This is a genomic window from Ornithinibacillus proteolyticus (assembly GCF_039581225.1).
GTDB lineage: Bacteria > Bacillota > Bacilli > Bacillales > Amphibacillaceae > Ornithinibacillus > Ornithinibacillus massiliensis.
In genome coordinates, this window is record NZ_JBCPXV010000017.1 from 1 (window position 1) to 57,671 (window position 57,671).

Here is a 57,671-nt window from a genome sequence, read left to right on the forward strand (position 1 = left end):
GAAGATTTGTCTGTCCAAAACATGTTAAAGAATCCTAATCTTGCTAAGGCTATCAGCGAGGTATCTTGGTCACAATTTCGCACAATGTTGGAATATAAAGCAAATTGGTACGGAAAACAGGTTGTGACCGTAGCGAAAAATTTCCCTTCCAGTCAGCTTTGTTCAACGTGTGGTCATAAGTATAAAGACGTTAAAAATCTTGCTTTGCGTGAGTGGGAGTGTCCTACCTGTAAAACCCGTCACGATAGAGATATTAACGCAAGTTTGAATCTTCGTAACGAAGCATTACGATTAACCGCAGGAACTGCGGGGATAGCCTAATCCATAACTAACCAATAGGTTGGTGTTCTTAGGAATCCCCCACTTCAATCAGACCATAAGGTCGATAAGTGGTGGGTAGTTCAAATATTAATAAATATGGAGGGAATATGATGAAGAAGACAATATTTTTTAGTATGTTTCTTTCACTTGTATTGGTATTAGGTGCTTGTGGAGACAGTACTGGTGGAACAGGAGATAATGCACTTGATGGTGAATTTGTAACCGTTCTCACAGGTGGGTCATCAGGGGTATATTATCCATTAGGTGGTGCAATGGCCAAAATCTATCAGGACATGGGGGCGAATGCAAATAGCCAATCCACTGCTGCAAGTTCGGCAAATATTACTACTCTAAATAAGGGGGACGCGGAAATAGGGTTCTCTATGGGGGATGCAGCAGCGGATGGATATGAAGGGATAGACAGCTTTGAAGAACAGGGTGCACAAGAAAATATTCGCTCTATCGCTTCACTTTATCCTAACTATTTACAAATAGTAGCTACTGTGGAATCAGGGATCAAAACGGTGGAAGACTTAGCGGGGAAAAGTGTTGCAGTAGGTGCACCTGCTTCCGGGACGGAAATTAGTGCGAAGCGTGTATTAGAAGCATATGGAATGAGTTATGACGATATAAATGAAGATTATCTATCATTCGCAGAAGGTGTAGAAGGAATTAAGAATGGAAACATTGACGCTGTTGTTATTTCTTCTGGCTTACCGAATGCAGGGGTAATGGAGCTACAAACCACTAATGATATCGTGGTTGTAGAAATTGCAGAAGATAAAGTGTTAGAAATGCAAGAGAAATATCCTGCCTTCTTCCCTGCGGTTGTTACGGCTGATGTATATGATTTAGATGCTGATACACCAACTATTGGTGTAAACAATGTACTCCTAACACATAAGGATGTATCAGATGATGTTGCATATGCACTGACCAAAGGAATTTACGAGAATTTAGATACACTGAAGGATACACATAATGCGGCCAAGGACATTGATATCCAAAATGCATTACAGAACCTACCAGCTCCACTACATCCAGGAGCAAAAAAATATTTTGACGAGCAAGGGATTACAGAATAAATCAAAGCTTAAGTAGGAATAAGAATGCAGAAAAAATTAATCTATTTCATTATTATTCTACTGATTGTTACTGGAATCTTCCTGGTTCCAGTACAATCTGGAATTTTACTTACTAATCTAGAAGGAAAACCTTATCACTTTATCCCATGGGAAGGAAGAACACTCACCATAGGGTGGCGTCATTCGGTTGAATTAACCCCGTGGCAGGAAACCTATACCATCAACGATGATCATTCTTTATTGTTATCGGAGACTATCTATCAGTCTTATGGGGCTGGTACACCGGATACCGATGGGAAAGTGGAGTTTCTAGCTGATGGATATGTCCGTGTGACTGGAATAAAACGAGAAATACCTTTTTATTCTCTTTATTATGTCCCTATTTCTTATTATTCCATAGCAGATGGGACAACAAGCTACCCTCTAAAAAATTTCGTTCCAGATTATCATCAAATACAAATTCATTATGAATCAATCACACTTTTTTCTTGGATTAGGATAAGACTTATTTCTTAAGGAGGGATGGGCCAAATGAGTGAGGCGGTAAGGCCGGTCGAAGAATTATCAACGGAAGAACAAAAGAAGCTAATAGAAAAATATGATACCGAATCCAGATTCCGGAATTTTAATATTCCGTGGATGGTTCGTCTTGTTACATTTATTGCGGTTGGATTAGCACTTTTTCATCTGATTACGTCGTTTACTGGACCATTAGTCACTTTAAAGCACCGAGCTTTACATACCGGTGTGATTTTAGTGCTTGTATTTTTACTTTATCCTTCTCGTAAAAAAGCACCCCGGCAACGTGCAACAGTAATTGACTTTTTGCTAGCAATCATGGCGGTTGCTACCATTTTATATATCTTTACTGATTATATGGGGATTGTTAACCGAGCAGGGCTGCCGAACACGAGTGACTTCTTATTTAGTCTATTAATTGTGATTCTCGTGCTGGAAGGTGGTCGTCGTGTAGTTGGTATTGGGTTAACGGTCTTAAGTGCGTTGTTTTTATTGTATGCTTATTTTGGTCCATATCTTCCTAGACTGATTGCCCACCGTGGGTATTCAATTGAGGATATTACCACATATATGTATTTGACGACGGAAGGAATATTTGGTACAGCGATTGGTGTGTCTGCTACCTATATTTTTCTGTTTGTTTTGTTTGGGGCATTTCTAAATCGAACTGGCTTAGGTCAGCTATTCAATGATACTGCCATGGCGATTTCTGGTCATACGGCTGGAGGGCCAGCGAAAGTATCGGTTATCTCGAGTGGATTTTTAGGGTCAATAAATGGGTCTGCGATAGCAAACGTTGTCACGACCGGTTCTTTTACCATTCCATTAATGAAACGGACGGGTTATTCAAACAATTTTTCAGGCGCGGTAGAGGCGGCTGCATCTGTTGGTGGGCAAGTACTTCCACCGGTAATGGGAGCAACAGCCTTTATTATGGCAGAAACATTAGGCATGAAATATAGTGATATTGCACTTGCAGCGATTTTACCTGGGATACTTTACTATATGGGTGTCATCACCGTGGTCCATTTGCGTGCAAAAAAGCGTGGTTTACGCGGACTCACTCGTGAGGAGCTTCCTAGTTTAATAGAAGTCATGAAAGAGAGAGGCCATTTACTAATCCCATTAATTGTATTAATTTATATGCTATTTAGCGGTTATACACCGATTTATGCAGCAGCATGGGCAATCATTACAACGATCGTCATTGCAATGATAAGGAAGAAGACTCGATTAAGTATTAAAGGGATTATTGGTGCACTAGAGGATGGAACTCGTAGTGCTGTTGGTGTGGCAATGGCTTGTGCGATGGTCGGTATTATTGTTGGGGTTGCCTCATTGACTGGGTTTGGCTTAAAAATGACATCCGCTATTCTTATTCTTGGACAAGATACGTTAATCCTAACCTTGTTCTTTACGATGATTGCTTCGATTATACTTGGAATGGGATTGCCATCTATTCCGACTTATATCATCACATCATCTATGGCTGCACCTGCCCTAGTACAATTTGGTATTGAGCCATTTGTATCCCACATGTTTGTATTCTATTTTGGAATACTAGCGAATTTAACACCACCTGTAGCGTTGGCGGCTTTTGCGGGAGCGGGTATTTCTGGTGGTAATCCGAATCGAACCGGATTTATCTCCCTCAAGCTTGCGGCAGCAGGGGTATTAGTACCATATATATTTGTCTACTCACCTGAATTGTTGATGCAGGGTACCAATGGTTGGGAGATTGCATGGGTGGCAACAACGGCTGCTATTGGGGTCATAGCATTAGGAGCAGGTCTAGAAGGATATTTTATGACTACGATGGTATGGCCATTAAGAGTGATCACCATCATGGCCGCTGTAACCTTAGTGATACCAGGGGTATTAACCGATGCTATTGGACTCGGATTACTAGCATTAGTTGTTATCGTCCAATTCATAGCCAAGAAGCGAGTAACAAGTGCTCATGAAGAAGAAAAAATAGCTAAATAAGGCAACATGCTGGGATGTCATAGCGCGACATCCCTTCTATTTTAACTAGGGCAGTGATGTATCAAGCAGAGGTTGGTATTTTAGAAGAGAAAGTCCGTACATAAAATACTAGTGTTCATGCTGTCTATAGGACCAATAATAATTGCTTCTAAATTCATACGTCTGATTCGATCAACTTAATGTATAGGAGGGCTTATGATGAATGACTTTTTAATTATAGGTGGAGGTATTGTAGGATTATCTGTAGGACTAGCACTTTTAGAACGATATCCAGGCTCAAATTTAGCTATCCTAGAGAAGGAATTGGATGTTGCACAGCATCAGACTGGTCATAACAGTGGTGTCATTCATTCCGGAATTTATTATAAGCCTGGTAGTTACAAGGCTCGATTTGCCAAGGCAGGAAATGCAAGTATTCGAAAATTTTGTGAGGAGCATGATATCCCGCATGATATTTGTGGGAAAATCATTGTAGCAAAAAATGAAGAAGAGATGCCAGAACTAGGCAGGTTGTTTGAACGAGCAAAGCACAACGGTCTAGAGGTAACCTGGCTGACCAAAGATGAATTACTAGAGAAGGAGCCTTATGTTGCCGGAGTAGGCGGGATTTTCATACCTTCTACTGGAATAGTAGATTATGCAATGATATCACAGGTAATGGCGCGTCAAATCCGCTCACTTGGTGGGGAAATTATTACGAAAGCTGAGGTAGTCTTTGTAGACGAAAGAGAAGATGAGGTTATAGTAGAAACAAGAAATAATACGTATTCTACTAGATTCCTAGTGAATTGTGCTGGTTTACATAGTGACCGAATTGCGAGAATGGCAGGGTATCATGTTGATGTGAAAATATTTCCGTTTCGTGGTGAATATTTTGAGCTAAAGGAAGAGAAGCGTCATGTTGTAAGGAATCTCATTTACCCAGTTCCCAATCCGAATTTTCCATTTTTAGGTGTACATGCTACGAGAATGATAGACGGAACAGTAGAAGTAGGGCCGAATGCTGTACCTGGATTTAAGCGAGAGGCATATTTTAAGGCATCGTTTGATTGGAAAGATTTTGGTGAGATTATATCTTATCCAGGTTTTTGGAAGCTAGGATTAACCTATCTCAAAGAAGGGCTGGAGGAGATGAGTAGGTCGGTGAGTAAGAAAAGGTTTGTAGATAACTTAAATCAGCTTCTTCCGAGTATTGAAGAAGAGGATTTAGTTCCAGCCCCTGCAGGCGTTAGAGCACAAGCTCTAGGAAGCGATGGGAAGCTATTTGATGATTTCTTTATTATTGGCGGTAAGAATAGTGTTCATGTATGTAATGCGCCATCTCCTGCAGCAACTGCTAGTTTGGAAATTGGCAAGGAAATTGCTAGTCGGGTAGGGGCACGTTTAGGCGTATGAGAGGGACCTGAGTTGGTCCTTTTTTTATTGGGATTAAGAGTAAGGAGATGCTATGTTAGTTCCCCTTATGCATACTAGAAGACCTGTATTTAGGAGGAAGATGAGAAGCTAGTAAAAAATTAATTTTCGTGTAGGTGTTGACAATCATAGGAAACAGGAGTATTTTTTTCTTTATTACGTTAAATTTAATCGAATGACACCTTATAATCGCTGAATCTGTTTCTTGAACGGGGGAACCAATACGGATGGTTTACTAGACCATCTGAAGGGGTGAATCTTACTAAGGTAAGAGGGGGTACTCTCAATCCCTAATCCGGCAGCTAACCTCGTAAGCGTTACGTAATTTCTGAGAGAAGGGTCCGGGGTTTAACCGAAGACCATTCTATTTGAAATGGTCTTTTTTGGTGTTGATGGAAAGAGAGGCATTAATGAAAAAACAATTTGTAGTGATTGGCTTGGGCCAATTTGGAAGTAGTGTTTGTAAACAGCTGTATCAATTAGGTCACGATGTACTAGGTATCGATAATGATTTAGAAAATGTTAGAGCTAACTCGAATTATGCATCACATGTCGTTGTTGCGAATGCAACGGATGAAGATAAACTGAGAGCATTAGGTGTAAGAAATTTTGATTATGCTATCGTTGCTATCGGTGAAAAAATTCAGCCGAGTATACTCTGTACGTTAATTCTTAAAGAGATAGGGGTTAAAAACATTTGGGTAAAAGCGCAAAACACCCAGCATCAGAAGGTTCTGGAGAAGGTTGGTGCAGATCGAATCATTAACCCAGAGGAGGAGATGGGGATTCGAATTGCAAATCAACTAGACTCGGATAAAATAATAGATTATATTGGCCTGTCGAAGGATTATAGTATTCTAGAGTTAAAAGCTACGAGTAAAATCTCGAATAAAAGCCTGATTGAACTAGATATCCGTGCCAAATATGGTTGCAACGTTCTAGCAATTAAACGTGGGGGGCAGGTTAATGTATTTCCTGCACCTAATGATAGGATTCATGAAGGAGATGTAATGGTAGTGATGGGTGATAATAAGAGTCTAAAGCGTTTAGAAGATAAGGGAATGTAGCATAGCAAAATGGGGGATGCAGTATGTTAACGATAGTAAAAAAGCATGAATTAAGTCCTTCACAGATAATTGTACTATTTTATGTGGTGGCTGTAGCGATCTCCGTTTGTTTGCTTAGTTTACCTTTTACAGTGAAAACAGGAGTTGATTGGTCCTTTTTAGATATTCTGTTCACAGCAGTTAGCGCAGTGAGCGTTACTGGTTTGTCTGTAGTGAATACAGCAGATACCTTTAGCACACCAGGAATATTCATTTTACTTTTTATCCTTCAATTCGGTGGAATTGGTATTATGACACTTGGTACCTTTTTTTGGTTATTAATAGGTAAAAATATTGGTTTGAAAGAAAGAAGATTAATAGGAACCGATCAAAATCAATCCCAATTATCAGGTTTAGTTAAGCTGATGAAGCAAATATTGGCCATTATATTGTTAATCGAATTTGTTGGAGCTATTATCTTAGGAACTTATTTTCTTAACTATTTCCCTACCTGGCAGGAAGCCTATTTACAAGGGTTATTTGCTTCTGTAAGTGCGACAACAAATGCAGGATTCGATATTACTGGAAGCTCCCTCATTCCTTTTGCTCAGGATTACTTTGTGCAATTGATTAATATTATATTGTTAACTTTAGGGGCAATTGGTTTTCCAGTTTTAATCGAGGTAAAGGATTTTATGAAGCATAGTAAGAGCAATTCTACATTTCGATTTTCTTTATACACGAAATTAACGACAATTACTTTTTTTGCTTTAATGGCTTTTGGGACGATTGTTATTCTGTTATTTGAAGCCAATCACTTTTTTGCAAATAAAAGCTGGCATGAATCCTTCTTTTATGCATTATTTCAATCTTCTACTACGAGAAATGGTGGCTTAGCAACGATGGATGTCAGTCTATTTTCTAATCCAACATTACTAATGCTATCTTTCTTAATGTTTATTGGAGCATCTCCGAGTTCTGTAGGAGGTGGAATAAGAACCACAACATTTGCAGTTATCCTGTTATTAATTTTTTCTTTCGCTAAAGGAAGGAAGAATATAAAGGTATTTGGACGTGAAATACATGAAGATGATATTCGAAAATCAGTTGTGGTTAGTTTCCTTGCCATGATTATTTACTTCATTGGAGTGGCGATTCTATCTGCTACGGAAAGCTTTACATTCATGCAAATTGTATTTGAGGCAAGCTCTGCATTTGGTACGACTGGATTATCGATGGGGATAACACCAGAACTAAGTTCGATTGGGAAAGTGGTAATTATTGCGTTGATGTTTATTGGAAGGATTGGGATCTTATCCTTTATCTTTATCTTCCATGGTAATAAAAAGGATGTTGACTACCATTATCCGACGGAACGCATTATTGTTGGATAATGAGGATAGGAAACATATCAAGTAATGTAAGCTAAGTATTTACGTATAGAGATACAAGAACGGTTTGTGATAATTTTTGCTCTAGGCCTTAGGTGAGCGTTTTTGAGAAGAGGTCACCTAAGGCCTATCCTTTAATCTATGGGAATTACCCGATATACACTAGAAAATCATTGGGCTTTTTCAATCAACCATGTCATCAAGTCCAACTCTTATAACGCTTTAACTAATCCACCGTCAACTAGCAAGGTTTGTCCTGTTACATAGGTATTCGCAGCAGAACATAGAAAAACAGCTTGTTTAGCGAATTCTTCTGGATTCCCGTAGCGACCAATCGGGATACTCTTCTCAGTAGATGATTTTACTTCATCATAGGTTACACCAAGCTGCTCTGCACGGACTGTATCTAGGTGCTCCACACGTTCAGTAGCAATCCGTCCTGGTCCGATGGTGTTAATTAAAATATTGTCCTGGGCTAGCTCCTGGGAGAGGCTCTTTGCCAATCCAACTACCCCTGCACGGAATGTATTCGATAAGATAAGATTGTCTAATGTTTGTTTAATGGATGATGAAGTGAAGTTAATGATATGACCACTTCTTTGTTGTTTCATATAAGGTAGAACTTCACGGATTGCTCTAATATAGCTAAGCAAATTTAACTCAAATGCGTTCTGCCATGCTTCATCATCGAAATGTTCGAATCCGCCAGCTGGAGGTCCCCCTGCATTGTTTACTAATACATCAATCTTTCCGTTACTTTCGATCGCGAATTGTACTAATTCTTTAATATCAGCTGGGTTTGTTACATCACAGGTTTTGTAGGATACATGGTTGTTTGACGTGAATTCTTGAATTTCAGAGACAGCAGCTTTTAAATCGCTTTCATGACGACTTGAAATAATGACATGTGCCCCCTCTTGTGCAAACTGAAGTGCAGTAGCTTTTCCAAGTCCTTTACTAGCAGCCATTACAATGACAGATTTTCCTTTTAAGCCAAGATCCATATGTATTACCTCCTCGTATTTCCGTTAACATAATTATAACATAGCGGATGGATAGAATAGTCGAATGACGATGCGTTTTGGAATAATACTATGTCCTTTTAAAACTAAAAAAATCGGCGCATAGCACCGATTCATCTAGTTTTTCTTAAACTTACTTCCAGTACTATTAGCTCGTAATTGAGCTAATAGATCTGTCGTCTTTTCTTTTACCCTTTTTTCTGCTTCCGTATTAATTGCAATGATATGATACGAACTGTTCCGTTTCTCCATTTCAAAAATAGTGTCGACATGGCTGCCTTCTGGAAGCTTTTCTTTCGGTATAATCAGTTCCGCTTTATCTTCCTCTATTAAAATGACAGCTAGATTTCCTTCGAATCGATCTAGGACTCCTTGCATCATGCTTCCCTCCAAATAGTTAGCTAACACAGGCCATTCCTTGTGCTTCGATATCCTTTATTCTACCATCTCCAATGCCGTTTATCCGTTTTAGATCCTTTATAGAATGGAATGGTCGTAAGTCAATTAAGTCTTGTGCTCGTTCTGAACTAATATGAATGATTTGCTGTAGCTCCTCGTAGGAGGCAGTGTTAATATCAATACAGCTAGAATTTGCCTCTTCATTCGATTTACTTGCTTCATTTGAATTAGAGGTGCCCCCAGAGCTATTATTCGATGAACTATTTTTACTTGGGACAGTTCCGTCTCTTTCCGTCTTCACCGTGTATTCTTTTCCATCTGTTGTTACAATGATCGTGCCATTTACATCTGTTCCGTATAAATCAATACCAGCATTGGTGATGTATGAAATAACTTCACGATGTGGATGACCGTATTTGTTATCTGCACCAGCACTATAAATAGCTATTTCAGGGCTTACAGCACTAATAAATGATGGGTCACTGGAAGTGCTAGAACCGTGGTGGCCTAGCTGTAAAATATCAGCATTTACGTCAAAACCAACTGTCATCATCTGTGTTTCCGCATCACGATCCGCATCACCAGTAAACAGGAATTTCACATCACCATAAGTGAAGAGTACAGAAATAGATTCTTCGTTTGGTTTACCAGTAATTGACTGTGGATGAAGAACTTTTAAATTTAAAGGTCCGATATCAAATTCTTCACCTGCTCGTGGTTCATGGTAGTTTGCTCCACTACTAACGATTGCTTCTAATACACGTTGGAATGTACTAGAAGTACTTTCGTTACCAGATAACCATACCTCGGTTACCTCATATGTATTGATTACATCTGCAAGCTGTCCAATATGATCCGCATCCGGATGACTTCCGATAACAAGGTCGAGCTTAGATACCCCTTGTGAATGTAAATAGTTTACTACCTCATTGCCACGCCAATCCCCAGCATCAAATAAAATATTGTGGTTTCCATATTGAAATAATGTTGCGTCTGCTTGCCCTACATCTATATAGTGAACCTGTAATTCAGCTAGATTTTCTGTTGACTTGGAATCATTTTGCTCTTTACGATCTCCTTCTGTTTGTTCATCTGATATGACATGATCAGAGGTTGGTTCCGTTTGGGCTTTTTCTATATCTGTTGTTAATTCCTCATTTGTTTCTAGGTTCACTCCTTGGCCGCAAGCAGTGAGAATAATTGTGAGAAACAAAGATGCTATTAATTTTTTGTACAAGTCTACTCCCCCAGTATTCTTTATTACGTTTATCGTAACAAATTCACTACTGGAAATCTAGAACACTACTAGTACGAAAATAGTGAAAAGATAACATGACGGAAGAGTGGAATTTACGTATGTTTCCATTTTTTCATACTTTGCAGAGGAGAAAGTGACGAATTAAGCGTTCAAAAAATAATACCATCTATCCATACAGCTAACAAAATGAGAAATTACTGAGATGAAATTTACGATAGTTATTGGCATACTTAGCGGAAAAGGGGAGATGAAGATGGTTAAGCGCAAAGTAATTAGGCTACTATTACTATTTATCTTGATCGGTATGGCATTGGTGATAATTATCTTTGTGGAAAAACTAGCCATGGAAGCCTATAGTCAACAATCTGAAGAAAATGTTCATGTAGCAGGTGTAGTTGACAGAATAGAGGATGGGGAGGTTGTCGTTATCCTAGTCGAGGAATGGAAACTGGAATTGATGGTCGAAATGAGTGAATTTGATATAGCGTTTATCCCACATGTCTGGTTGGATATTGTTTTTTCTAAGGGGGAAATCGTGGATCTAGCTATTGATTGGAAGCGGACGAATAGGGAACGTAATAGAGTAAATGGTTTATTAGAAAAGCTTCGGTAAGAAATAAAGAGTGAGTCATTCCTTTTCTGTTTACGCAACAGTATAAAATTTTTACATATAAATTACATTATTTTCACAATTGACAGAAAGTAAAATGGGATACTTTAACTAAGGTTAATTCGGAATGGAGGGAACAAGATGAAACGAGTGAAAAAAGCTATTATTCCAGCAGCAGGTCTAGGTACTCGATTTTTACCAGCTACCAAAGCGATGCCAAAGGAGATGCTACCAATAATTGATCGTCCAACAATTGATTATATTGTGGAAGAGGCAAAACATGCAGGTATTGAAGATATTATTATTGTGACCGGTAAAGGGAAGAGAGCAATCGAAGACCACTTTGATATCAATTTTGAGTTGGAAAATAATTTGATAGAAAAAGGAAAGCTTTCCTTGCTCGAGAAAATTCAATCTTCCTCAAACGTAGAAATACACTATATAAGACAAAAAGAACCAAAGGGACTAGGTCATGCGGTTTGGTGTGCACGTAAATTTATTGGAGAGGAACCGTTTGCAGTTCTTTTAGGAGATGATATTGTTCGTGCAGAAACTCCTGGAATAAAGCAGTTAATGCTCCAATATGACAAAGTAGGTTCGTCCGTTGTTGGGGTTCAGGAGGTTTCTATGGAAGAAACAGAACGGTATGGAATCGTTGAACCACGGAAAAATCAAGGTAGATTACATGCTGTTAACCGTTTTGTAGAAAAACCAAAACTAGGAACAGCACCTAGTAATCTAGCTATCATGGGGCGTTATGTCCTCACTCCGGCCATTTTTGATATTTTAGAGTATCAAGCACCTGGGGCAGGAGGGGAAATACAGTTAACTGATGCCATTAATCAACTAAATCAAATAGATCAAGTATATGCATACGAGTTTGAAGGTAGGCGATATGATGTTGGGGAAAAATTAGGGTTTCTCCGGACAACGGTAGAGTTCGCCCTAGAGGATAAGGAGCATCGGGAGCAGGTGGAGCAAATGTTGAAAGAAATGATAGACCGGTATAGCTCTCGTGAGGTGTCACAATGAAAATTGCTGTGATCGGAACTGGCTATGTGGGGCTTGTAACGGGGGTTAGTTTAGCAGAAATTGGACATCATGTACGGTGTGTAGATGTCGATGTAAGAAAAATAGAGCAATTAAGAACTGGGAAAGTAACGATCTGGGAGCCAGGATTAGAGGAGCTTATGGTTAAAAATATGGCAAAAGGACGATTATACTTTACGACAGATTACGAGGTTGCATTGGAGCAAGCGCAAGTAATCTATATAGCTGTCGGTACACCAGAGAGTGAAGATGGTTCTGCTAATACGCAATTTGTTGAACAAGCAGCAAAACAAATCGCCACTACGATACGAGATGATGTAGTAGTTGTTATGAAGAGTACGGTACCTGTAGGAACAAATGATAGAATTTATCAGGTTTTACAAGAACATCTTAAACATAATGTTAGAGTAGATGTTGTTTCGAATCCGGAATTTTTGCGCGAAGGTTCTGCTATAGAAGATGCTTTTCGAGGAGACCGAATTGTAGTTGGGGCGAATAATCTTAAAGCGTTTGAAATGCTAGAAGAAGTGAATAAGCCCTTTGGTATCCCGATATTTAAAACGGATATTCGAAGTGCAGAAATGATTAAATATGCTTCCAATGCATTTCTAGCGACAAAGATAAGCTTCATCAATGAAATAGCCAATATTTGTGAACGAGTTGGAGCAAATGTTGATTTAGTTTCACAGGGAATGGGCATGGATAAGCGGATTGGTCTCCTGTTTTTGAAAGCAGGAATTGGCTATGGAGGCTCTTGTTTCCCAAAGGATACGAAGGCTTTAATTCAACTGGCAGGGAATGTAGCTTATGATTTTAAACTGTTGGAAGGCGTCGTAAAAGTTAATCAAGAACGGCAAACCATTCTAGTGGAAAGACTATTAGAACGATTTCACGCTATAGAAGGGAAACAAATTACGGTCTTAGGATTATCCTTTAAGCCTAATACAGATGATATGCGGGAAGCGGCATCTATCATCATAACGGAATCCTTAATCCAACTAGGTGCTCATGTTGTCTGTTATGACCCAGTTGCTATGGACAACGCGAAAGGGATATTAAATGCCGAGGTAACTTTTGCTAGCAGTATGGTAGAAGCGTTACGAAACAGTGATGCTGCTCTAATTTTAACCGAGTGGGATGAATTTAAAGAGGTGGATGTTCAAATCTTTAACCATATGAAGTCACCAATTGTTTTTGATGGGAGAAATTGCTACGCACCAGAGGTGATGGCTGAAAAGCAAATCGAATACTATTCGATTGGTAGACCGGATATACCAATAACGATAGCTAAATAACCTATATGTGTAGTTAAAAAAAGGGAGCAGAGAGCGTCTTCCGTTACCAAAAAGCGCAAGTAGAGTTGAAAAGGGGAACCGATGGATGCATCTCCGCTCCCTTAATGTGTAAATAGCGGTGAAAAAGGTCACAGAGAGAGTGCGTCAGTGCCCTAAATGAGGAAGGGGAGCGAAAAAAGGTCACAGAGAGAGTGCGTCAGTGCCCTAAATGAGGAAGGAAAGTGAAAAAAGGGCACAGAGGGGGGTATCAGTGACCTAAATGGGGAAGGGGAGCGAAAAAAGGTCACAGAGAGAGTGCGTCAGTGCCCTAAATGAGGAAGGGGAGCGAAAAAAGGTCACAGAGAGAGTGCGTCAGTGCCCTAAATGGGGAAGGAAAGTGAAAAAAGGGCACAGAGAAGGGGTGTCAGTGCCCTAAATGAGGAAGGAAAGCGAAAAAAGGGCACAGAGAGAAAGTCTCAGTGCCCTAAATGAGGAAGGAAAGCGAAAAAAGGTAACAGAGAAAGCCTCTCAGTGACCTAAAAGTGTAAGCAGAGTTCAAAAAGGTAACAGAGAAAGCCTCTCAGTGCCCCAAATGTGTAAGCAGAACCCAAAAAAGCCAACAGAGAAAGTTCCTCTGTTACCTAGATGTACCTAAATCCCCAATAGAGGTAATGGAGATAATTCCTCTTTTTATATGAGGTTACATTAATTAATGAATTGCACTCTTGAATTTACCACCATGTGCTTCTTGCGCATCAATAATGGTTATAAATGCTTTTGGATCGGTTTCATATACAATCGATTTTAATTTTGCTATTTCGAGACGTGTTAAGACGACAAATATAACTTCTTTATCCTCTTCTTTGTACCCGCCTTTACCATATAGGTTCGTAATCATACGCCCAAGTCTTTCCTGAATGGCTTCACCAACATCGGCATATTCATTGGTAACAATTACAGCCGCTTTTGTATCACCAGTGAGTCCTTGACCAACGAGGTCAATCGCTTTAGAGGCAATAAAGTATGTGATGATGGAGAACATGGCTTGCTCCCACCCTAAGACAAATCCTGCCCAAGCGAAAATGAAAATATTAAAGAACATAACGAATTCGCCAACTGAAAATGGTAGTCTGCGAGCAAGTAGAATTCCAAGAATTTCCGTACCGTCTAAGGCACCACCATTACGAATAACGATACCTACACCAATACCAAGGATGAGACCTCCAAAGACAGTCGCAAGTAATGGTTCCTCTGTTAGGGCTGGAACATGGTGTAAGGTTGGTTCAATTAATGCTAGGGCAATGATACTAAATAGGGATGCAATAACAAAACTTTTTCCAATATATTTATAACCAGCGATTAAGAAAGGGAGGTTAATGATAAGTATTAGAATACCGAAGTTAAATCCAGTTAAATTATTTGTTATTAAGGAGATACCTATTACTCCACCATCTATAATGGTATTTGGTACTAAAAATAATTCCAATGCCACAGCAGCTAATGTTGCGCCGATGAGCATCATAATATAGCGACGAATAATACTAGGTATAGATTCCTTTTTATGCTGTTTTCTCATTGGATACACCTTCTTAACTAAATTTCAAAATAATGTTACGTTTATAGTATACATGAAATAGCTTTATGATGCGTTGTTAAAGTAGACAATCACGGTAATCTAATGGGGGAATTAAAATGGATATTTGGTATGCTAGTTATGGATCTAATTTGATGAAAGATAGATTTTTAGCCTATATTTATGGGGGAAGGCCACCAGGATCGAATCAATCGGAACAAGGATGTCGAGATAAAACGGCACCAAAGGAAAGTGAGCGAATTGATATACCATTTCCACTTTACTTTTCTAAAGAGCGAAGTAAATGGGGCGAAGGTGGGGTAGCATTTATCGGGACAGATGCTTCGAGTGAAGAAAAAACTATCGGGAGAATGTATTTAATAACGGAAGAACAATTTTATGATGTTGTATCCCAAGAAAACAATGGACTACAAGTGGAATTAGATTTAATGGAAATAGAGCGTAAAGGATATGTCGATATTCATCATGGTTGGTATAATCGCATGGTGTACTTAGGGAAGAGAGACGGTGCTCCAATCTTCACCTTTACGAGTAGTCTGCCAATAAACCATGTTACGTTTACTAAACCGTCCGTAGCCTATTTATCTGTCATTGCATTTGGATTAATGGAACTTGGACTTGGGGAAGACGAAATAGTAGATTATTTAATGGCTAAAGAAGGTATTCAAGAAGAATTTACTAAAGCTTCATTACGAAAATATATCCGTAAATGAAAGAGGAGTTTGGTTCGCCAAACTCCTTCTTATAATCTTACCTTTATTCTAGATTGTTTATCGCCCTTATAATAAAAAACCCCTTCTATAATCCGCGTATCAGGAAACTCCAAGCTATCCCAATAATATTTCAATGCTTGCGCTTGATCTACTATTTTGTTGAAGTTTTCTAAAGCAAGGATAGAGTTGACATTTAACTCATATCCTTCATCGATATAAGTAAGGAAAAGCTTTAATTTCTCATAGGTTAGTCGATTATTATGCTGGAAAACAGCTGGGTAAAGAACAGCTCGATAGTTTTGTAATTTTGGATATTTCGCTATGGAATTGATGAGTTGAATACGATTATGTTTTATCGCAAGGTCCTTATATTTTTCAGGTATGGTTGAGTCAAATAGTAGCTGGTAAATGTCTTCTTTGGTACATTTGGTATGTTTGCAAATACTGGCTATATCGTTACGGGTTTCCTTGAGCAAAAGAATAATATATTCGTATTTCAATCTATGATTCACTTTTTCTTGCATGCAGGACTGAAATAATTGGTATTTCCATTCTAACAAGGTGATATGTGGATTAGTTATGATATAGACCGGAATGCTTCTACGGAAATCTATTAAGTATAGCTTATTATAAGCTTCAATCCCCTTTGCGAGTAGGAAGTCGTTATGTTGGTTTCGAATAACATGAATATGTGGGATATGGGCTTCCGTATCGTTATGATATGCATATCGACTAGGTGGAAGAGCATTCGTGTGACGGGCTATAATTTTCTGAAACGGAACCCATTCGATCCGGATTATATCCAATTGACTCGGGCCCCCTTTCTTTTGTTTGTAAAAGATATGAATAGGATACATTGTCCTATACCATTATTATGATTTTATCAATGCATTCAGAGCTCAAATGTTGTTAAAATACATGTAATGAATCTAGAAAGGGATTAAGTAATTTCCGCTCCAATGTCATACGCGGGTGTCTGACAAGGGATTTTACATCGGAATGAAGGGTAGTTATTTTACGTATACAGAATCTATTATAGTCCGCTTGAATTTCTCCCCACTTTTTGTTCGTCCTTCTATGTCAATGGTAATGTTATACACTTCATCTCGGTTATGGAACGGAATTAACTGTGATAAGTTTGGAGTACCTTGAACCGTGAAGCTCTTCTTATTGGATGGATTATTCGATTGGGTGATCTCGTAAGTAGCCTTTACGGAATTTTCTTCTACAGAATGACTATTTGCTTGTAATTGATAAATCATTTCATTAGATTGAACGATTCTAGTATTCGAACGATATGCCAATTTAGTTGGGGAATCAAAGGTTGCGACTAATAGGTAGGCGTCTTCTTCTTTAGCTGTTAATTGTAAGGACCATTCTCCACTTTCTGGCTCATCAAGTGAAATGACATGCTGGATTGCACCTAAGAAGATGCCATCGTTTATCTTGGTTGATTTCATAGTAGGTGTAGTTATTTTTCCAGAAGGTGAAACGAGTTTAATATCTGCGAGATAATTGGAAGTCATTAGGTTTAAGGCGAGGTCGTTTACATCGTTTTCTACTGTAATAGCGATATTTGTTTCTTTGCCTGAAAGTAGAGGTCCTCCATCAACCCATTGGTTGTAGTTTGGGGTGCTTCTATCTATTGTATCCATGATTTGCTTAGTTGGCGAACCATTGGACGTGCTATTGAATAAGTAAGGTAGAAAAATAGGGAAGGTTATCCCACTTCTGATAGAGGTGTGATTCCAGTCTCCAATTGAGATCTGCTGTCCTCCTGGTAAAACACTGCTCGCTGCTGTAACAACGCCATCATTTGCTCCATATTGGGATAGATACACCCCTCCGAACCATGTAGAAGAAAATACAGAACCCCAGCTTGTTCCACCTAATGTGTAGTAACGATTATGGTATGCCCTAGGTTCATGATCGATTTGACTTCGGAAGTTTGCCATGTTACCCATTTGCAAGGCATATGTACCATCTCCCTGTGCCCCAAGTAAATTAGCGAGCCAACCTGCTCCTGAGCTATAAGCCAAATCTGCTAATTGAGAGCCATGATGCGGACTAGATAGGGTGATGACATTATCGACATATTGCCAAGCATCATAATAGGTTAATGCAGTCTGGGTATCTACACCGCCTTTGCTATAGGCGACGACTGTGATTTTCTTTCCACCAAAGTGATTCGAAATTTCTGCTATTTTTTCCGCAAGTAGTGCACCATTATCCCACATATCTGCCGAGGTACCGCCAGCATCATATAGTTGGATGAAGGCTGTTTGATAGCCAGCATCATAGGCGGTTTGGTACATATCATTGTCAGTCCAAAAGATTTGGGCAACATTATTTAGTCCTGGGACAAAGAGTAATACAGGATTATTGGGGTCAAGATTTGGTGGTGTTGCGCCACTATACCATTCACCTGGAGTTTCCGTGTTACCATTGCTGGCTTTACCGGTAATAGAGAAGTTTGGCTCAGATTGGTTGTGTGGAGTAGGATCAGGTATTTCTGTTGATTGACTCGTTTTGGCAGTAGTGGATACCGGAAGTGCTAAACCGAATGCAAGCATACAAATGATAAAGACCATTGAAAGCTTTTTACCCATTCTATTCCTCCTCATAATTAGTCCTTTTTCATTTTATTCAGATGAAAAAGGATTCATGAGGGATGGAGGTTGGGAAAGTTGATAGACCGGTAATAGAGGACAAGGTTATATATAAAATGCTAAACTACCCCACCACCATTTATACGTACTAAAGTCAACCTCGTCGATGGATAAGGAAGTAATTCTCTCGTTTTTCTCTATGATAGCGTTAACTTGAATCAATGTCATTACTCCTTCTTCAGAAAGTAGCTTTTATTTAAAAAGTTTGCTCTCAACCACTACATTTATGTATGATATAAATTTGTGTGGGAATCATTTAGTACGAATTAGATAAAGATATGGTTGACGGACAAGTGTTTGAGGGGAAAAGGAGTCGGAGGTTTTGAGAATTTATACTGTCATAAAGGCGTTAAATAATAATGTCATTATTGCGTTAAATAATGATAACCAAGAGGTTGTCTTAATTGGAAAAGGGATTGGTTTTAACAAGAAAAGAAATGATATTATTCAGGAAGATACAGTTGAGAAGCTTTTTGAACTCCGTAATAAAGCGGAACAAGAAAATTATAAAAAATTACTTCCTAGTATGGAGGATTCGACACTAGAAGCTATTATCACCGCTATAGAAATGATTAAGCGAAGATCAAATACATTAATAAATGAAAAAGTGCATGTCGCCTTAACCGATCATATCCTATTTGCTATTACACGCTTAAAGCGAGGAATGGAAATTACGAATCCATTTTTATCAGAAACAAAAGCACTGTATCCTTTTGAATATGAGCTTGCTTCAGAAATAGTAGATAATATGAACCAGTCTCTGGATATCCAGTTGCCAGAGGGAGAAGTAGGATTTATTGCCCTGCATGTTCATAGTGCCATCACCGATAAATCCTTATCTGATTTAAGTGTATACTCTAATTTACTTTCTCGGTTAACTCGTACAATAGAGGAACAATTAAAGATAGACATTGATCGCGAGGGAATTGATTATCTCCGTCTAGTACGTCATATTCGTTACACCATTGAACGTGTTATAAATGGGGAAAAAATGGAAGAGCCTATGAAGTTAGCTAACCTATTGAAAAAAGAATACCCTATGTGTTATAATCTGGCATGGAAGCTTATCAAAATGATGCAGCAAACGTTAAAGAAACCTGTATATGATGCAGAGGCTGTTTATTTAACCATGCATTTACAGCGTTTAGCAATTAAATATGACTCATAATCTTACGTGTTACTGATTCGATCAGGCATGAGTAGAGAATTGATGAAATGAGAAGAAGTGGGAAAGCTAATCCTAACTTCTTGTTTCCTATCTCTATTCATGCCTTTTTTGTTTGTCTAACTTATTCTTTATCGTTTGCTGGGACAAGATATGTTTGATCACAGAGGAGGATTTTTATGTTTAAAAAGGCTTTTGGTGTTTTACAGAAGGTTGGTAAAGCACTTATGTTGCCTGTGGCACTATTACCTGCTGCTGGTTTATTACTAGGGCTAGGTAATGCCGCTCAGCAAGAAACAACACTTAATTATCTGCCATTTCTAAATGCAGATTGGATTCAGCTAACAGCAACTGTTATGGAGGATGCCGGTAATATTATCTTTACTAACCTGGCATTAATCTTTGCTGTTGGTGTCGCAATTGGCCTAGCAGCGGATGGGGCTGCTGGACTTGCTGCGCTAGTTGGTTATTTAGTAATGAATCAGGTTATGGGATCTTGGATTGGCGTAACCGAAGAAATGATTGCAACCGATCCGAGTTATGCAAGTGTATTAGGGATACCGACCTTGCAAACAGGGGTATTCGGGGGAATAATAGTCGGTTTAATTGCCGCCTTTGCCTATAATCGGTTCCATGATATTGAAATGCCATCATTCCTTGGATTCTTTGCTGGTAAGCGTTTTGTTCCTATTGCGACAGCAGTATTTTCATTCATTGCTGGATTAATCTTAATGCTTATTTGGCCACCAATTCAAACAGCGATGAACAATGCTTCGTATTGGTTGATTGAGGAAGGAACCTATTTAGCAGTATTTATGTTTGGATTTATTAAACGTTTATTAATTCCGTTTGGCTTACATCATATTTTCCATGCGCCATTCTGGTATGAATTTGGTTCTTATACTACTGCTGCTGGAGAGATTGTTCGTGGAGATATGACGATTTTCTTCGCACAGTTACGTGATAATGTTGAAATCACAGCCGGTAATTTTATGGCTGGGGAATATCCGATTATGATGTTCGGACTACCTGCTGCAGCACTAGCTATGTATCATGCTGCTAGACCAGAACGGAAAAAGCTTGTTGCTGGTTTATTAGCTTCAGGGGCATTAACCTCATTCTTAACGGGTATTACGGAACCATTAGAATTCTCATTTATGTTTATATCACCATTTCTATTCTTAATCCATGCGATTTTAGATGGATTATCATTTATGATTATGACCTTCTTAGGTGTTAATATTGGTTATACATTCTCTGGTGGGTTTATTGACTTTGCCCTATTTGGAATCTTACCTGGTAAAGAGCCTTGGTGGCTAGCTATTATCGTTGGGGTTGGCTTTGGTGTCCTTTACTACTTCTTATTCCGCTTCTTTATTAAGAAGTTTAACCTGATGACACCAGGACGTGAGGAAGTAGAGGAAACTACTGAATCAAAAGGTGAAGTAGGAGACCTAGCGTACAATGTATTAGAAGCTATGGGTGGACAAGAAAATATCGCACATTTAGATGCATGTATTACAAGACTACGTGTTTCTGTAAATGATATTGGCAATGTAAATAAAGACGAGTTGAAAAATCTGGGTGCTGCAGGTGTGTTGGAAGTTGGGGATAATATCCAAGCTATCTTCGGTCCACGCTCTGAGATTATTAAAGGGCAAATGCAAGACATTATGTCTGGTAAAAAGCCTCGCCCAGCACAAAAGGTTGACCTAGATAAAGAAGTACAGCAACAAATCGAAGAAGTAAATCCGGAAGCGTTACAAAATACCAATGTGGAGGAAGAATTTATTGCGCCGATTAAAGGTGAAATTGTTCCAATTACGGAGGTTCCCGATCAAGTATTCTCTGGGAAAATGATGGGGGATGGATTTGCTATTAAGCCAGTTGACGGTCTTGTTGTTTCACCGGTTAATGGTAAAGTCATCAATGCATTCCCAACAAAGCATGCTTTAGGAATTCTTTCTGAAGGTGGAAGAGAAGTTCTGATTCACTTTGGCTTAGATACAGTAAATCTAAAAGGTGAAGGATTTGAACTGTTAGTAGAAGAAGGCGATACCGTGAAAGCTGGTCAGCCACTATTAAAAGTCGATCTAGCTTATATTGAAGAACATGCGACATCTTCTATTACGCCAATTGTTTTCACAAACTTGAAAGAAGGAGAACAGGTTGTCATAGTAAAACAAGGTAGTGTCTCCATCGAAGAAAAAGGTATCGTTAAAATAGAAGCAAATTAATGTAAAAAAAAGAGGGAAAACAGGATGGTCATGTCATCCTGTTCTCCCTCTTTATTTTATTATATTCTAATCATTACTCAGCTGATAATGGTAATGTGACAGTTACAGAAGTCCCTTCGTTAACTTTAGAATCAACTTGAACTTTCCCTCGATGAGCAACCGCAATTTGTAATGCTATACTCATTCCTAAGCCAGTGCCTTCAATTTTCTCGTCTGTATTTGTTCCCCGATAATAACGATCAAATAAATGTTGTTTCGTTCTTTCGTCCATTCCAACTCCATCATCTTTAATCGTAAGCTGTAGCTGATTAGAAGTAGTTTTATCCAACATAATCTCAATTTTTGTTCCAATCGGATTATGTTTAATGGCGTTATAAATAAGATTATTCATTAGTCTTTCAAACAGGCGTTTATTAATCTCGACCTCAACATCCTTTTCTAATGGTATAAAGGATAAGGAGTACCCCTCAATCGTCCGATCCTGTTTATATTTCTGAATTAATTCATTCATTAATTGGTTTATCTTTCTCTTCTCCAAAAGTATGGTGGCAGATTCGTTTTTCAATTGGAAGCTCAACGTAAAGTCTTCAATGAGTCTAAGCATATACTCACTCTTATTCTTAATGGTTTCACCAATTTCAGCCAATTCTTCCTTCGACCAATCATACTGACTACTTTCTAGTAAATTTCCATATCCTTGCATGGTTGATAGTGGTGTGCGTAGGTCATGTGATATGCCTGCCATCCACTCCTCCCTTGACCTCTCTAATTGTTCTCTTTCTCTTTTGGAGTGGTCTAGTTTTTCAGCCATTTCATAAAATGCCTGGAATACTTCCTTAAATAATCGGTACCTGATCTTAAGCTTGCCATTTCTTTTGTACACCTGTTTCTTCTCTTGCGCCGTTAGTACTTCTCCGTACTCTTGATTTCCCATCCTGCTTAACCAATTCGAAAAGATAAACAGCGGGTGACCATAGCGAAAACCATTCCATATGGATATCATGATCGTAATAAAAAGTACGATAATTCCTGTAATAGCAAACGTAATACCAAGGTCATGATATTGTTTTAACTCAAGCTCTTTTGCATTATCGTTCGGAGTATAAAGTACCCATAATGTATCGGATTCAGGATCTTTATAGAAATATTGGTTCGTAGAGAATGTATTTGGGGAAGACTCCCTTAAGAATACATTTAACGGTTTCTCTTTAACCTTTATATCCTTACCGATTGTCAGAAGGAGTGTTTCATTGGAGTCAAAAATCTCCAACTTCCCATTACTCTCGTTCAGTATCTTCTCCACTTCTGGAATGTGAGAATCTGGAATTTGGCCATTTTCTCCATAATCTTCAAGGATAGTTTGCAATAAATGATTCCCGAAATCTTCATAACCTAATAGAAATAGATATTTCTTTTCATAAAAGGTTTCCAAATAAAAAGCTAAGGAATACCCATTTATCTCCTTTGTTTGCTTCATTGTAATTAAATCATATTGACTATAATGATTCGGAATATTATCGGGCACGTTTCCTGACTCTGTTACATTCCCGTTCTCATCTATAATTTGTACCCATACCTCCTGTTCTTCTAAATTATCATCCCATCCCTCCGCCATCTGTAAATCACGTAAGGAATTTCCCGTGTCCATGGAAATAGATTCGAGCATGGCTTGATAATAATTTTGTTCCGAATAATCCTTCGTAAAAAAAATGACTGCGAACATCAACGTAATCAAGATAAGAAATAGCATCGTTGCAGCTATTAAAATAAATTGAAATAAGAAATTAAGAAATAACCGCCATCTTAACTTTTTCATGATGAGATTTCCTTTACAAGCTTATATCCAAGACCTCGAACAGTAACTAGGTATTCCGGATTACTTGGCTCTAGTTCAATTCTTTCTCTAATTCTTCTAATATGTACGGAAACCGTATTATCATCTACATATCGATCGAATCCCCATACCGCTTCTAATAAAGCGGATTTCGAAAATACGGTATTGGGATGTTTGCAGAAATAAAGTAATAGTAAGTAGACTTGTGTCGGACAACTAATTACTTGTCCATCCACGATTAATTCACCAGCATTTTCATCCAAGACGAATCGTCCATAATCATACCGTTTAGGATGACTGGAATCACTACTAGTATCTGGCTTTGTTTCAATTCTTCTCATATGAGCCTTAATTCGAGCTGCAATTTCGAGAGGATTAAATGGCTTGGTGACATAGTCATCCCCACCTGTTGCAAAGCCTGTAAGTACATCTAAGTCCGATACTCTAGCGGTTAGGAATAGTATATAAGCATTAGACCGCTGCCTAATGGTCGGACAAAAATCAAATCCACTTCCATCTGGAAGCATGACATCAAGAATAATAATATCAATCGTATGATGGTCTAAAATTTTTAACGCATCGTTACCTGTGTGGGCTTTATAAATATTATGGAACCCCTCTTTTTTTAACATTGTTTCTAACATGGTTACAATTGATTGCTCGTCATCGACGATTAAAATCGTTGTATTATCCATCTTTGTCCCCCCATGTATGAAGCTTTACTCCACTTTATGATACCATTTGAAGTTTACCATTAGTTGAACAAAATACGTAAAAATTTATCCATTGGTAAATAAACGTTCAATTGATAGAAACCTGTTGCTGGTAAGATATTGGTAGAACTTTAGCATGCGTTTGGTGAAAATCAACCAGCGCAATATTCTGATGAATAGGGCAAGGAGGAGAAAATTTGACAAAAACAGCGATGAAGTTAATTAATCTGCAGAAATCGATAGGAAAGAAACAAATTATTAAAGGATTGAACTTTGAAATTCAATCTGGTGAGGTGTTTGGATTTCTCGGACCGAATGGTGCTGGTAAAACTACAACGATTCGGATGATGGTAGGCCTCATGAAAATCTCGAATGGGGATGTGCAAATATTAGGGAAAAGTATAAAAGATAATTACAAAGAGGCGATACGTGAAGTTGGAGCCATTGTAGAGAATCCAGAATTATATCCATTTATGACAGGGTTACAAAATTTAAATCATTTTGCACGGATGATGCCAGGTATTACTAGGGAAAGAATTCAAGAGGTTATTTCGTTAGTAGGACTGGAAAAAGCAATTAATCAAAAAGTCGGAAAGTATTCACTGGGGATGCGTCAGCGTTTAGGAATTGCGCAAGCATTATTACATAATCCATCTGTATTAATCTTAGATGAGCCTACAAATGGACTTGACCCAGCTGGTATTAGGGAGATTCGCCAATACATTCGGAAATTAGCTACGGAACAAAATGTTACGATTATCATCTCAAGCCATTTATTGTCCGAGATAGAACTGATGTGTGACCGAATTGGTGTTATCAAGAATGGGGAACTTGTAGCGATTCAGTCTGTCAAGCCGGCTACCAATGTAAAAGATTCTACCATCCAGGTGCAACTTGAAGCAAAGCCTGCCAAAAAGGCTGTTGAACTAATTCAAAATGTTCATCATATGGATACTCTGTTTGAAAGTGGCTTGATAAAATTCGCATGTCCTAAAGAACAAATCCCAATCCTCATTCAAACATTGGTAAAAGAAGATATCTCTATATACCAAGTAGAAGTATCGAAAACGTCTTTAGAGGATAAATTTTTTGATTTGATAGGGGAGAATACAATTGGTTAAATTTTTCAGGCTAGTTCATAATGAAGTGCACAAAATATATATACAAAAATCGACCTGGGTTATGTACATCCTACTCGCTTTAATTGTTTTGGCAGGGGCAATTATCAATCTTACTACAGATTTAGTCGTAAAAGATTATGATGAGAACAATTGGCGAGAGGAATTGCAAGCGGAGAATACGGAACTCATGGAGGAAATAGAAGAGATCGGGATCCTCGGTGATATTAATACGAGTCTAATTGAACAAAATAATTATTACTTAGAACATGATATTCAACCGCCTGGATATGGAGCATGGCAATATGTACTAGAGAATGTATTTCTAGTATCGCTTATTAGTTTATTTACGATCATTGTAGCAGCTGGAATTCTTGCAAATGAATTTAAGTGGGGAACCATTAAACTCATTCTAATTCGACCTATTTCTAGAGCGAAAATACTATTATCTAAGTATGTCGCAGTATTGTTATTTGCTATTTACACACTTATTTTTCTCGTAATCTTTTCACTAATTGTCGGAGCATTATTCTTTGGTATTGACGGTCTTAACCCATATATGGTAGTGGAAAAAGCAAGTGGCTTAGAATATGCACCAATTTTAAAAGAAGTAGCGGTAGGATATGGGCTTAAAGTTGTGAATCTTGTTATGATGGCTACATTTGCCTTTATGATATCTAGTATCTTCAGGAGTAGTGGAATTGCAATTGGAACAGCAGTGTTTTTAATGTTGGCAGGTAATTCGATTGTCTTATTCTTTGCAGAGCATAGTTGGTCTAAATATATTTTATTTGCCAATACAGATTTGAGCCAATATTTAAATGGTAGTGAACCTTTTATTGAAGGAATGAGTTTAACGTTTTCTTCTATCGTGCTGGGTATCTATTTTGCTATATTTATTATTGCTTCTTGGCTTGTATTTACCAAGCGTGATGTAGCTAGTTAATGGATTGACTATAACCGTGTTAACCTACAGAGTAGACACCCCACCTAATTAATAGTAAAAATCGCCGACTACGTACATAAAAGTAGTCTAAAGTGGAAAAGCTAATGAAAAGTATAGAACTTGGTGGGGTGAGTAGGATTAAAATAATTCGATGTTTCGTTATTTTTACTGTGCTATTTTTTGGCGCTCAACAACTTGTTATGGCTGAAAGAATTCCGACAACAACGGAAGAACATAACTGGCAACAATCGAGTGTGCATTATGATACCATTTTAGTAGGTGAGCATGAGTACACGTACTGGAAAAATTTTATGAAGCGTAAGCGAACATGTACCATTTCACACCGAATAAAAACGGTTGTATATTATTGTGATATCCATAATCATACGAAAGTAGAAACATTTTTAGACGAGGTTATACATAGTGAAAAACATCGAGATGGGCATTAAAAATGAGAGCCATGTGAATGGTTCTTATTTTTTTCTAGTTGAAAGCATACAATATCACAAAGGAGTGAAAGAGAATTGGTCTTTTCAAGTTTAATATCTCTTATAATTTATTAAGGTAATGAAGTAATCCATTCTCTTCGTACGTGTAATCCGTAACTTCATCTGCTTGTGCTTGTACACGGCTATTCGCATTTTTCATCGCAACCGCATGCCCAGCTAAATCAAACATAGCCAAATCATTCTCTCCATCTCCTACTGCTAATAGATTATGTTTGGATATATTATACGTATCCAGCAATAATTGCATACCGGTTCCTTTTGATACACCAGCTACCATCATTTCCACATTATGTCTTGATGAAGATGACATGGAGAAATTTTGGTCTTTTTTTAGCTCGATTAACGCATTTTTCCATCGATCAATTTTATTGATATCCATACTGAAGAAATATACTTTCACTATATTCTCGTAGCTTAACTGATTAACCCAGTAAATCTTTTTATTCAACGCTTCCTTTCTAGAATTCCATTCGTTGACAAGCAGTGTCTTTGGAAATTCTTTTTTTAGCTCAGAAGCAAAGTATGCTTTATCTTCTTCTGAGGCAAAGCGATTTTCCTCTTCTGGATGTACCTCATAGTAAATTCTATCTTTCCGTGCATTGGCAATAACGTTTTGAAGTAAGTTTTCATCTAAAGAAAATCGTGCTAGTTGAGTATCTCTTGTATATACCCCCATCCCATTTGCTGTCACATAACCATCTAAAACCAAATGGGGAGGTAAAACATCTGCAATTTCTCTTTTTGTACGACCAGTGGCTACAAAGAGCTTCACTCCTTGTTCCCTGAGCGAGTTTAGTTTGATGATTACATTTTCTTCTACCACCCCGTTTTTATTCAGTAATGTTCCATCCATATCTAAAGCTATGGCCTTTATATTCACATTATCTCCTCACATTTCGATTTTACGTTATCGTAGTATTTTGATATACATTCATTATAGAAAATTATTACCCTTGTATGGGGCAGCACTGAGCACAATTCATGTACAGGGTGTATGACATAGATTGGGGCCAATCAGGATTGAAAGATGAAATGAAAGCGATATACAATTTAAGTGAGAAGTGGAGGGTAATGTCTTGATAGATCAACGCTCCTATTTACTATTTAAAGAAATTACTTCTAATTACCAGATTACAAAATCAGAGGTGATGAGAAAGCTTGGCATAACAGATAGACAGCTTCATTATGATTTAGACAAATTAAATAACACGCTGAATAATTTAGAACTACCAGAAGTTAGTTTAGAAAATAGTCTATTTCATGTTCCTGGAGTATTGAAAGAAAGGGTTTTATCAGGATTTTTGGCCAATGTGGACTCCAGTATGTTTATTATTTCTGAACAGGATCGAGTATTTGCCATTTATCTTTATACGTTCATTCGCAAGGAAGTCGTATCGAATTACCATTACCAGCTACTACTTGGTGTTAGTAAAAATACGGCATTAGCGGACGTAAAGCGTGTTAAGAAATTATGCGAGGAATGGAATTTGGAATGGGTTTATTCAAGAGCAAAGGGATATCATGCCATTGGAAGTGAGATGGATAAGCGAAGACTTGCTGCATATTGTAGTGATATGTTGACTTCACAGCCATTAGGAAAAGAGATCGTAATAATCATTTTAAAAAGCTGGGGATTTGAGAATGAAATTGTCCATACGAAATGTATTGTAGATGAATTTATCCAGAAAGAAAATATCTCGCTAGTAAAGAGTAGAAAAAATGAAATGATAACAAGACTAACCTTTTATCGGGCTAGAACTCCTAAAGAAAATCTAACCTTTAAAGATTATGAGAAAAGTATTCTAGGTAGACAAGGTGTGTATGAAGCGGGTAAAAAACTAGCAGCCAGTTTATTTCCAACTGGAACCATAGAAGAAAGTTTCTTTGTTACGTTACAACTTCTAGTATCCTTACAAGAAATGGATACAGTTGAAAATCCTACCCTTCTAGAGCTTGCTGATAGGATCATTATGGAGTTTGAGAAGGTTACATTGCTACCAATAGAGAATAAAACCTTTTTAAGAAAGAGTTTGTACAATCACTTAGTACCAGCATACTTCCGGATCTCCTTTGGCATCCCTTTGGTGAATCCATTGAAAGAGCGGATTCAGGAGGATTATAAAGATCTATTTGAATTTGTACGTAAGGCGCTATCTCCACTCGCTATGTGGACAGGAAAGACGATAAGTGACGAAGAGATTGGTTATTTCACACTTCATTTTGGTGGTCATCTAACCAAGGATAGAAGGCAATACAGAGAAAGATTACGGGCATTAATCATTTGTGCAAATGGAATTAGCTCTTCTATGATGCTAAAGGCACAGTTAAGTCAGATGTTTCCAGATATAGAATTCTCGAGTACCCATTCCTTGAAGGATATGTCACCAAGAAATTACGATATGATCTTTTCAACAGTAGAAGTTCCATCGACTGGAAAGCCAACCTATATTGTTCCTTCACTGCTATCTCAAGTAGAAAAAAATTATCTTATTCAACAGGTTACCAGTGATTTCCCAAGAATGAACGTTAAGAATATCTCAGTGGATAGGATTATGGAAGTGATTACAAAATATGCCAATATCCATGATGAGGATCGTTTATTCTCTGAATTAGTTAACCTACTCTATTTAAAAAACACAGATAAAGGGAGATTTTCACCAATGCTTTCAGAATTACTAACAGAAAATATGATTCAATTTACCGATCAAGACCTCAACTGGAAAGATGCCATTTCTTATGCATCCAAGCCACTGTTAGAGTCAGGTAATATCGAACAAGGTTATGTAGATGCCATGATTCATAATGTAGAAGAGGTAGGAACGTACATTCACATCGGCAAAGGTATTGCCATCCCGCATGCAAGACCGGAGGCTGGAGTGAATCATATTGGTATGTCATTCCTGCGAACAACTAAACCAGTTCTTTTACTGGAAAAACAAGAGCATGCAATTGATATTTTCATTTGTATTGCTGCAATTGATAATGAAGCACATTTAAAAGCATTATCTCATTTAACTAAAATTCTAGCAGATGATAAAAAGCTTACATTATTAAAGGGAGCTAAGACTGCTGAAGAGGTAATCCAAATTATAAAAGAGGGGGAAGAGTAATGAAAATAATGACAGTATGTGGGCATGGATTAGGAACAAGTTTTATGGTGGAGATGAATATTAAAAATGTACTACAAGAACTAGGGGTAACAGGTGTCGAAGTCGAGCATTCGGATTTAAGTTCTGTATCACCTGGCGATGCAGATGTATTCTTTCTAGCCAAGGATATCGCAGAAGGTGGTTCACACCTTGGTGAAGTAGTCATTCTTAACAATATTATTGATATGGATGAATTAAGAGAGAAAGTTACAGCGCTTATGAAAGAGAAAAACTTAATATAATTTAATTTAAACCAATAGGGGGAAGAGCAGCATGAATTCGTTTTTAAGTACGTTAGTTGATATTTTAAGTGAACCAGCAATTCTAGTTGCATTAATTGCTATTGTTGGATTATTACTACAACGTAAGAAATTATCGGATACGATAAAAGGTACAACGAAAACCTTTGTTGGGTTCCTTGTCATCTCTGCTGGTGCTGGTATCTTAGGCACTGCACTAGAACCATTTGGGGCAATGTTCCAGGAAGCATTTAATGTATCTGGGGTAGTTCCCAATAATGAAGCAATAGTTGGATTAGCTCTAACGGAATATGGTACTACTACGGCTCTTATTATGTTTTTTGGTATGATTGTAAACGTTTTAATTGCTCGAATTACACCTTTTAAGTATATTTTCTTAACAGGTCACCATACCCTTTACATGGCATGTATGTTAGCTGTTATTATGGCGGTAGCTGGTTTTAATACACCGCTATTAATTGCGGTTGGTTCTGTTGCATTAGGTATCATCATGACGTTATCACCTGCCATTCTACAACCATTCATGCGCCAATTAACTGGCAATGATAATGTGGCATTAGGTCACTTTAGTGCTGTTGGTTATGCAGTTAGTGGTTTAGTAGGTAAGGCAGTAAAAGGGAAAAAAGAGGTTGTTTCGACTGAAAAAATCAATTTCCCGCAAGGATTAGGATTTTTACGTGATAGTACGGTTAGTATTGCATTAACTATGGCAATTATTTATATTATCGTAGCATTATTTGCAGGTCCAACATTTATTGAAGCGCAATTAAGTGACGGCACAAATTATATCGTATTCTCGTTAATCCAGGCTGGGAATTTTGCAGCAGGGGTATTCATTATCTTAGCCGGGGTACGATTAGTATTAGCTGAAATTGTTCCAGCATTCCAAGGTATCTCCACAAAACTAGTACCTAATGCAAAGCCGGCACTAGATGTACCAATTGTATTTACGTATGCCCCAAACGCGGTATTAATTGGTTTTTTCTCTAGCTTTATTGGGGGTATTGTATCCATGGTTGTAATGGCCTTTACAGGTAGTGTCATTATTTTACCAGGTGTTGTGCCTCACTTCTTTACAGGTGCTGCAGCCGGGGTATTTGGTAATGCTACAGGTGGAGTTCGAGGCGCTATACTTGGCGCGTTCGTTAATGGAATTATCATCTCGTTCCTACCAGTATTCTTAATGCCAGTACTTGGAGATCTAGGATTTGCAAACTCTACCTTCTCCGATGCTGACTTTGGTGTAGCCGGTATTTTCTTCGGATCACTTGCAAACTATTTTGGTACTATTGCCATAGTAATTAGCTTAGTAGTTATTCTATTGCTTATGGCAATACCTTATAAAAAGAAAGTAGCTTAATAATGGTCCGTGACCCGAATCCAATTTAGTATTGATAGGAATAATATGGATTCGGGTCTATCCATTATTTTGTATACATAAATACAGAACACATATGAAATGGAGGATTAATGGATGACAATGACAGAAAAGGCACGATCTGAACTGTCGATTAATACGTTACGTACGTTAACACTCGATAGTGTAGAAAAAGCCCAGCATGGACATGCTGGTATGCCTTTGGGGGCGGCACCAATGGCATATACATTATGGAAAAACTATTTAACTGTTAACCCACTAAACCCAACTTGGGCAAATCGTGATCGGTTTGTTCTTTCAGCTGGCCATGGTTCAAATCTGTTGTATAATTTACTCCATTTAACAGGATTTGATATCACAATAGAGGATTTGAAGAATACAAGACAATGGAATAGTAAAACTCCAGGACACCCGGAGTATGGTCATACCCCAGGAGTAGAAGCTACTACCGGCCCACTTGGTCAAGGCATACCAGTAGCAGTAGGGATGGCTCTTGCGGAAAGATACTTAGCTGAAGTCTTTAATCGCGAAGATTATCCGATAGTCGATCACTTCACCTATACCATTTGTGGTGACGGTGATTTAATGGAGGGTGTTTCTTATGAAGCAGCATCACTAGCAGGACATCTCGGCTTGGGGCGTCTCATTGTCCTTTATGATTCCAACGATATTAGCTTAGATGGTGATCTCCAACATTCGTTCTCAGAAGATATTCAAAAACGTTTTGAATCGATGCATTGGCAGTACATTCATGTTGAAGATGGTAATGATATATCAGAAATCAAAGAAGCAATAAATCTAGCACGAATGGAAGAACTGCGTCCAACCTTAATCGAAGTGAAAACGGTAATCGGTTATGGTTCCCCTTCATTACAAGGTACACATAAGGCTCATAGTAATCCATTTGGAAAAGAAGAGATTAAACGCACGAAAAAACAACTCGGATGGGAGTTTGAAGAGGAATTTTATGTTCCAGACGAGGTATATGAAGATTTTCGGTCTATTCGTGAAAATGGAATACAAGAAGAAAACGAGTGGAATCAGCTATTAGCTCAATATGAAGCGGAGTATCCTACTGAAGCTCGTGAATTTAAACGGATAGTAAATAGAGAATTACCAGATAAATGGGATGAGAATCTCCCTGAGTTTGCTGTAGGAGAATCAATGGCGACAAGGGCATCAGCTAGTAAGATGTTAAATTCTTTAGCAGATAGGTTTCCGGAACTTGTTGGAGGTGCAGCTGATTTACACTCTTCGACACTAGCTAAGTTAAATCGTTATGGTGATGTTAAACCTGGTAATTATGGTGGAAGAAATGTGTGGTTCGGTGTCCGAGAATTTGCTATGGGAGCGATTGCTAATGGGATGGCACTGCATTACTTAAAACCATTTGTAAGTACATTCTTTGTATTCTCTGACTATTTACGACCAGCACTTCGTTTAGCTGCTTTAATGAAATTACCGGTAACTTATGTATTTACGCATGATAGTGTGGCAGTTGGAGCGGATGGGCCAACTCACCAGCCGGTAGAACATCTTGCGTCGCTCCGTGCCATGCCCGGAGTATCTATTATTCGACCTGCTGATGCCAATGAAGCTAAAGCCGCTTGGAAGTTAGCCATATCATCCACCGACAAACCTACCATTCTAGTATTAGGGCGCCAAGGACTCCCTACACTGAAGGAAACTAGTAAATTGGCAATGAATGGAGTGACAAAAGGAGCATATGTTTTATCTCCAGTAGCAGATCCTTGTGGAATCATCATTGCAACAGGCTCTGAAGTGAATTTAGCACTATCTGCACAACAAGAACTTGCAATGGAAGGTATTTATATCAATGTAGTAAGCATGCCATCTTGGGATCTTTTTGATCAACAACCAGATGAATATAAAGAAACTGTTCTTCCAAGTCAACTAACGAAACGGCTTTCTGTTGAAATGGGTTCTAAAATTGGGTGGAAAGACTATGTTGGTTTAAATGGGAAAGTGATGAGTATTGATAAATTTGGTCAATCAGCACCAGGCGAGGAAGTGATGGAGAAATATGGTTTCACGGTGGAACGTGTTGTAGAGCAATTTAAACGTTTGTAATGATTAGTGCCAGATACTATAAATGCTCCAAGATAGTACTGGCACTTTTTTTGTTAGCATCATTATTATTTGGTGGGATCTCTTCTCTTATCAGTCTTTCTTGTTATACGGTTTGGTGTGGATTCCTCTGCAATTTCGGTTTGATATCTTCCTCTAGTTAGTGGACGGGTACTCTTTTCATCCGGTCCTTTTTCTTGCATGTATGCATGCAAGAAGGGTTCGGTGATGGCAAAGAAAAAAGCTGCGAATAAGGAAGCTAATACGATAGGCATATCTGTTTGAATAAATATTATCCCAAGCATAGCCAACGTTACAAAAGCTAAAAAGAAATCAGAAATACTTGCTACGACATTTCCAAAACGTCTTAAGATATACAAATCACCAACAACATAGGCAACTGCAGTGGTTAATACACTGATAATAAATAAATTTACTAAGGAAGCATCATAAAATATGCCAAAAATCGAAAAAACGATAATCATATTTATGATAAACTTAATCCCAAGTGCTTTTAAATTCATTTAACGAAACATCCTTTCAGGAGAGTTTATATGGAAATGGGATATTACAAAAAGTGCTGGTATTAGTATTTGGCAAACTGCCTGAAAATATGATATCAATAACATACAAATATCCTTAGATGGAGGACTACCTTATGAAACTTTTTGCCGTTTTTTTACCGATGAAGGATGAAGAGAAAAGTAAACAGTATCGCCAAGAACACTTACAGTTTTTACAGGAAAAGCAAGAGGATGGTTTTATTTTTGCAAAAGGGCGCTTTGTGGATGGAGCAGGTGGGTTAGTAATATATAAAGCTGATTTATTAGAACAAGTAGAAGACATGGTGAAAAAGGATCCTTATGTTCTAAAAGGTGCAAGAGGCTATGAAATTCATGAATGGGAAATGACACAAGCATAAGAAAAGGCCAAAACGAACTGACTCGTTTTGGCCTTTCATTGTAATCTCTGAAGGTTCGGAGTGGGATGGACCCGAAACTGGAGTAGATACGCCCAATCGCGAGTGAGATGAGCCCGAAGCTGGAGTAGATGCGCCCAATCGCGAGTGAGATGAGCCCAAAAAAGGAATACATGAGCCCAATCGCGAGTGAGATGAGCCCAAAAAAGGAATACATGAGCCCGATCGAGAGTGAGATGGTCCCAAAAAAGGAATACATGCGCCCAATCGCGAGTGAGATGAGCCCAAAAAAGGAATACATGAGCCCGATCGAGAGTGAGATGGTCCCAAAAAAGGAATACATGCGCCCGATCGCGAGTGAGATGAACCCAAAAAAGGAATACATGCGCCCAATCGAGAGTGAGATGAGCCCAAAAAAGGAATACATGCGCCCGAGCCCTCTATTTAATAACCTCTTGCCACTTGCCGTTGATTATCCATTATTTTTACTACAATTGATTCTGTTAGTCGCCTTACTGCTTTTGGAACTAATGTTTTTAAAATAGGATTAATGACAGGTCCCATCAAACCTTTTGCTGTTATGTTCAAATTTCCGGTCATCTCGGTTTGGAAGTCTGTTATCGTTCTTGCTTCAAAATACCCTTTACCCGTTACATGTTCACTTAATCCCGTTAACGTAAATCTTACTGTAGTTGGCCTTTTCCACTCGATAATATCAATTTGCATAGTAACTGTCTTCTGTAGCTTTCCAACATCTCCTTTAAATTTCCAAGTGGACTGCTTTTCATTGAGAACCTTGTGCTCGATATAACCAGGGACCAGTGGAGCCCATTTGTTCATATCGCTGACAAATCCCCATACAACTTCAATAGGTACATCTACTTCTTTTGAAAATGAACCTCCAGGCATGCCAATAACCTCCTTTAATCCATGTTACCAAGTATATTAGCAATATCATTTTTTATTCGAGAAAACTGCAATTTAATCGGTTATAGGACAAGTTTCCTAATGGAAATGTCGAATGTTGTTGAAAAAAAGAAATTAATTTGTTTTCTTATAAATTAAGCGGTCTAAACTGAAATTTTCCTATAAAAATTTCCCTTAAAATTTCTGTTTAGCAGCTTTTCCTTGTCGAATTAGGTCAAAAATACTAAAAATAGCTATTGGAAAAATTCTATTGTCTTTGTTTATGATATAACCAAGGAAGAAAGGAGGAGGTAAAGTGAACTATAATGAATTTTTAGAGTTAAAAAGGAAGGTGGAGCAACACGAAAAAACAATTGTACAACTGCTTGAAATTATTGCCGCTACAAACCGTCGCCTATCCGAAATAAAACTATTGAATACACTCTAATCTTCGCATTCTTACTACATAATCCAATAAAATCCCTCAATCTTCCTCGCAAGGCATCCTCATCATGTCAAAATAAATAAGAATCAGTCGCCCCCCGATTGATTCTTATTCCACAATAATTTAAGTTTAGTCGAATAATGCCGAATGCTGTTGTGTTCCCTCTTGAGATTGTCTCCTTAACTTGGTAAAATTAATAGGTATAATTTTACGATAGAATTAAATAAACTACTAGTTAGATAACATAGTAGAATTGGGAATATGAGGAGATACTGCCATGTGTGGTTTTGTTGGATTCGCAACTAAGACAATTGATATAGATAAAGCAACCGTTATACAAGAAATGATGAATACTATTGGACACCGAGGTCCAGACAGTGACGGCTATCATGTAGATGGAAATGTTACATTGGGCTTTAGAAGATTGCAAATTATTGATTTAACCCCCGATGCTAGTCAGCCAATGTTTAATGAGGATAACTCAATTGCCTTAATTTTTAATGGGGAAATTTATAATTACCAAGTTTTAATGGATGATTTGAAGGAAAAAGGTCATGTATTTAAAAGCCAAAGTGATACAGAGGTAATCATCCACGGTTACGAAGAGTATGGAGTAGAAATCCTTCAAAAGCTTCGAGGAATGTTTGCTTTTGCATTATGGGATAAACGAGATGAGTCGTTATTTATTGCTCGTGATTTCTTTGGTATTAAACCTTTGTATTATACACAACATACTACTGATAATTCTTTACTCTTTGGATCAGAAATTAAATCGTTTATGAAATTCCCTGGTTTCCAAAAGGAATTAAATAAAAAAGCATTAAAGCCATATTTAACGTTCCAATATTCTGCGCTTGATGAAACGTTCTTTAAAGGGGTTTACAAGCTTAGACCTGGTCACTATATGATTTATAAGAATGGTGAAATGGAAATTAACCAATATTGGGATGTGCCATTTGAAACAGAAGAAAATTCACTAGAATACTATGTTCAACAAATCAAAGAAACAATGGAGGAATCTGTTAAGTACCATCGCATCAGTGATGTGAAAGTAGGGTCCTTCTTATCTGGTGGTGTGGATTCTAGTTATATTACAGCACTTCTAAAGCCAGACAAAACCTTCTCAGTCGGTTTTGAGGATTACGAAGGTATTTTCAATGAAACGAATATTGCTGCAGATCTATCCAAGCAATTAGGAATTGAAAATCATAAGAAAATTATCAGTGCGGATGAGTTCTTTGATATCATTCCTACGGTTCAATATCATATGGATGAGCCACAATCGAATCTTTCTTCAGTGCCGCTATATTTCTTAGCAGAGCTTGCTAGTCAGCATGCGACAGTGCTGCTTTCGGGAGAGGGTGCAGATGAAATTTTTGGTGGGTATGCATGGTATGAAACATCGAAAGAAATGCGTGCCTATGAGAAAATACCATTTATTTTCCGACGTATTATTTCTAATATTGCCAAGAAACTTCCAGAAAACCGAATCACTACCTTCTTCGTAAAAGGTGGTCAAAAGGTAGAGGAGAAGTTTATTGGACAGGCGAAGGTATTTGATGAGAAGGATGCCATGAAAGTCTTAAAGGATGATTATAAGGATGCACCAACTGCAGTGGAAATTGTACGTGAATCCTATGACAGAGTTCCAGGTAAAGACAATGTGACGAAGATGCAATATGTCGATATGAAGCACTGGTTACCTGGAGATATCCTATTAAAGGCAGATAAAATGAGCTCTGCACATTCTATTGAGCTTCGTGTTCCATTCTTGGATAAAGAAGTAATGGAAATGGCAGGAAAAATTCCAGCACATTTAAAAGTAAATGATATGGATACAAAATATGTTTTACGTAAAGCAGCAAATGAAGTATTACCAGATGAATGGGCAAATCGTCCAAAGGTTGGCTTCCCTGTACCATTCCGCGAATGGCTTAAACAATCGAAGTACTATAATAAAGTGCGAGAAGTTTTTGAATCGGATATTGCGAAACAATTCTTCCATACGGAGATGTTATTGAAGTTTCTGGATGAGCACTATCATGGACAGGCGAACCGTGCTCGCTATATTTGGACGGTTTATGTATTTTTAGTGTGGTATAAACGTTTCTTTATTGATATGGAAGACTAAGCAAGTAGTTTTAAATGATGATGAAATCAGAGCCATGGTTGGGAGTTGCTCATAGGTGAAATTAATCATTAGAAATTCGATACTCTTCTTTTTTCTATTTTTAAGTATTATTCTTGTCGTGATAAAAGGCGAAAAGATAAATGCTTTTGTCTCAGAGGTGTTTGACAAGAATGAAGGAGTAATAACCATTGTGAGTATCGATGCTCAACATGGCTTTCCGATTCAAGATGTTACATTTCAACTGCTTGATTCAGAAACAGAAGAAGTTCTAGAAGAGCTTACTACTGGAAGTGACGGTGTTGTACGAACTAATAAGCTTCCACAAAATAAGACATATCAAATTATCCAAACGGATATATACTGGCCATATCAATTAAATACAGATCCTCAATCCATAGCATTGTTATCGGCGGAGGAAGAAATTGCTATAGAGAATAATGTTTATCCATCCGTTACCACTTATGAACGCACAGATCAAGATGAAGTGGTTGTAACTGAAATGAATTTACCGGTAGATACTGTGTTACAAGAACCTGAACTACCGAATGGTTGTGAGGTTACCTCTTTAGCTTCCGTTTTACATTATTATGGGTATGAAGTAGACAAAACGGTACTTTCTGATAAGTATTTACCAAAGCTTCCCTTTGAGGTTAAGAATGGTAAGCTATATGGTGCAGATCCGTATAATGCTTATGCAGGTGAACCAAGAAGTAGAAACCAAGGGTTCTTTAGTTATGTCCCACCTATTATAGAGACAGTCAATCGCTATTTTAAAGAGGTGGGGGGACATCATAAACCAGAAGACATAACAGGAAGTAGTCCGGAAGAATTGTTAAACCATTATGTTCAGGAAGGGATCCCAGTAGTTGTTTGGACTACGATTGATCTTAAGGAGCCCTTGTTTAATTATTCTTGGTATGTGCATGGAACTGAAAAATCAATCGATGTTATCCGAAATTCGCATACGGTAGTGTTGACGGGATTTAGTGAAGATGAAGTATTTGTAATGGATCCGTTAAAAGGAAATGTATCTTATCCAATGGACCAATTTTTTGAAATTTATAAGAAAGCTGGAAGCCATGCAATGGTTGTACGGTAATTGAAAACCACGGACAATATGTCTGTGGTTTTTTACGTTTATAGTGTTTTCTAGAATGTGGAAAGGGATAAATCAGAATGAGGCTGGGACTATATTATTTCTAACAAAGGATAAACCGAACATGAAAGTTAGCGCATCAAACCCGCAGGCTACCTTAGCCTGCTCGTGCTACTTCTTTAGGTGGCTCACCTATGCCTTTCCTCTTGCAGGAGTCTACGAATATTTCCAGGGCTAATGTGGTGATAGTTCGTTTTTTAGTACCTTTCTTTCGTTTTGTCCCAGCCTCATCTTACTGTTAAGAAGCTACACCTATTGAAGCATTATCTGGTTTTGCGGCATTAATCATGAGGAAAATGGCAGAAAGAATATGCATAATCATTCCAACGAATGGAATCCAACCAATACAAGAAGTAATAATACCGAGGATACTTCCTGTTGATGCACCACCATCTCTTTGTGTCAGAACTAATGTGATGATGTGTAGAACTAACATGACTAAAAGCGGCGTCCAAAGTAATCCAACAATTATGGTAGCACCTAAAATCGGAAACCCTAACAAAGCTTCTAATCCACCAGTTATCCATTTCATAATTCGAGAAGTTGACATGAATTTTCACCCCCAAGAAATTGTATGTTATGTACATTTGGAATAGCACAATATTGCCCCATGTCAACAATATTTCTTTAACTTGATGGTTTTATAGTTCATTAACTTTAATTACTTATATTTAACTTTTGCATCGAATAGTAATGAAGTAGTCCAATCTCAAATGGGAGGGTTACGAATGAACCGAAATAGGCAAAGAAGGATTTTTATCGTCCTATTCTTCGTATTGATCGTCTTACTTCTTAGTGGTTTCGTTTATTTTTTTATTCTTCAAACACCTTCCAATCAAGCAGAGAAGGCAGTTGAGAAGTTTTACGAATATGAACAGGAGGGGGCGTTTTCGGAATCATGGGAAATGTTCCATCCATATATGAAGGAACGATTTGACAAGGGTGATTACTTACAAGATAGGCCGCATGTTTTCTTTCATCATTTTGGAGTTAATACGTTCACCTTTACGTTGGAAAAAGCAGAGCTGGTTCGCAATTGGCAAATAGAAGAGGAAGTTGAGCCGATCGATGAAGTTTATAAAGTTACCGTTGTCCAATATTACCAAGGATTGTATGGGAACTTTGAGATTGTACAGGATGTTTATGCTACTTCTTTAGATGGAAAGTGGACGATACTTTGGGATTATAAATAGACAGGGATGATAGAAGAACTTGTAAAAAATCTTTATCTTTTAAAATAATTAATTTTTCTGTAAAATAAGAAAAAAGGCATGTCTTTCATTCCAAGGGGGAGTTTGATGAGTCAAAAAATTGCTGTATTGATTCTTCATGGTGCTGGAACTCCTAAGGAGAATTTCGCAGATAAATTAATAGATAGAATTAAGAAAGAATTTAACAATATGCTACCCGAACAAAAAGCAGATGTAGAGATTGTATTCGAACCAGTGTTTTGGTCTAGTGTCTTTGCTCCTGAACAAGTGAAGTTATGGGAACAGCTCAAGACATACAGGAAACTAAGATATTCGCGGCTGCGCCGATTTGTATTAGAATTTCTTGCAGATGCTGTAGCCTATCAACCTACAAAAATGGAGAATCAAAATTATGATAAGGTTCACGCTTTACTGGCAAAGTCGATGCAGCGTTTACGGGAAAAGGCTGGTGAGAAGGCACCCCTATGTGTTATAAGTCATAGCCTTGGTACGATTATCGCAAGTAATTACTTTTATGACTTGCAATACAAGCAAGATAACATTGGTAAGGAAACGAAATATTGTACGAGTCAGAATGCAATTGAACAATGTCAGACACTAACGCTTTTTTATACATTAGGGAGTCCGATGGCGATGTGGTCCCTACGTTATATTGACTTTGGTTCACCGATAGCAGTCCCCTCGCCATTCGTTCAACAGTATTATCCCGAATTACAAGGGGAATGGCTAAACTTCTATGATAAAGATGATATTCTCGCATTTCCTTTAAAAGGAATAAATGAAGCTTATTATCAAGCGGTTACGGAAGATGTTCAAGTCAATGTAGGTGGCATTTTTACTAGCTGGAACCCACTATCACATCTTAAATATGATACTGAAAAGGAGGTGATTAAACCAATAGTGAATGGACTTGTTCGAACATGGAAGAAAGTAAATGGAAATGCTGTATAAAATGATCGCTTCCTCTTATACCAGGAATTTTTTACTAAACTGTTCCATACATAAAGTATAGGAGGAGTGTATCTCTAAAATAGATAGGGGGAATAACAGTGGAATTTGGGATATTATCACTTTTACCACCAGTATTGGCAATACTGCTAGCATTAATTACTAGAAGTGTCATACCTGCCTTATTTGCCGGTGTCTGGATTGGGGCAACTATGGTTCATGATTGGAACCCATTACTCGGGATGTATGCTAGCTTCAGTGAATTTATTTTACCGAATTTAGGGGATGAGTGGAGTGCAACTGTATTGCTTTATTGTGGTTTGTTTGGTGTTTTAGTTGCATTTTTACAAAAGACAGGTGGTGCCCAGGCGATTGCTCAATCCATTTCAAAAAGAGTAAAAACCGATCGTGGTGCACAGGGATCAACGATGCTATTTGGCGTTATTATCTTTTTTGAGGATTATTTCAATGCGCTTACTGTAGGAAGTGTTATGCGTTCGGTAACCGATAAAATGCGTGTATCACGAGAGAAACTCGCCTATATAGTCGATTCGACTTCAGCACCATTATGTTTACTTGCGCCAGTTTCAACTTGGGTCGTATTTGTAATGGGATTAATTGGCGCTCAATTTGTGGAGCTTGGAATTACAGGTTCGGAGTATGTTACGTATTTAGCAACAATACCGTTTAACTTTTATTCGATATTAGCATTACTTTTAGTTGCTATTGTTATCTTCAAACGGTGGGATTTCGGTCCAATGGCAAAGGTAGAATATAGGGCAAGAACGACAGGGAAAGTCCTCAGAGATGGAGCTGAGCCTCCTTCAGATGATTCCATGCTTGAGGTCGAGACAATACCGGGGAATCCAAAGAAGCGCAATTTTCTAGTTCCAATCATCGTACTTCTTGGAATGATACCGCCAATGTTTCTTTGGACTGGTGGATTTCCAGAAAATGATTTAGTTACTGCTGTAGGAGAAGCGGATGGTGGATTGTCGATTTTAATTGCTGCCTTTGCTTCGATTGTCGTAGCATTACTAATGGGCCTTCAACAGAAACTGTTTAATTTTAAAGAATCTATGCAACTAATTGTAAACGGTTTCAAAAGCATGATGTTAGTGTATATTATCCTAACATTAGCATGGTCTATAGGCAGCGTAACACAAGCACTTGGTACGGCTGATTTTATTGTAGGTCTTGCTGAGCAGTCTGTATCACCAGCAATGATTCCTATTCTATTATTTATTGTAGCAGGAGTGGTTGCCTACACGACTGGAACATCTTATGGTACTTTTGCCATTATGGTACCCATTGCCATGCCATTAGCGCATGCAATGGATGAAATGTCTATGTTTTTAGCCATTGCTGCGGTGTTAAGTGGCGGTATTTTTGGTGATCATTGTTCGCCAATTTCTGATACAACGATTCTTTCGTCTGCCGGAAGTGCTAGTGACCATATTGATCATGTAAATACTCAAACACCATTTGCCATCACTGCAGCAATTAGTGGTTTAGTCTCCTTCTTTATAGCAGGTGTTACAGGATCCGCACTATTGTCTCTTGTGGTTGGAATTGTTGTCCTTATTGTTCTAGCATACTTGTTACAAAGAAAATGGGGGCAGAAAATACCAGACAACTATTCCATAACATAATGGGTTGTCTATTAAAATATATACCTGAGTATACATTACAAAATATACTGTTATATGCTATTCTAGTCTTAACAGGGGTGTAAAAGTTCTAACTACGAAATGCGGAGTAGGTGTACCCTATCGTTACTAGTAAATGGAGGAATTTTCATGGGTCAAGATATCGAACAAAAGTCTGGCCGGAAAATTGAATGTGATCACCCTTTATATCATTTGAAACGAAAAGTATGGAATTCTCATGTTGACCGATATCCCGCTATAATCTTTGAATGCCAGCATGTTCAAGATGTACTGGATGCTGTCCATTATGCCAATGAACATGGATTAAAGGTTAGTGTAAGAGGTGGAGGCTTTCATCCAGCAGGGAGAACGGTTAAAGATAATGCGGTGCTCATAGATGTCTCCCAGATGAATGAGATTCAAGTAGACGAAATAAGTAAAATAGCCATTATTGAAGCTGGCGCGATAACAAGAGAGGTAGATAAGATAACACAAGAATATGGATTGGCAGTTCCGTTAGCGATGAACTCTCAAATTGGTATTTCAGGCCTTGCATTAGGTGGTGGTATCGGACATTTGAGAGGTAAATATGGACTGACAAGTGACAATATAGTCGGGGTTCACCTTGTCACCGGAGAAGGCCAATTACTTTACGTTAATAAATTCGAACATCCAGCGCTTTTTTGGGCAATTCGAGGTGCTGGCGCTAATTTCGGTGTTGTAACGAAATTTGAATTTCAATTACATCCTGTCGGTCAATATATTCTAGGCATCGATGTTGTTTATGATTATAAAGATTGTAAACAAATACTAGAAAAAGCGGAAAGCTATCGCCAGCAGGCGGTTGAGGATATCTCATTTAATATTATCATCACAAAATTGAACCAAGACCATCAATATGTCAGGTTGGTTGGGATGTATGTCGGAGAGTTAAATCTAAAGACAGAGCAGGAAATAATTCAACCGTTATTGGAGCTAGCTACACCACTTACTGACAATACGGAAATCACCTTGTATCGTGACATGCATTGTAAATTTGATTCGTATATTCGCGAGGGGTTTACGTTCGAAGGGATTTCTTTATTCTTTAATGAATTACATCCAAATGTTATTCAACTGCTTATGGATGAAGTAAATAACAGTGAATTACTCGTCGTTATTCATCTTGTCGAGCTGCATGGTAAAGTAAACCAAATCCCGCATCAAGAAACAGCATTTTATATTCGTGATGCGAGCTATCTCGTAGTAATTGAAGCGGAGATTAGTAGCGATCCATCAAAAACGCAAACATGGTTCGATAATTTATATGAAAAGCTTCTTCCTTATTCTTATCATCAAATCTCTTATTTAAATAGCTCACAGGTTAACGAGGAAGTAATTCGAAACACCTATCGAACCATTGCGGATAAATTAGTAGTGCTTAAAAAGGAGTATGACCCGAATAATCTCTTTTGCTCAGAGCATAATTTAATCGATTAAAGCGAAAGACGTCATCCAAAGAATTCAGGCTCTTGGAGACGTCTTTTCTATAGAATATCCATCATTTTCTTTAAGAAATGGCTTCTATTTCGGACATTTGCTTTATGATATATCCTGCTTAGACTTTTTTTGACCGTGATTTGGGCAATGAATAATTCACTAGCAATTTCAGCAATCGTTTTGTTTTCTAAAATCAATTTTGTAATATCCTGTTCCCTTTCCGTTAAGGAGAACTTTTCTGCTAAAATATCTAACTTCTGTTGTTGCGTGATATCGTGTAGGAATTGCTTGAGATATGGTAGTAGCCTCGGTCCACTTAAATCCAATAAGAATGTCGGGGTAGGGCCATCTGTTTGAAAATCACGATGCTCTGCCCCTGGAACGGTTTGAAATCCAAATTTGTATAGCAAATCCTGATAGAATCGTAAAGGGGTGGATGTAGCAATTTTTCCACCTGAAAAGATTAATGGTAAGAGACTATATAATAAAAAGGAACGGGCAGAATTATCTGTTGGATCTTTATATTCTTGGTAACGGATATAATATCCGGCAGTCTTTTCTACTGGTACATTATAAAATTCTGTTTCTTCCCTGGTCAAATTACCAAAATATGCACTAGAAACAGGCTGAGTTGCAAGGAAAGGTAATGTCTGTTCGTTAACTGGAACAATAACAGATATACCAATTACCTCATCGTGTATATTTTTTAGTAGGCTTGAACCACTATAGCCGATTTTTTTGATGTATGCAGGTCCAACTAATTCCAGCTCATGTTGTTTATGTACAACTGGTGATTGGAATTGGAAGGAATGGTTAGTTGTTCGATTGAAATAATGAGTCTTTGTCATGGTTGGATTGTTTTTTAGATAGGCAAAAAATTCTTCTACTGCATGAAAATTATGGTCGCCAATCGGTTCTAAATACATACCATTATTAAAGGTGGCCTCGTGAAAGAAAACCGATTGAATAACATCATCTCCAAGATGATAAAAAAAAGAAGCGATATCTCCTACGGTTGGGCGTTTAGCAATTCGATGATAATAGAACTCAATAATCTTTTTGTTTATTCGTTCATATTGGTTGGGGTTACGATGTTGGAGTTCTATCCGAATAGCATCACGAACTAAATCATGTATACTCCATCCCCTGCGAGACCGTTTTACAAATGATAGGGAGGTAAGTTCGTAGAATTCCTGATTAGGTATTTCACGATTGAGTACCTCGGATAGACAATGTTGATCAAATTGATGAAACATGGCAGCAGCTTCTACCATTCTTGTTAACCCTTCATTGGTTACCTCTCTTAACCATCTTTTGGTAAGGGTAGTCAAAATATCTATGTTATTGTTAAAACTTTGATTATGCTCTTCTTCTGAGAGATTAATTATAGTAGCAAGTGTTAATAGTAATGGATTACCTTTTGTAAACTCCCATATTTTTCTTATTTCTTGATTATTATTAAAACCATTTAGTTCCAGTAAATTACTTGTTTCCTCCACGGTAAAGGGTTCTAATTTTATCTGTCTAGTAATTTTTCTCCATGCAGGGGATTCCAGCCATTCTCCGATTAATGGTTTTCTTCCTGCTAGAATAATCGTGACACTTGGATGTAAATATCGAATAAAGGTATTTCGAAACCAACGTTCTAACTCCATTTGTTCAAATGTATCTATTGTAATGATTACTCGACATTGAAACCGATCAATTAGAGAAAGACAATCTTGTAAGCTTATTTGTGGTGAATAGTTCAATGGTTCGTTTTGATGACAAGCCAAAGCTTGATATAGATGATCAATAAACCCTTGAACGTTTTGTACAAAGTCCTGACTATCGAGCAGGAAAAAAGGAATCTGTTTTTGTTTTGCAACTCTAGCAAATTCATGTAATAAATAGGTTTTACCGATTCCACCTTCACCATAAAAATGGATGATTTTTTGATCTGGATTGTCTGCTTGAATATACTCTTGAAAGAAAGTTAACTCCTTACTTCTACCGATAAAATATTTTTCCTCTACATTTTGAATCAGTTCGTTGATACGCTCTTCGCTTTCTGTAGCATCTTCATAAACGTTCAATCATGTAGCCCCCAATACTTGTGATATATATTAGAAGAGTCTTATTATTAAAAATATAGAGTAGTGGAAAAGTGCTGTCAAGCTTATGTTAACTTCAACAAAAGTATAATAAGTAATCATTATTCGCACCCTAATAGGGAACAGAATCTTCTGTTCCATTACCCACAAGGGAGTGATCGGTTTTGGCTAGAAACAATAATAAATTGTTAGTGCCTGGTGCAAGGAATGCAATTGACCAAATGAAAGAGGAAATTGCAAATGAACTTGGCGTTCAGCCTGGTGCGGACACAACTGCACGTGAAAACGGATCCGTGGGTGGCGAGATGGTCAAACGAATGATCAAAATCGCTGAACAGAGTATGCAAAACGGGAACAAGTAGTATGCTCTGGAAAGGGGCTTCCATTATGGAGGCCCCTTTTTAAATGGTTTTATCGTACGTTACAATCAATTTGTACATTACTTCACGTAATCTTCAGTATTTAAATAACACTATGAATATGGTAAATTTAGAATATTAATGCTCTAGGGTGGTGCTTCTTGCAGAAAATATCCTTACAATCCAAAATACTAGTGTTAATTATTAGTTTAATTACGTTTATTACAATTTCTCTTATCGGTATTTTCGCCTATTTAGAGTCAAAGGATACAGAGAGACATATTGGGGAGCGTGCTTTAAATGCCGCAATGACGATATCCATCATACCAACTGTAGTGGAAGCGTTTGAACTGGAAAGTCCATCAGAGGTTCTCCAACCAATCGCGGAAGAAATTAGAGAGGTAATTGGGGCAGAGTTTATTGTGATTGGAAATGCAGATAGTATTCGTTATGCACATCCAGATGTAGAGAGAATTGGGGAACGGATGGTTGGTGGTGATAATGATCGAGCGTTAATCAATGGAGAATATTATATTTCCAAAGCAGATGGTAGCTTAGGTCCATCACTAAGAGGAAAAGCTCCAGTTTTCAATCAGGATGGAGAAGTAGTTGGCATTATTTCTGTTGGATTTATGCTCGATGATATTCGAGCGATTATTTATAATAGCTTACAAAAATTTAGTGGCTCGGCAGTAGTGATTATAATGTTGGGGATCATTGGCAGTGTGATGCTTGCCCGTAATATACGAAAAGACACGTTCGGTCTAGAACCTTATCAAATAGCATCATTGTTTCAGGATAGAAGTGCTATTTTGTCATCGATAAAAGAAGGGATCATTGCAATAGATTCTCATGGAAGAATTACGGTTATGAATGAATCTGCCCAGAAGATACTTAGATTAATCGATAATTATACGAATAAAAGAGTTGAAGAAGTGTTTCCTAATACTAAAATGTATGACGTTTTAAAATCAGGGAAGGCAGTCAAAGATGATGAAATGGTGTTAAATAACCGTCTTGTAATTGTTAATCGAACACCGATACTGGATGAGAAGCAAAACGTAGTTGGAGTGGTAGCGAGCTTTCGGGATAAAACAGAAATTAATGAAATGCTCAATACGCTATCAGAAGTAAGAAAATACTCAGAAGATCTACGGGCACAAACCCACGAGTATACGAATAAACTCTATGTTCTATCTGGACTGTTACAATTAGGACATTATAAAGAAGCAATTGATCTAATCCAACTAGAATCAAAAGCAACGATTCATGCTAATAGAATATTAATGGAACAGATAAAGGACCGAACAATACAAGCAATATTGTTGGGCAAGATGGGGAAAGCGTCGGAGAAGAAGGTTGAGTTTAAAGTAGATGGAAACAGTTATATTAGCGAGTTGCCTAAGCATATAGATATGGCCAAGATGATTTCCATTCTAGGAAATTTACTAGATAATGCATTGGAGGCAGTCGAGAAAAAGGAAAAGAAAGAAGTTACTTTTTTTGGGACAGATATAGGAACGGATATTGTCTTCGAGATATCGGATTCTGGTGATGGTGTACCAGATAAGAATGTACAAAAGCTATTCGAACTAGGTTATTCCAGCAAGAATGATGTAGAAAGAGGATATGGTCTAGCCATTGTTAAGGATACGGTGGAGGAGCTAGGCGGCCAAATTGAAGTTCATAATCAACCAAGTGGGGGAGCAGTGTTTTCCGTATTTATTCCAAAACAAGGAAAATCGGGGGAAGAATATGATTAATGTTGTCATAGTGGAAGATGATTTTCGAATCGCTAAAATTCATGAGGCGTTTATTGGAAAGGTTTCGGGCTTTCGGGTAGTTGGCAAAGCATTAAATGGAGAGACAGCCATCCAGCTAATAGCTGAGAAGCGTGTAGATTTAGTAATCTTAGATGTCTACTTGCCAGATATTCTCGGAGCGAATCTAATCGATACGATTCGAGAAACAAATTCACATATTGATTTTATTATGGTTACGGCGGCTACGGAAACAGATTTGGTGGGTGAAATCATTCGAAATGGCGTGTTTGACTATATTATTAAGCCAGTAAAAATGGAACGGTTTATTGAGACATTGGAACGCTACCGGGAAATGATGGAAAACCTCGAGAGGAAAAAGGAGGTTGATCAATCATTTTTAGATAAGTACTTTGGCCACCAATCGGCTACATTAGACCAGAAAGAAACCCCTAAAGGAATTGATCCATTAACATTAGAGAAGGTATCCGACATTATAAACTCGTTAAAAGGGGGAATAACAGCAGAAGAGATGGGAGCAAAGATAGGTGCATCACGTACCACTGCTAGAAGATATTTAGAGTATCTAATTTCGGTAGGAGAAGTAGCGGCGGAATTAGAATATGGGATTGTGGGACGACCTGAAAGAAAATATCATGTAGTAAACAAGGGAGACTGATTAATGGCGACAGTCTCTTTTCTGTGAACAAAATGAACACAATGTATTTTTTTATTTTTTTATTCATTATTTTGAAAACGGTTACATTTAATTGGTAGTGAATTATAGTGGAAAACAAGCACTGATTTTTCAGAATTTTAAGGGGGATATAAATATGAAGAAGTATGTAGCATTTTTTTCAATTGTTATCTTAGTAACGATTCTTGCTGCTTGTTCGGCGAATAACACTTCTGGGGATAATGAATCGGGAGAGTTTGAGCCAGATAGAGCCATTGAAATGGTTGCACCAGCTGGAGCAGGTGGTGGCTGGGATACAACAGCAAGGATGGCTGCTAAAGTATTTAGTGAAGCAGGAATTATGGATGAAAGTATTGGCTTAATTAATAAGCCTGGTGGCGGTGGTGCTGTCGGTTGGGCATATGTTGCAGGACAGGATGGAAGCAACCATCACTTATTTGTTGCATCACCACCTATTATTCTAGTTCCATTAAACGGACAATCAGAATATGGGTATGATGACTTCACACCGATTGCTAATGTTATTGCCGATTATGGAGCGTTCGCTGTTCGAGCAGACGCACCATGGGATAACTTAAATGAATTGTTTCAAGATATGAAAGCGGATCCAGAGAGTATTTCGGTAGTTGGAACATCCTCACCAGGTAGTATGGACCATATCCAATTCGTACAGATTGCCAAGGCAGCAGGTGTTGACATTACGAAAGTTAAATATGTTACCGACCCGGATGGCGTTGGGTTAACCCAGTTATTAAATGGTAGTGTTGAAGTATTTTCAACTGGTGTTGCGGAAACAGTAGAACAAGTAAAAGCTGGGACTATTAAGGTTCTTGGTATTACGGCAGAAGAAAGATTATCTGGAGAAGTTCTAGAAGATTTCCCAACTGCGATGGAGCAAGGAATTGACGCTTCATTTGTTAACTGGCGTGGGTTCTTTGGACCACCAAATATGGATGAGGAAGCAGTTGCTTACTATGAAGCAAAATTTAAGGAGTTAAGTGAATCAGAGGAATTTGCTACGATTCGTCACCAATATGGCTGGGATGAAATGTTCTTAGGTACGGAAGATTATAAGGCTTTCTTAGATGAGCAAAATGATACTGTTCAAATCTTATTAGATGAGCTAGGACTAAGTCAGTAAAATAGCTATTTTGTGAAGTCAATGATTCCCATGTCATTGACTTCCACCGTTTATTTTTTATTTATATAGAGGTGGTGAAAGTATGTTTAAATCATTAAACCAACGAGTAAGTCTAGTATTACTAGTGCTTGCCACTTTATATCTCATACTAGCTTATCAATTACCTTCCTTTTCCTATTCAATTGTCGATGCTGATGTAGTGCCAAAGGGATTAGGGTTTTTATTGATTGCACTATCGATTGGGTTATTTTTTACGAAGGATTCCGAAACGGAGGAGCAAAAAGCACGTAGAAATATACCTAAAAAAGATATTGGGGTATTACTAGCTGTTTTCGCATTTGTATTCTTATATATATTCTTCTTAGAAATATTAGGATTTGTTGTAACAACCACTATATTTGTATTCGGTTGTTCGTGGTTCTTAGGATATAAAAAACATCTTACGAATGGACTTGTAGCTATTTTGTTTCCTCTATTCATGTACCTCTTATTTACTAATTTTCTAAAGATAAATCTACCACAAGGAATATTGCCGTTCTAAAGGAGGGAGCATATGGGATCGATTGAAGGTATTTTAGCTGGTTTTCAAGTAGCCTTAAGTCTTGAAGGGATTATGTTCGTTTTAATTGGGGTTCTCGTTGGAACATTTATTGGTATGCTGCCTGGTCTCGGACCAATTAGTGCTATTGCAGTTATGATTCCAATAACATTTGGAATGGATCCAGCTCCAGCCCTTGTTATGATGGCGGGTGTCTATTATGGTGCGGTATTTGGTGGCTCTACTTCCTCTATTTTATTAAACGCACCAGGTGTATCTGGAGCGGTTGCAACATCTTTTGAAGGGTATCCAATGGCACAGCAAGGAAAAGCGGGAAAAGCATTAGCGATTGCAGCTATTTCCTCCTTCGTCGGTGGTACAATTAGTGTTGTATTACTTATGATTTTCGCACCGGTCCTTTCAAGTGTAGCGATATCGTTTGATCCGCCGGCCTATTTTGCATTAATGTTCTTAGGTCTAACCGCTATTACGAGTTTATCAGAAGGCTCTACTATTAAGGCGTTGATTTCAGCTGTAATTGGCTTTATGGTTGTAACGATTGGGATTGATGCACAAACTGGGACCCAACGTTTTACATTTGGAAATGTTAATTTACTAGAGGGGATTGACTTTTTAGTTATTGCTCTTGGACTATTTGCGCTTGCTGAGGTTTGTACACTGATTATTAAGCGGAAGGATTTATCCTTTGATAATAAACATAAGCTAGGAAGTCTAAAGGTTACGAAACAAGAATTTAAAGAGATGAAAGGACCGATGACGAGACAATCTTTTCTAGGCTTTGTTCTCGGTGTCCTACCAGGTGCCGGAGCAACGATTGCTTCCTTTATCGGTTATATTACTGAAAAACGTCTTTCTAAAAAGCCAGAAGAGTTTGGAAAGGGTTCGGTCAGAGGCCTTGCAGCACCAGAAGCAGCGAATAATGCAGCGACAAGTGGTGCGTTTGTCCCGTTATTAAGTTTAGGAATTCCTGGTTCAGGTACAACTGCTGTTATGCTAGGGGCTTTTCTAGTATTGAATGTTCAACCAGGACCACTGTTAATGACCGATCGTCCAGAGATTTTTTGGGGCATTATTGCTAGTATGTATGTCGGTAATGTATTTCTATTAATCTTAAATCTACCATTGATTCCGTACATCTCTAAAATACTAAAAATACCACGCCCATTACTAATCTCCTTGGTCATCATGTTTAGTATTATTGGGGTGTATGCAATTAGTTTTAACACCTTTGATTTGTATATGCTGCTCATATTTGGGGTTATCGGATTCTTAATGCGACTATTCTCCTTCCCGGCACCACCGTTTATTCTAGCATTTATTTTAGGTGGTATGATGGAGCAAGCATTTAGACAATCACTAACCATTTCTAACGGAAGCTATATGGTCTTTGTCAATAGCCCGATAGCGTTAACATTATTAATTCTAGGTTTATTATCATTCCTGTTCCCAATCATAGGGTATTTTCGTCGTAAACGGAAAGAAGTAAGCTAGGGGGTTTTACTCCCCATTATAAGCTCCTCATGACGCTATCCCGAAAGTTAAATCAAGCTTGAAAGGGATTAGTGGCTAAAGGAGCTTTTTGCATAGCTGTCTAATAAAAGATGGAAAACTTTATCTTTTCTAAAAAATAGTCCCATTATATGACAAGGAAGTGTATCATAGTAATCAAAAGAGTTACGAGGAGGATGCCAAAATGAAACCGTTAATTGGTGTGATTACTTCGACAGACCTTGATGGAGATGTATATTATGAAGGAAAAGATAATGTAAATGCTATTTTAAAAGCTGGTGGAGTCCCAGTTTTACTTCCTTACTACGAGCAGGAGGAAGAGGTTACAGCGATAGCAGGGATGATAGATGGACTTTATGCGACAGGCGGATACGATATTGATCCAACTTTGTTTGGGGAAGAACCACATCCGAAGCTTGGGACAATCTTACCAGAACGAGATACATTTGAAATATCGATCATGAAGAAAATGCTGGAGTTGGAAAAACCGATTCTTGGGGTTTGTCGTGGAAGTCAAACATTAAACATTGCATTAGGTGGGGATATGTATCAGGATATTTATGCACAAATTTCAAGTCCGTTACTACAGCACCGGCAGAATGCGCCGAAATACTACGGATCCCATTTTGTTCGGGTTAAGGAGGGTTCCCTTTTGCATCGCTTAACAGGTAAAACGGAACTAAGGGTAAATAGTAGACATCATCAAGCAAATCGAAACGTACGTAATCCCCTTCAAGTATGTGCAACCGCCAGTGATGGGGTTATCGAAGCAATTGAAAGTACAGAACACGAGTTTGTTCTTGCACTCCAATGGCATCCAGAAAATATGTTTATGGCGAATGACACGCCCTCTGCGGCAATATTTAACGGTTTTGTTTCCGCTTGTAAGAAAAACTTGTCTTAAGGGAAATGCGGTAGTGCTGCCAATACTGGCAGGGAAAATGCTTTTGTTAAGATGAATCTAGTCATGCTACAAAGGGAATGTGTAATATTTTTCATATAGAGAAAGGATCATTAAATTGAATATAATCGATACCCATTGTGACGCTTTATTAAAAATACAATATTCCAAAAGACAATATGATAAGAAGCCACTTCAGTTTAAGGACGCACAGGAGTTAAATACGAATCTTGTGTTTCTTAAAAAAGGAAAGGTGAAGGTACAGTTTTTTGCTATTTTTATTATGCCGGACATTCCTGTCGAAGCAAAATGGCAGCAAGCCCTTGAGCAAATTGATATTTTTTATACCGATATTCTTGAAGCAAATCCAGAGATGAAGCATATTAAAGAATGGCAAGATATAAAGAAGTTAAAAGATGGAGAAATCGGTGCAGTATTAACACTTGAAGGGGCAGATGCCTTTGGTAATGATTTAGCAAAGCTCCGACTGCTTTACCGCTTAGGTGTCATGTCCATTGGCCTTACATGGAATAATGCTAATTTATGTGCCGATGGTGTGGAAGAACCTAGAGGTGCGGGACTTACTGCATTTGGTAAAGAGGTTGTCCAATTAAATAATGAGCACGGTGTATTGACAGATGTTTCCCACTTATCTGTGAAAGCTTTTTGGGATGTAATGGAACTAGCAAAATATCCAATAGCAAGTCATTCCAATGCGTATAGCCTCTGTTCACATCCCCGTAATTTAAATAATGAACAGATTAAAGCGATGTTTGAACGGGATGCGATGATTGATGTTGTATTTTGGCCTCCTTTTATTAACCATGAGCGTCAAGAGGGGACTATAGAAGATGTCATTCGCCATATTGACTATCTATGTGAGCTCGGTGGCGTACGGAACATCGGGTTTGGATCAGACTTTGACGGTATCTCATCCTTTATCACAGATTTAGAAGACGCCTCAAAATATCAAAATTTAATAAATGAATTATTAAAACAATATTCAGAGGACGAAGTTAAAGGTTTCGCCTATCGAAATTTTATCAATCGATATGTGAATGTAATTGATTAATGTATTTAGCTTTAATGACTTAAGCTTGCGTCCTGGCGCAGGTGATTCGTGGATAGAAGAGGTGGGGGGAGATGAGCTAATCTGCGGGTACATGGGCCTGAAGTGAGGCGGGGTGCGCCCGATTCGCGGGTACATGAGCCCGAAGTGAGGGGGATGCGCCCGAACCGCGGGTACATGAGCCCGAGGTGAGGGGAGATGAGCCCACCCCGCGGATACATGAGCCCGAAGCAAGGGGAGATGGTCCCACCCCGCGCGAACATGCGCCCAAAGCAAAAGAAGATGGTTCCAATCCGCGGAAACATGAGCCCGAAGCAAGGGGAGATGGTCCCACCCCGCGGGTACATGAGCCCGAAGTGAGGGGAGATGGTCCCACCCCGCGGAAACATGAGCCCGAAGCAAGGGGAGATGGTCCCACCCCGCGCGAACATGCGCCCAAAGCAAAGGAAGATGGTTCCAATCCGCGGATACATGAGCCCAATCCCCAAAAACATGCCCCCAAACCACAAATTACCGCCCCCCCCACCCCACCCAAACTTGCACATTGCACCCCAAACAAATTATCCAAATCTTTTCATGCATAGAAAACCCTTCCAATCATATAATGTTATGTTGTTTGTCATGTGCGTTTATTTGTTTGCATATGATGATATGTGGCCTATTTTTCCTGATTACAGGGAAAATACCGGTGCAATTAATTCATTAGGAGTGAATGCAGCGATGTGTGGGATAACCGGTATTGTGAGTTGGAATAATTTTGTGCGTGAAGAAAAGGAAATACTTCAACGTATGACAGATACGTTGTCATTAAGAGGTCCAGATGATACGAATCTTTGGTTAAATACTTTTGTGGGATTTGGACATAAGCGATTGGCGGTTGTGGATTTAGAAGGTGGGAAACAGCCAATGCAAAAGAAAGCTGGTGGCAATACGTATACACTTGTCTATAATGGTGAGTTATATAATACAGAGGAATTAAGAAAAGAGCTTTTAAATCGAGGTTATACGTTTCAGACAACTTCTGATACAGAAGTATTACTCACTTCCTATATCGAGTGGAAGGAAGAATGTGTAGATTATCTTAATGGAATCTATGCCTTTGGGATATGGGATGATGCCAGACAGCAGCTATTTATGTCACGTGATCGAATAGGGGTAAAACCATTATTTTATTTTGAAGATGAAAGTCGTTTTCTTTTTGGATCGGAAATAAAGGCGATATTGGCTCATGATAGTGTAAAAGCAGAAGTTGATTATAGTGGCTTAGCAGAGATTTTTGGATTAGGTCCATCAAGAACTCCTGGTCATGGGATTTTTAAACATATGAAAGAACTGCGTGCGGGACATTCACTAACCTATTCAAAGGATGGGTTAAAGATATGGCGTTACTGGAATGTGGAGAGCAGAGAGCATACGGATTCTATTGAAGAGACGATTCAGCGTGTAAGAGAACTATTTGTTGATGCGGTACAGCGACAGTTAGTAGCGGATGTTCCGGTATCTACTTTCTTATCAGGTGGTGTGGATTCTAGTGCGATTACCGCCGTAGCATCGGAGTATTTTAAGGAAAATGGGAGAGGGACACTAACTACTTTTTCGATTGATTATGAAGGAAATGATAAACACTTCGTCGCTAGTAAATTTCAGCCTTCCACTGATAAACCATTTATAGACAAAATGGTGCAAGCTTTTGAAACAGATCATCATGACGAGATAATTTCTGGGGAAGAGTTGGCGCATTACTTAAAAGAAGCGGTTATACTACGTGATCAACCAGGAATGGCAGATATTGATTCGTCTTTACTTTGGTTCTGTAAGCAAGTGAAGAAGCATACGACGGTAAGCTTATCTGGTGAATGTGCGGATGAGATATTTGGTGGATACCCGTGGTTCCATGACCCGGATTCGGCGGAGGACGGCTTCCCATGGGTACGTTCCCTGGATTCTAGAATTGATTTATTAAAGCCAAAATGGCAAGAAAAGCTTGATTTAAAAACATATGTCCATGACCGGTACCGGGAAACCATTGAAGAAACGCCTCGATTAGATGGGGAAGGGAAGCAGGATGCAAGAAGAAGAGAATTATTCTATCTAAATATGCATTGGTTTATGCAACAGCTTCTTGATCGGAAGGATCGGATGAGTATGGGGGCGAGTTTAGAGGTTCGGGTTCCGTTTGCTGATCATCATTTAGTAGAATACGTTTGGAATATTCCTTGGGAGATGAAGATGTATAATAATCGAGAAAAAGGAATTTTGCGTAAGGCTTTAGAAGGAGTATTACCAGATGAGATTTTATACCGTAAGAAAAGTCCTTATCCAAAGACCTTCCAGCCTGAATATACACAGCAAGTAATAAACTGGATGAAGGAAATACTTTCGGATAAGGATGCACCATTATTCGAATTTCTAGATAAAAAGAAGGTTGAAGCAATTGTTCAAAGCGAAGGAAAGGAATTTAAAGATCCTTGGTATGGTCAATTGATGAAGGGACCACAACTGATTGCTCATCTGTGTCAAATTGATTATTGGTTAAGGACATATCAGGTTAACATAACGGAATAGCTAGTAAAAAAAGTGAATCATCTTTTAAAATGGTTCACTTTTTTTATAAAGAAAATGAACCAAGCCATCCTATGAGAAAATAAACGCATCCACTTTATGTACCACAAGACAAGAATTTTCTAATAAACAAGGACGAGCTACTACATGTTAGAGGCGGATCCTTTTCCTTTGTTAGGAAAGTCGCTCTTCCCGAAAGTTAATTCGACAAGATTCGAGCAATACGTTATACATTCTACATGTATGATGAAAATATAGTCGAAATAGGAGTTAAGTAATCATAAAATAAAATGAATAAATAATTTACTGATTATTGAAAATAGTAGTACGAGATGGTATAGTTGACTTAGAATCTGTAATCGCTTACAAATAACATCCATCAATTATAAAGGAGTGGTTCATGTGAGTAACAAAGCGGTAGTTTATCTGA

At 38.2% G+C, this 57,671-nt stretch carries 51 protein-coding genes and 1 riboswitch (1 of these 52 running past the window's edge); of the genes, 38 read left to right on the top strand and 13 right to left on the bottom strand.

Annotation, left to right across the window (positions count from 1 at the left end):
* The 7 genes from AAIB49_RS09665 to AAIB49_RS09695 all read left to right on the top strand — a co-directional run.
* A partial coding sequence (locus AAIB49_RS09665; protein WP_343457952.1) for an RNA-guided endonuclease TnpB family protein occupies positions 1-321 on the top strand: 321 nt, incomplete at its 5' end.
* Positions 322-431: 110 nt separating this feature from the next.
* Positions 432-1,406: a TAXI family TRAP transporter solute-binding subunit gene (locus tag AAIB49_RS09670; RefSeq protein WP_186870466.1), complete on the top strand. Its 975-nt coding sequence runs from the start codon at positions 432-434 to the stop codon at positions 1,404-1,406.
* 24 nt (positions 1,407-1,430) lie between these two features.
* Positions 1,431-1,922, top strand: a complete 492-nt coding sequence (locus tag AAIB49_RS09675; protein WP_343457953.1) for a DUF1850 domain-containing protein — start codon at positions 1,431-1,433, stop codon at positions 1,920-1,922.
* 15 nt (positions 1,923-1,937) lie between these two features.
* Complete coding sequence (locus AAIB49_RS09680; RefSeq protein ID WP_343457954.1) at positions 1,938-3,911, top strand: TRAP transporter permease; 1,974 nt, start codon at positions 1,938-1,940, stop codon at positions 3,909-3,911.
* Between the two features lie 198 nt (positions 3,912-4,109).
* Positions 4,110-5,306, top strand: coding sequence for an L-2-hydroxyglutarate oxidase (lhgO, locus tag AAIB49_RS09685; RefSeq protein ID WP_343457955.1), 1,197 nt, complete (start codon positions 4,110-4,112; stop codon positions 5,304-5,306).
* 198 nt (positions 5,307-5,504) lie between these two features.
* A riboswitch (cyclic di-AMP (ydaO/yuaA leader) is annotated at positions 5,505-5,656 on the top strand.
* Between the two features lie 78 nt (positions 5,657-5,734).
* Complete coding sequence (locus AAIB49_RS09690; protein WP_343457956.1) at positions 5,735-6,391, top strand: potassium channel family protein; 657 nt, start codon at positions 5,735-5,737, stop codon at positions 6,389-6,391.
* Positions 6,392-6,414: 23 nt separating this feature from the next.
* Positions 6,415-7,764 (top strand): TrkH family potassium uptake protein, encoded by a 1,350-nt coding sequence (locus AAIB49_RS09695; protein ID WP_343457957.1) that lies wholly within the window; start codon positions 6,415-6,417, stop codon positions 7,762-7,764.
* Between the two features lie 209 nt (positions 7,765-7,973).
* Here AAIB49_RS09695 and AAIB49_RS09700 read toward each other — a convergent pair whose 3' ends face one another.
* The 3 genes from AAIB49_RS09700 to AAIB49_RS09710 form a co-directional block, all read right to left on the bottom strand.
* Positions 7,974-8,765: an SDR family oxidoreductase gene (locus AAIB49_RS09700; RefSeq protein ID WP_339213598.1), complete on the bottom strand. Its 792-nt coding sequence runs from the start codon at positions 8,763-8,765 to the stop codon at positions 7,974-7,976.
* A 135-nt stretch (positions 8,766-8,900) separates the two neighbouring features.
* Positions 8,901-9,164 (bottom strand): DUF3006 domain-containing protein, encoded by a 264-nt coding sequence (locus AAIB49_RS09705; protein WP_211742386.1) that lies wholly within the window; start codon positions 9,162-9,164, stop codon positions 8,901-8,903.
* A 16-nt stretch (positions 9,165-9,180) separates the two neighbouring features.
* The gene (locus AAIB49_RS09710; protein WP_343457958.1) at positions 9,181-10,419 is read right to left on the bottom strand and encodes an MBL fold metallo-hydrolase; all 1,239 of its coding nucleotides are present in this window, start codon (positions 10,417-10,419) and stop codon (positions 9,181-9,183) included.
* A gap of 274 nt (positions 10,420-10,693) precedes the next feature.
* Between AAIB49_RS09710 and AAIB49_RS09715 the strand changes: the two genes are divergently transcribed.
* From AAIB49_RS09715 to AAIB49_RS09725, 3 genes are all read left to right on the top strand, one after another.
* Positions 10,694-11,053 (top strand): hypothetical protein, encoded by a 360-nt coding sequence (locus AAIB49_RS09715; protein ID WP_343457959.1) that lies wholly within the window; start codon positions 10,694-10,696, stop codon positions 11,051-11,053.
* 138 nt (positions 11,054-11,191) lie between these two features.
* A complete protein-coding gene (galU, locus tag AAIB49_RS09720; RefSeq protein ID WP_343457960.1) occupies positions 11,192-12,082 on the top strand; it encodes a UTP--glucose-1-phosphate uridylyltransferase GalU in 891 nt (296 codons plus the stop codon).
* The gene (locus AAIB49_RS09725) at positions 12,079-13,395 is read left to right on the top strand and encodes a UDP-glucose dehydrogenase family protein (RefSeq protein ID WP_343457961.1); all 1,317 of its coding nucleotides are present in this window, start codon (positions 12,079-12,081) and stop codon (positions 13,393-13,395) included. Before galU ends, AAIB49_RS09725 begins: the two co-directional genes overlap by 4 nt.
* Before the next feature lie 688 nt (positions 13,396-14,083).
* On the opposite strand, the gene AAIB49_RS09730 is transcribed toward AAIB49_RS09725, so the two are convergent.
* Positions 14,084-14,950, bottom strand: coding sequence for a YitT family protein (locus tag AAIB49_RS09730; RefSeq protein ID WP_343457962.1), 867 nt, complete (start codon positions 14,948-14,950; stop codon positions 14,084-14,086).
* 116 nt (positions 14,951-15,066) lie between these two features.
* Here AAIB49_RS09730 and AAIB49_RS09735 point away from each other — a divergent pair, with 116 nt between their 5' ends.
* Positions 15,067-15,681 (top strand): hypothetical protein, encoded by a 615-nt coding sequence (locus AAIB49_RS09735; protein WP_343457963.1) that lies wholly within the window; start codon positions 15,067-15,069, stop codon positions 15,679-15,681.
* Between the two features lie 29 nt (positions 15,682-15,710).
* On the opposite strand, the gene AAIB49_RS09740 is transcribed toward AAIB49_RS09735, so the two are convergent.
* Together AAIB49_RS09740 and AAIB49_RS09745 are read right to left on the bottom strand one after the other, a co-directional pair.
* Positions 15,711-16,487 (bottom strand): hypothetical protein, encoded by a 777-nt coding sequence (locus tag AAIB49_RS09740; protein WP_343457964.1) that lies wholly within the window; start codon positions 16,485-16,487, stop codon positions 15,711-15,713.
* 204 nt (positions 16,488-16,691) lie between these two features.
* The gene (locus AAIB49_RS09745) at positions 16,692-18,290 is read right to left on the bottom strand and encodes an esterase/lipase family protein (RefSeq protein ID WP_343457965.1); all 1,599 of its coding nucleotides are present in this window, start codon (positions 18,288-18,290) and stop codon (positions 16,692-16,694) included.
* Between the two features lie 382 nt (positions 18,291-18,672).
* On the opposite strand from AAIB49_RS09745, the gene glcT reads away from it, so the two are divergent.
* On the top strand, positions 18,673-19,518 hold the full coding sequence (gene glcT / locus AAIB49_RS09750) for a glucose PTS transporter transcription antiterminator GlcT (RefSeq protein ID WP_343457966.1): 846 nt from the start codon (positions 18,673-18,675) through the stop codon (positions 19,516-19,518).
* Positions 19,519-19,694: 176 nt separating this feature from the next.
* Positions 19,695-21,752, top strand: coding sequence for a glucose-specific PTS transporter subunit IIBC (ptsG, locus tag AAIB49_RS09755; protein WP_343457967.1), 2,058 nt, complete (start codon positions 19,695-19,697; stop codon positions 21,750-21,752).
* A gap of 73 nt (positions 21,753-21,825) precedes the next feature.
* Here ptsG and AAIB49_RS09760 read toward each other — a convergent pair whose 3' ends face one another.
* Together AAIB49_RS09760 and AAIB49_RS09765 are read right to left on the bottom strand one after the other, a co-directional pair.
* Positions 21,826-23,568, bottom strand: coding sequence for a sensor histidine kinase (locus tag AAIB49_RS09760; protein WP_343457968.1), 1,743 nt, complete (start codon positions 23,566-23,568; stop codon positions 21,826-21,828).
* Complete coding sequence (locus AAIB49_RS09765; protein WP_343457969.1) at positions 23,565-24,281, bottom strand: response regulator transcription factor; 717 nt, start codon at positions 24,279-24,281, stop codon at positions 23,565-23,567. The genes AAIB49_RS09760 and AAIB49_RS09765 overlap by 4 nt, the downstream gene beginning before the upstream one ends.
* Positions 24,282-24,496: 215 nt before the next feature.
* Between AAIB49_RS09765 and AAIB49_RS09770 the strand changes: the two genes are divergently transcribed.
* From AAIB49_RS09770 to AAIB49_RS09780, 3 genes are all read left to right on the top strand, one after another.
* A complete protein-coding gene (locus AAIB49_RS09770; RefSeq protein WP_343457970.1) occupies positions 24,497-25,420 on the top strand; it encodes an ABC transporter ATP-binding protein in 924 nt (307 codons plus the stop codon).
* Positions 25,413-26,363, top strand: a complete 951-nt coding sequence (locus tag AAIB49_RS09775) for an ABC transporter permease (protein ID WP_343457971.1) — start codon at positions 25,413-25,415, stop codon at positions 26,361-26,363. The genes AAIB49_RS09770 and AAIB49_RS09775 overlap by 8 nt, the downstream gene beginning before the upstream one ends.
* A 104-nt stretch (positions 26,364-26,467) precedes the next feature.
* The gene (locus AAIB49_RS09780; RefSeq protein WP_339213625.1) at positions 26,468-26,812 is read left to right on the top strand and encodes a hypothetical protein; all 345 of its coding nucleotides are present in this window, start codon (positions 26,468-26,470) and stop codon (positions 26,810-26,812) included.
* Positions 26,813-26,912: 100 nt separating this feature from the next.
* Here the strand turns inward: AAIB49_RS09780 and AAIB49_RS09785 are convergent, their stop codons facing one another.
* Complete coding sequence (locus AAIB49_RS09785) at positions 26,913-27,752, bottom strand: Cof-type HAD-IIB family hydrolase (RefSeq protein ID WP_339213627.1); 840 nt, start codon at positions 27,750-27,752, stop codon at positions 26,913-26,915.
* 196 nt (positions 27,753-27,948) lie between these two features.
* Between AAIB49_RS09785 and AAIB49_RS09790 the strand changes: the two genes are divergently transcribed.
* The 4 genes from AAIB49_RS09790 (at position 27,949) to tkt (ending at position 33,750) form a co-directional block, all read left to right on the top strand.
* Positions 27,949-29,982, top strand: a complete 2,034-nt coding sequence (locus tag AAIB49_RS09790) for a BglG family transcription antiterminator (RefSeq protein ID WP_343457972.1) — start codon at positions 27,949-27,951, stop codon at positions 29,980-29,982.
* The gene (locus AAIB49_RS09795) at positions 29,982-30,263 is read left to right on the top strand and encodes a PTS sugar transporter subunit IIB (protein WP_339213631.1); all 282 of its coding nucleotides are present in this window, start codon (positions 29,982-29,984) and stop codon (positions 30,261-30,263) included. The genes AAIB49_RS09790 and AAIB49_RS09795 overlap by 1 nt, the downstream gene beginning before the upstream one ends.
* Positions 30,264-30,294: 31 nt before the next feature.
* Complete coding sequence (locus AAIB49_RS09800; protein WP_339213633.1) at positions 30,295-31,641, top strand: PTS ascorbate transporter subunit IIC; 1,347 nt, start codon at positions 30,295-30,297, stop codon at positions 31,639-31,641.
* A 114-nt stretch (positions 31,642-31,755) separates the two neighbouring features.
* Positions 31,756-33,750 (top strand): transketolase, encoded by a 1,995-nt coding sequence (tkt, locus tag AAIB49_RS09805; RefSeq protein WP_339213635.1) that lies wholly within the window; start codon positions 31,756-31,758, stop codon positions 33,748-33,750.
* 65 nt (positions 33,751-33,815) lie between these two features.
* Here tkt and AAIB49_RS09810 read toward each other — a convergent pair whose 3' ends face one another.
* On the bottom strand, positions 33,816-34,271 hold the full coding sequence (locus tag AAIB49_RS09810) for a YndM family protein (RefSeq protein ID WP_339213637.1): 456 nt from the start codon (positions 34,269-34,271) through the stop codon (positions 33,816-33,818).
* A gap of 134 nt (positions 34,272-34,405) precedes the next feature.
* On the opposite strand from AAIB49_RS09810, the gene AAIB49_RS09815 reads away from it, so the two are divergent.
* A complete protein-coding gene (locus AAIB49_RS09815; RefSeq protein ID WP_339213640.1) occupies positions 34,406-34,669 on the top strand; it encodes a YciI family protein in 264 nt (87 codons plus the stop codon).
* A 441-nt stretch (positions 34,670-35,110) separates the two neighbouring features.
* On the opposite strand, the gene AAIB49_RS09820 is transcribed toward AAIB49_RS09815, so the two are convergent.
* Positions 35,111-35,575 (bottom strand): SRPBCC family protein, encoded by a 465-nt coding sequence (locus tag AAIB49_RS09820; RefSeq protein WP_339213642.1) that lies wholly within the window; start codon positions 35,573-35,575, stop codon positions 35,111-35,113.
* A gap of 313 nt (positions 35,576-35,888) precedes the next feature.
* On the opposite strand from AAIB49_RS09820, the gene AAIB49_RS09825 reads away from it, so the two are divergent.
* From AAIB49_RS09825 to AAIB49_RS09835, 3 genes are all read left to right on the top strand, one after another.
* Positions 35,889-36,020, top strand: a complete 132-nt coding sequence (locus AAIB49_RS09825; RefSeq protein WP_255488135.1) for a hypothetical protein — start codon at positions 35,889-35,891, stop codon at positions 36,018-36,020.
* A 274-nt stretch (positions 36,021-36,294) separates the two neighbouring features.
* On the top strand, positions 36,295-38,148 hold the full coding sequence (gene asnB, locus AAIB49_RS09830) for an asparagine synthase (glutamine-hydrolyzing) (RefSeq protein ID WP_339213644.1): 1,854 nt from the start codon (positions 36,295-36,297) through the stop codon (positions 38,146-38,148).
* Positions 38,149-38,203: 55 nt separating this feature from the next.
* Positions 38,204-39,247 carry a C39 family peptidase gene (locus AAIB49_RS09835; RefSeq protein ID WP_339213646.1) on the top strand — a complete coding sequence of 348 codons (1,044 nt, stop codon included), beginning with the start codon at positions 38,204-38,206 and terminating at the stop codon, positions 39,245-39,247.
* 295 nt (positions 39,248-39,542) lie between these two features.
* On the opposite strand, the gene AAIB49_RS09840 is transcribed toward AAIB49_RS09835, so the two are convergent.
* Positions 39,543-39,854 carry a hypothetical protein gene (locus AAIB49_RS09840; protein ID WP_339213647.1) on the bottom strand — a complete coding sequence of 104 codons (312 nt, stop codon included), beginning with the start codon at positions 39,852-39,854 and terminating at the stop codon, positions 39,543-39,545.
* A 178-nt stretch (positions 39,855-40,032) separates the two neighbouring features.
* On the opposite strand from AAIB49_RS09840, the gene AAIB49_RS09845 reads away from it, so the two are divergent.
* From AAIB49_RS09845 to AAIB49_RS09860, 4 genes are all read left to right on the top strand, one after another.
* Complete coding sequence (locus AAIB49_RS09845; RefSeq protein ID WP_339213648.1) at positions 40,033-40,497, top strand: hypothetical protein; 465 nt, start codon at positions 40,033-40,035, stop codon at positions 40,495-40,497.
* A 105-nt stretch (positions 40,498-40,602) separates the two neighbouring features.
* The gene (locus AAIB49_RS09850; protein WP_339213650.1) at positions 40,603-41,466 is read left to right on the top strand and encodes a chemotaxis protein; all 864 of its coding nucleotides are present in this window, start codon (positions 40,603-40,605) and stop codon (positions 41,464-41,466) included.
* A gap of 98 nt (positions 41,467-41,564) precedes the next feature.
* Entirely contained in the window at positions 41,565-43,115 is a 1,551-nt protein-coding gene (locus tag AAIB49_RS09855) for a Na+/H+ antiporter NhaC family protein (RefSeq protein WP_339213652.1), read from the top strand.
* Positions 43,116-43,262: 147 nt separating this feature from the next.
* The gene (locus AAIB49_RS09860) at positions 43,263-44,591 is read left to right on the top strand and encodes an FAD-binding oxidoreductase (RefSeq protein ID WP_343457973.1); all 1,329 of its coding nucleotides are present in this window, start codon (positions 43,263-43,265) and stop codon (positions 44,589-44,591) included.
* A gap of 47 nt (positions 44,592-44,638) precedes the next feature.
* On the opposite strand, the gene AAIB49_RS09865 is transcribed toward AAIB49_RS09860, so the two are convergent.
* On the bottom strand, positions 44,639-46,666 hold the full coding sequence (locus AAIB49_RS09865; RefSeq protein WP_343457974.1) for a LuxR C-terminal-related transcriptional regulator: 2,028 nt from the start codon (positions 46,664-46,666) through the stop codon (positions 44,639-44,641).
* 182 nt (positions 46,667-46,848) lie between these two features.
* Between AAIB49_RS09865 and AAIB49_RS09870 the strand changes: the two genes are divergently transcribed.
* The 10 genes from AAIB49_RS09870 to fdhA form a co-directional block, all read left to right on the top strand.
* Positions 46,849-47,046 (top strand): alpha/beta-type small acid-soluble spore protein, encoded by a 198-nt coding sequence (locus tag AAIB49_RS09870; RefSeq protein ID WP_186870426.1) that lies wholly within the window; start codon positions 46,849-46,851, stop codon positions 47,044-47,046.
* A gap of 158 nt (positions 47,047-47,204) precedes the next feature.
* Positions 47,205-48,806: an ATP-binding protein gene (locus tag AAIB49_RS09875; protein WP_343457975.1), complete on the top strand. Its 1,602-nt coding sequence runs from the start codon at positions 47,205-47,207 to the stop codon at positions 48,804-48,806.
* Entirely contained in the window at positions 48,799-49,482 is a 684-nt protein-coding gene (locus AAIB49_RS09880; protein ID WP_339213661.1) for a response regulator, read from the top strand. The genes AAIB49_RS09875 and AAIB49_RS09880 overlap by 8 nt, the downstream gene beginning before the upstream one ends.
* Before the next feature lie 154 nt (positions 49,483-49,636).
* Complete coding sequence (locus tag AAIB49_RS09885; protein WP_339213662.1) at positions 49,637-50,641, top strand: tripartite tricarboxylate transporter substrate binding protein; 1,005 nt, start codon at positions 49,637-49,639, stop codon at positions 50,639-50,641.
* 82 nt (positions 50,642-50,723) lie between these two features.
* On the top strand, positions 50,724-51,182 hold the full coding sequence (locus AAIB49_RS09890; protein ID WP_339213663.1) for a tripartite tricarboxylate transporter TctB family protein: 459 nt from the start codon (positions 50,724-50,726) through the stop codon (positions 51,180-51,182).
* 12 nt (positions 51,183-51,194) lie between these two features.
* A complete protein-coding gene (locus AAIB49_RS09895) occupies positions 51,195-52,691 on the top strand; it encodes a tripartite tricarboxylate transporter permease (protein ID WP_343457976.1) in 1,497 nt (498 codons plus the stop codon).
* Between the two features lie 202 nt (positions 52,692-52,893).
* Positions 52,894-53,613, top strand: coding sequence for a gamma-glutamyl-gamma-aminobutyrate hydrolase family protein (locus AAIB49_RS09900; protein ID WP_343457977.1), 720 nt, complete (start codon positions 52,894-52,896; stop codon positions 53,611-53,613).
* 115 nt (positions 53,614-53,728) lie between these two features.
* Positions 53,729-54,682 (top strand): dipeptidase, encoded by a 954-nt coding sequence (locus tag AAIB49_RS09905; RefSeq protein WP_339213667.1) that lies wholly within the window; start codon positions 53,729-53,731, stop codon positions 54,680-54,682.
* Positions 54,683-55,399: 717 nt separating this feature from the next.
* Positions 55,400-57,244 carry an asparagine synthase (glutamine-hydrolyzing) gene (gene asnB / locus AAIB49_RS09910; RefSeq protein ID WP_343457987.1) on the top strand — a complete coding sequence of 615 codons (1,845 nt, stop codon included), beginning with the start codon at positions 55,400-55,402 and terminating at the stop codon, positions 57,242-57,244.
* A gap of 399 nt (positions 57,245-57,643) precedes the next feature.
* Positions 57,644-57,671: the 5' portion of a formaldehyde dehydrogenase, glutathione-independent gene (gene fdhA, locus AAIB49_RS09915; protein ID WP_343457978.1), read on the top strand. 1,220 nt of this gene lie beyond the right edge of the window; only the first 28 of its 1,248 coding nucleotides appear in the window; the start codon lies at positions 57,644-57,646; its stop codon lies off the right edge, out of view.

Coding starts and splice junctions, on each gene's coding strand:
- AAIB49_RS09670 (WP_186870466.1), top strand. CDS start 432: ATGAAGAAGACAATATTTTTTAGTATGTTTCTTTCACTTGTATTGGTA.
- AAIB49_RS09675 (WP_343457953.1), top strand. CDS start 1,431: ATGCAGAAAAAATTAATCTATTTCATTATTATTCTACTGATTGTTACT.
- AAIB49_RS09680 (WP_343457954.1), top strand. CDS start 1,938: ATGAGTGAGGCGGTAAGGCCGGTCGAAGAATTATCAACGGAAGAACAA.
- lhgO (WP_343457955.1), top strand. CDS start 4,110: ATGAATGACTTTTTAATTATAGGTGGAGGTATTGTAGGATTATCTGTA.
- AAIB49_RS09690 (WP_343457956.1), top strand. CDS start 5,735: ATGAAAAAACAATTTGTAGTGATTGGCTTGGGCCAATTTGGAAGTAGT.
- AAIB49_RS09695 (WP_343457957.1), top strand. CDS start 6,415: ATGTTAACGATAGTAAAAAAGCATGAATTAAGTCCTTCACAGATAATT.
- AAIB49_RS09700 (WP_339213598.1), bottom strand. CDS start 8,765: ATGGATCTTGGCTTAAAAGGAAAATCTGTCATTGTAATGGCTGCTAGT.
- AAIB49_RS09705 (WP_211742386.1), bottom strand. CDS start 9,164: ATGATGCAAGGAGTCCTAGATCGATTCGAAGGAAATCTAGCTGTCATT.
- AAIB49_RS09715 (WP_343457959.1), top strand. CDS start 10,694: ATGGTTAAGCGCAAAGTAATTAGGCTACTATTACTATTTATCTTGATC.
- galU (WP_343457960.1), top strand. CDS start 11,192: ATGAAACGAGTGAAAAAAGCTATTATTCCAGCAGCAGGTCTAGGTACT.
- AAIB49_RS09725 (WP_343457961.1), top strand. CDS start 12,079: ATGAAAATTGCTGTGATCGGAACTGGCTATGTGGGGCTTGTAACGGGG.
- AAIB49_RS09730 (WP_343457962.1), bottom strand. CDS start 14,950: ATGAGAAAACAGCATAAAAAGGAATCTATACCTAGTATTATTCGTCGC.
- AAIB49_RS09735 (WP_343457963.1), top strand. CDS start 15,067: ATGGATATTTGGTATGCTAGTTATGGATCTAATTTGATGAAAGATAGA.
- AAIB49_RS09745 (WP_343457965.1), bottom strand. CDS start 18,290: ATGGGTAAAAAGCTTTCAATGGTCTTTATCATTTGTATGCTTGCATTC.
- ptsG (WP_343457967.1), top strand. CDS start 19,695: ATGTTTAAAAAGGCTTTTGGTGTTTTACAGAAGGTTGGTAAAGCACTT.
- AAIB49_RS09760 (WP_343457968.1), bottom strand. CDS start 23,568: ATGAAAAAGTTAAGATGGCGGTTATTTCTTAATTTCTTATTTCAATTT.
- AAIB49_RS09765 (WP_343457969.1), bottom strand. CDS start 24,281: ATGGATAATACAACGATTTTAATCGTCGATGACGAGCAATCAATTGTA.
- AAIB49_RS09780 (WP_339213625.1), top strand. CDS start 26,468: ATGAAAAGTATAGAACTTGGTGGGGTGAGTAGGATTAAAATAATTCGA.
- AAIB49_RS09795 (WP_339213631.1), top strand. CDS start 29,982: ATGAAAATAATGACAGTATGTGGGCATGGATTAGGAACAAGTTTTATG.
- AAIB49_RS09800 (WP_339213633.1), top strand. CDS start 30,295: ATGAATTCGTTTTTAAGTACGTTAGTTGATATTTTAAGTGAACCAGCA.
- tkt (WP_339213635.1), top strand. CDS start 31,756: ATGACAATGACAGAAAAGGCACGATCTGAACTGTCGATTAATACGTTA.
- AAIB49_RS09810 (WP_339213637.1), bottom strand. CDS start 34,271: ATGAATTTAAAAGCACTTGGGATTAAGTTTATCATAAATATGATTATC.
- AAIB49_RS09815 (WP_339213640.1), top strand. CDS start 34,406: ATGAAACTTTTTGCCGTTTTTTTACCGATGAAGGATGAAGAGAAAAGT.
- AAIB49_RS09820 (WP_339213642.1), bottom strand. CDS start 35,575: ATGCCTGGAGGTTCATTTTCAAAAGAAGTAGATGTACCTATTGAAGTT.
- asnB (WP_339213644.1), top strand. CDS start 36,295: ATGTGTGGTTTTGTTGGATTCGCAACTAAGACAATTGATATAGATAAA.
- AAIB49_RS09840 (WP_339213647.1), bottom strand. CDS start 39,854: ATGTCAACTTCTCGAATTATGAAATGGATAACTGGTGGATTAGAAGCT.
- AAIB49_RS09845 (WP_339213648.1), top strand. CDS start 40,033: ATGAACCGAAATAGGCAAAGAAGGATTTTTATCGTCCTATTCTTCGTA.
- AAIB49_RS09850 (WP_339213650.1), top strand. CDS start 40,603: ATGAGTCAAAAAATTGCTGTATTGATTCTTCATGGTGCTGGAACTCCT.
- AAIB49_RS09860 (WP_343457973.1), top strand. CDS start 43,263: ATGGGTCAAGATATCGAACAAAAGTCTGGCCGGAAAATTGAATGTGAT.
- AAIB49_RS09880 (WP_339213661.1), top strand. CDS start 48,799: ATGATTAATGTTGTCATAGTGGAAGATGATTTTCGAATCGCTAAAATT.
- AAIB49_RS09885 (WP_339213662.1), top strand. CDS start 49,637: ATGAAGAAGTATGTAGCATTTTTTTCAATTGTTATCTTAGTAACGATT.
- AAIB49_RS09890 (WP_339213663.1), top strand. CDS start 50,724: ATGTTTAAATCATTAAACCAACGAGTAAGTCTAGTATTACTAGTGCTT.
- AAIB49_RS09895 (WP_343457976.1), top strand. CDS start 51,195: ATGGGATCGATTGAAGGTATTTTAGCTGGTTTTCAAGTAGCCTTAAGT.
- AAIB49_RS09900 (WP_343457977.1), top strand. CDS start 52,894: ATGAAACCGTTAATTGGTGTGATTACTTCGACAGACCTTGATGGAGAT.
- asnB (WP_343457987.1), top strand. CDS start 55,400: ATGTGTGGGATAACCGGTATTGTGAGTTGGAATAATTTTGTGCGTGAA.